Genomic DNA, 57,671 nt, shown 5'->3' on the forward strand with positions numbered 1-57,671 from the left:
TCCAGCGGCCGTCGCCGTTGAATTCCGCATCCACGATCGAGGTCTGCGGCTTGCCGTTGGCCTGCGCCATGGTGCGCCCGAACGAGATCGCCGAGATGTAGTTGTCGTAGCGGACGTTGTCGAACTTGCCGTACATGAGGTCCAGGTTGACATCCGTATCGGCGTTCGGCTTCCACTGCAGCGCTCCCGTCATGCCCAGGCGTTCGTAGTCGGTCATCGAGCGGCGGAAGCGGGGTATGCGCGGGTGGAACGCGCCGTTGCCGGCGGCCGGATTGGCCACCAGGCCGCCGTAGTCGTCGCGGCGGCCGAACACTTCGTTGTAGGCGGTGGCATCGGTCAACCGGTCGGCGCCGGGGCCGCACGAGGTGGCGGTCACGCCCTTGACCGGGTCGTTGGGCGGCGTCTGCGGGCTCACGCCGACCGGCGAGCAGAAGCCGCCATCGGTGTTGGCCGCCACGATGCTGACGGCCTCGTAGCCCTCTTCCTGCGCGCGCCGCTTGGACCACGCGCCGGAGATCAGCGCGCCGAAGCGGCCGTACGGGGTTTCCCAGCGGTCGGAAATCAGGCCCGTCACGCGCGGCTGCGTCTTCTTGCCCATCTCCCGGTAGGATTCCTGCAAGCCCAGGCTGATGGTGCGGCCCTTGAAGTCGAACGGACGCCCCGTGCGCAGGTCGACGGTGGCGCCCAGCGAGCCCTCTTCCACGGCCGCCTCGGCGGTCTTGCGCACCGACAGGCTGTTGAACAGTTCCGAGGCGAACACGGAAAAGTCGAAGCCGCGGCCCCGGTTCGTGCTGCCGTTGATGTCCGAGGCGCCGGTGGCGGCCACACCTTCGATGCCGTTGATGCGCACCCTGGTGAAGCCGGAATTCAGGCCGCGCACGGTGATCTGCTTGCCCTCGCCGCCGTCGCCCCGTTCCAGCGCCACGCCCGGTACGCGCTGCAGCGACTCGGCCAGGTTGGCATCGGGGAATTTCGAAATGTCCTCGGCCTTGATGACGTCGACGATGCCGTCGGTGTTCTTCTTCGTGTTCAGCGCGCTGTTCAAGCTGGCGCGGAAGCCCGTCACGACGACGGTATTGGTTTCGGCGCCGCTGCCCTGGCTGGCCGGCGGGGCCGAGGAACCGGTGGCCGCCGGCGCGCCGGACTGGCCGCTCGATTGCGCGCCCGGCTGCGCGCTCGCTTGTGTATCGCCCGGCTGCGCGCTCGCTTGTGTATCGCCCGGCTGCGCACTGGCTTGTCTATCGGCTGGTCCCCCAGCCTGCGCAACTGGCTGCTGGTCCGCCGGTGCACTTGCCTGCGCGACCTGTTGTCCATCCAGCTGCCCCGCGTCACCCGTCGCCTGCCGGGCATTGGCGTGGGCGGCTATCGCACACACAGCCAGTGCTGCAAGCGCTATCAACTTCGGTTGCGGTCTTTGCATGTCTCATCCTCTCTTGCGTTGATGTCTCGCGCCCTGAATGTTCATTACCGATTCAAGACACTTGCGAATGCACCAAGCCCGCAGCCGCGGGCCTGGTGTTACTGCGGAATCAGAACTTGTAGCTGAGGCCCAGCACGGCCGAGCGGCCCGAGTGCACGTACAGCAGCGTGTCGTTGCGCTGCGTGTCGCGGCCGTAGCGCAGCGGCTCGTCGGTCAGGTTCTGGCCTTCGAGCGAGATGCGCAGGTTCGGCGTCAGCTGGTACGAGACGCTGGCGTCGATATTGGTCGAGCCGTCGACGGTCGTGAAGTCGTGGCCCTGCACGTCGCCCAGCACGGCCAGCAGGTACGAGGAGCGGTGCGCCTTCGATACCCGTGCCGAGAACTTCTCGTCCTCGTAGAAGAACGTCAGGTTGTGCGCGCGCGGCGACAGGCCCGTGAAGTTGGCGCGCACGCTCAGCAGCTCGTTCGCGTCGGTGCGCGGATTGTCGACCCGCGTGATGTAGGTGATCTTCGACTTCACGTGCGTGTAGTTGGCCAGCAGGCCGAAGTTCTTCCACACGCCGGGCAGGAAGGTAAACGGCGCCTGCAGGTTGAACTCCAGGCCGTTCAGGGGTCCACCCGGCGTGTTGACCTTGCGGCTCACCACCACCGAATCGGTCGGCGAGGTCGGGCAGCCCGGCGTGCCGCCGGTGATCGAGCAGCCGTTGAAGACCAGCAGGTCGTTCGGCAGGCCCAGCGTGTTGTAGACGGCGCGCTCGGAGACGGTCTGGATGAAGCTGTCGATCTCCTTGCGGAACACGCCCAGCGACACCATCGCGTTCTTGGCGTAGTACCACTCGGCCTGCAGGTCGTAGGTCTTGGCGCGGATCGGATCGAGGTTGCCGTTGCCGATACCGACGGTGCCGGACTGGCCGGACACGGTGGCCGATGGCGCCAGGTCCACGTACTCCGGGCGCGACAGCGTCTTGCCGGCGGAGAAGCGCAGGAACACGTCCTTCGGCAGCTGCGCCGTCAGGTTGAATGCCGGCAGCCAGTCGCGGTACTTCTTCGTGACGATGTTCGGCTGCAGCTGGCCGTTGACGTTGATGAGCGCCATCGACGTGGCCTTCGTTTCGGCGCCGCGCACGCCCACGTTGCCGCGCCAGCCGATGCCGAACAGGTCGTAGTTGAAGTCGACCATGCCGTACAGCGCATCGATCTTTTCCTCGACGGCGCGGTTGGCCTGCGTCAGGTAGGCGTACTGCGAACCGGGCACCGCGTCGCAGTGGCACTCGATGTCGTAGATGGCGCGCAGCTTGTCCAGGTCCACCGCCGCCCACGACGACGGCACGGCGGCGCCCAGGCCCTTGCCGAAGCCGGACACCTGTTGCGAGATGTCGGCCAGCGTCACGCCGGCCGGCAGGGCCAGGCCGTTGCCGCCCGAGCCGATCTCCACGTTGCTCCACGTGTTCTTGCGGTTCGAATAGCCGCCGCTCAGCGTCAGGTTGTCGTTCAGCTCGAATGCGCCATTGAGTTCCGTGGTCTTCAGCTTGTTGCGGGTGTTCAGGTAGCGGCCCACGAACTGGCCATGCAGCGTGCCGTCCGCTTCCTGCGGGCCGAACGTGAAGCTGTTCGGGTTCGACACATCGATGCCGAAGTTCAGTGCCGGCACGTTGCGGTTGCCCCGGAAGTCGTACGAGAAGCCATCCACGTTCGGCGAGTCGAACTGCACGGTGGCGCGCATCGGCTCATCGAGCTCGGAGTTCGAGGTACCGTGCAGGAAATTGACCTTGAAGCGGTCGCTGAAGCGGTGGCCGCCCGAGAACACGTACTGCTTGAAGGTCGTGGTGTACACGTCGAGCAGGCCTTCGCTGCGGATATCCACGCCGTTGAACTTGCCGTAGTCCCAGCTGCCGTTCTCGTCGAAGTGCGATTCCACGATCGAGGTCTGCGGCTTGCCGTTGGCGGTCTGCAGCGTGCGGCCGAACGAGATCGCCGAGATGTAGTTGTCGTAGCGGCGGTTCTCGAACTTGCCGTACATGAGGTCGAGGTTGACATCGGTGTCCGCCGACGGACGCCATTGCAGCGCGCCGGTCAGGCCGGTGCGCTCGTAGTCCGTCATCGAGCGGCGGTAGCGCGGAATGCGCGGATGGAACGCGCCGGAACCGGCCGCCGGGCTGGCGATGGTGCCGCCGTTGCTGTCGGTGCGGCCCATCACGTCGTTCCATGCCGCCAGGTTCGAGGTGCGCGGTTCGCCGAAGCCGCAGTTGGCGGCATCGATGCCCTTCACCGCGTTGCTGGCGGGGTTTTGCGGCGCCACGCCGGCCGGCGAGCAGAAGCCGCCGTCGGCATTGGCCGACAGCAGGTCCACCGCTTCATAGCCCTCTTCCAGCGCGCGGCGCTTCGACCATGCACCGGAGACCAGCGCGCCCACCTTGCCGTACGGCGTTTCCCAGCGGTCCGACAGCAGGGCCGTCACGCGCGGCTGGGTTTTCTTCGACAGGTCGTTGTAGTACTCCTGCACGCCCACGCTGGCGGTACGGCCCTTGAAATCGAACGGGCGCCCGGTGCGCAGGTCGACGGTGGCGCCCAGCGAACCTTCCTCGACGGCCGCCTCGGAAGTCTTCCGGACTTCCAGGCTGTTGAACAGTTCCGATGCGAACACGGAAAAATCGAAGCCGCGGCCGCGGTTGGTGCTGCCGTTGATGTCCGACGAACCGGTGGCCGCCACGCCTTCGATACCGTTGATGCGCACCCTGGTGAAGCCGGCGTTCAGGCCGCGCACCGTGATCTGCTTGCCCTCGCCGCCATCGCCGCGCGCCAGTGCCACGCCGGGCACGCGCTGCAGCGACTCGGCCAGGTTCGCGTCGGGGAACTTGGCGATATCCTCGGCCTTGATCACGTCGACGATGCCGTCGGAATTCTTCTTGGTATTCAATGCGCTGTTCAGGCTTGCGCGGAACCCCGTCACGACGACGACGTTCGGGTCTTGTCCTTCCTGCTGTGCGCCCTGTTGGGCGTTCTGTTGTGCGGCTGGTGCCGGCTGTACCGGTTGTTCCTGCGCCGCTGCCTGCGCCGCCAGCGTGGCGATCGCCAACGCCAGGCTCGTCAACCGCGCGGCCGGCAACGCGCGGTTCCCCATGTGCTTCGTGGACTTCATACCGTCTCCTCGCTTTTCTGCTCGTTTTTTTAACCACGCTCCGTTTGCCGGAGTCCATGCGATCTTAGGACGAGATCATTTGCCGAGGGGATGCGTGCAGCAATCACTCACACAGTTGAGCCGTTATGGCGGGATTCGGTGCAAAAGCTGACGATGCTGTGTGCTTTGAACAACGCCGGTTTCCTCTTGCGCAGCGCGGCATCGCTGCTTACAGTGTCGCCTGCCGCCGGCACCGCCGGACACCAATGAATCGAGGAGAGCACTTTGAAGACACCGCACCTGCCCGCCCGGCGCCGCCTCATTTCCGCGACGCTGGCCGCCGCTGTCGCCATGGCCGCGCTGGCCGGAATGCCGCTGGCGCACGGCGCGCCCGCGGCGGGCCAGGACTGGATCGCCACCTGGGGCACGGCGCCGGCCGACGCGCCGCCGAAGACGCCGCAGACGTTCACGAACCAGACGGTCAGGATGATCGTGCACACCAGTATCGGCGGCAGCCGGGTGCGCGTGCGCCTGTCCAACGAACTGGGTGCCGGGCCGCTGCGCATCGGCGCGGCCCATGTGGCCTTGCGCGCACAGGGCGCGGATATCGCCGCCACGTCGAACCGCGCGCTGACGTTCGGCGGCCGCCCGTCCGTGGTGATACCACCGGGTGCGCCGGTGCTGTCCGATCCGGTCGACCTGGCGGTGCCGGCCCAGGCCGACCTGGCGGTGAGCCTGCACCTGCCGGACCAGGCGCAGGCCACGACGGTGCACAGCAATGCGTTCCAGACCAGCTATGTGTCGGGGCCGGGCAACTTCGCCGGCGCGGCGGCGTTTCCGACGCGCGGCACGATCACCTCGTGGCCCTTCCTGACGGCGGTGGACGTGACGGCGGCCGGGGCCGGGACGATCGTCGCGCTGGGCGATTCGATCACCGACGGTTCCAACACCACGGCGGACAGCAACCGCCGCTGGCCGGACGTGCTGGCGCGGCGGCTGCAGGCGGAACGGCCCGATGTGCGGTTCGGTATCGTCAACCGTGGCATCGGCGGCAACCGGCTGCTGCGCGATCCAGGCGAGTGGCCGCCGTTCGGCCGTGCCGTGCTGGCGCGCTTCGACCGCGACGTGCTGGCCACCGCGGGCGTGCGCCACGTGGTGCTCCTGGTCGGCATCAACGATATCGGCCACCCCGGCACCGGTGGCATGCCGGCCAGCGACGGCCCCACGGCGGACGACCTGATCGCCGGCTACCGGCAAGCGATCGCGCGGGCGCGCACGCACGGCATCGCCGTCCACGGCGCCACGCTGACGCCGTTCGAAGGCACGACCTTCGCCGGCTATTACACCGCGCAGAAGGACGCGGTGCGCCAGGCCGTCAACCGGTGGATCCGGGAAAGCGGCGAGTTCGATTCCGTGATCGATTTCGACCGGGCCCTGCGCGACCCTGCACAGCCATCCCGGCTGCTGGCGAAGTACGACAGCGGCGATCACCTGCATCCGAACGATGCCGGCATGGCCGCGATGGCCGCCGCGGTGCCGCTGGAATTGTTCAGCCGCGCTGCTGCCGCGCCGCGCTGACAGTCGCTGGACCGGCTACCGCCGCGCTGATCGCAGGGGAACCCCGCCCGGACTGCCCATGGCCGGGCTCAGGCAAACGGCCGCACGGCCGTGAGCGGCGTGGCGTTTTCCGCGCTGCCGGGCGGATCGGTTTCGTCGAGGGTGCCTTCGATGCCATCCCAGACCTGCACCAGCGCGGCCCAGCAGGCCAGCGCCGGGTCCGTGCGCGTGACCAGTTGCGCTACCGCGGTATCGCTGCTCAACTTTACATACCCTGCGTCCATGCGTCCTCCCGTGTTCAGGCACAGGGTGGACCGTTCGCGGCTTGCCGTCCGTTAGCTGGCGCACACGGTGACGGGATTCAACGGAACCGGACCAGGCCTCGATGCCGCTTAGTGAAGTATTCGCCAAGACATTGAAAGCGCATGCATTCACCCCAACAGCGAAGGGCTGGGGTCAGACCCGGCGGGTCTGACCCCGGAATTTGCACCTGGGGTGGGCTTATTCAAGCGGCATGAGGACCAGGCCCGGTTCCGGCGACGGATGGGCTTAGCGGCGCGCGTCCTGCGGCGTGGCCACTAATTCCAGCGGTACGCCGCCCCGCGCGGTGCGCAGGTTGACCAGGCGCACGGGTTCCAGTGCGTTCCCCTTCTTGCCGTCGGTGGTGACCGCCAGCGCGATCGTGTTGCGCCCGTTCGGATTCAGGATGCCTGGCGGGATGACGAAGGTGCGCTGCGGGCCGATGTGGGCGATGAACTGGCCCATGTTCCAGCCGTTCACGAAGATCAGCGCGCGGTTCTCGCGCTCCGAACGGGGTGTCGACGTATCGCCGAACGCCAGGCCCAGCTGCACGTCGTGCGCCTTCGGCAAATCGAGGTCGAAGCTGGTCTTCAGCCAGTACGTACCGGCCGCAGGCGGCGCATCGGTCGGTTTCGCGGCCGTCCAGCCGGCGGCGGTGCTTCCGGCCGAGGGCAGATGCCAGCCCTCGCGCTCGCCATGCAGGCCGCCATTGTTCAGCGGGCCGCGCGCCACGTCGGCCAGCGTTTCGCCGCCGCGGCGGCCCTGGATGCGCCACGCGATCGGCACGGCGAAGCGCTTGCCGCCCTTCGCGGTCAGCGATGCCGAAATCAGGCCGCGTGCCTCGCGGTGGTAATCGTCGGCCATCAGGTTCCAGTTGTGCGAATTGTTGCGCACCATGACGGCGATCACGTGCTTGCCCGGCTTCAGCGCATTTGCCCCCTCCAGGGCCAGTTTCACGCTGTCGGTGGTTTCCGGGAACGAGCGGCCCGTATCCATCTCGTGCTGGCCGACGAAGCGGCCGTCGATCCATACCTGCACCATGCCCGCGCCGCCGGCACCGTAGAACAGTTCCAGCTGATTTGTCCGTGGATCGGTAACGTCCACATGGCCGGGGTACCACACGTCGCCATGATGGAAGCCGTAGTCGCTCATCGCCAGCGTGGGCTGGCCGCGCTCGGGCATGGTCCACGTCTGCGCCGCCGAGGCGCGGCTGTCCGCCTTGACCCACGCCGAGTCGTCGAAGCCCGGCTGCGCTTCGGGGCTGCCGGCGCGGCGCATCCACGGCAGCGCCGCCAGGTCGGGCAGCCTGACGGCGGCCGGGCCGGCCACGGGATGCGACTTGAAGCTGCCATCCGGCTGCGCGCTCAGCGACAAGGCCTCGCCGTTGAACGACGCGGCATCGAACTTCGGCCCCCAGATCTCGATCGCGCTGGCGGCGGTGGTGTCGCCCGTCAGTGCCAGCTTGCCGCCGGCCAGCGTGGCGCTCCGCACCATCGCCGGCGTCAGTTGCAGCACCTGGCCGGCCGGGGTCTTCTGCGTCCAGAACTGCTGGCTGGTCTTTTCATCGGCCAGCAGCAGCAGCAGCGGGGTGCGGCCGCCACCGCTGATGCGCACGCGCGCCAGGCCGTCGTGCGTGTAGCTCAGCTTCAGGTCGCCCTTTGCCGCATCGAAGCTCGACGCCACCTTGCCGACCAGGACTTCCACCTTCGGCGCGCTGGTGAAGCGCAGCACCGTTTCGCCGGCTTCGCCGCCACGGCCGTGCAGCAGCGCGATATCGCGTTCTCCGTTGTTGAAGTGCGTCTGCAGTTCGGAGCTCGAATACACCAGGTGCTGCCGCTCCAGCGGATAGGCGGCCAGCAGCATCTTGGCATCCTGGCCGTTCAGGCGCAGCGGCACGCGGTAGCTGCCATCCCGCGTAGCCAGGTCGAAGGTGAAGCTGTCGTCGGTCAGCAGGTCGGACGGGCTGTGCACCGCCAGCAGCACGTGCGCGCCCAGCTTCGGATTGACGTTGTGGTAGACCTTGACCCGGTCCGACGACGTGGCGATGGCCGGGCCCTTGTCCATCTGCGCCAGGGCCTGTTCCGCCGCCTGCACCATCATGCCCTGCTGCTTCAGCGCCAGCGCCTTCGGCCGCAGGCCGCGGTCTTCCGAGATCGGCGCGCCGTAGTCGTAGGAGGTGTACACCACCGGCCCCGCCAGCCAGCCCCACGAGGTGCCGCCGAACGTCATGTAGACGTTGTGGATGGTGATCCGGTTGATCAGGTTGGTGCCGTAGAACACCCGCTGGAAGCCCTTGCCCTGGCGCTCGGCGGTGCACTCGTAGGTGCCGTTCGAGCCCCAGTAGTCGAACCAGCCGGCGCCCAATTCGGCCGCGAACCCCGGCGTCTTCGGCGAAGTGAGTGCGCCGGCCTTCGGCCCCGGCTGCGCATAGATGCCCCAGTCCGGCGCCTTGTTCGGACCGGACGGATCGGCAAACACGTTGCAGCTGCCGCCCGGGTAGCCGTCGAACGCGTAGATGTCGGTCGGGCCCTTGTTGGCCCACGGCGCCGCGGAATCCTTCGGCGCCCAGTCGGGCAGGCGGCCGGCCGCGTTGTGGAAGAACGGCACCGTGATGCCGTCGGCGCGGGCCTTCTTCGCCAGGTGCTCCATCTGCCGCACGTGCTTCGGTTCCACCTTGCCCAGTTCGTTTTCCAGCTGGTAGGCGATGATGTTGCCGCCGCCGGTGGTGATCTGGTGGCGCGCGATGATCGCGTTAATCTGCGTCATCCATTCGTCGGCCGCGGCCAGGTAGGCGGGATCGTCGGTGCGCGCCTCGCCGCGGTTGCGGAACATCCAGCCCGGATAGCCTCCGCCGGTCAGCTCCGCGTTCACGTACGGGCCGGTGCGGGCGATGATGTACATGCCCTCTTCCTCGGCGATCTCGATCGCCCGCTCCACGTTGCGGATGCCGTTGAAGTCGTACACGCCCGGCGCCGGCGAGTGGTAGCCCCAGTCGAAGTAGAAGGCGATGCCGTTGAAGCCGACCGCCTTCATCTTCTGGATCACGTCGCGCCACAGCGAGGGGCTGGGCAGCCGGAACGGGTGCACTTCGCCGGACCAGACGACGATGCGCTTGCCGTCGACCATCAGCGAATGCTCGTCCCACGACACTTTTTTCGGCTGGCCTTTCGGCTTCGTGGCCGCCGCGAACGCCTTGCGTTCTTCCGGGATCACCGATGCGTTGCCGACCATGCCGGACACGCCGCCCACCTGCGCCTTCGGCGACCAGGTGCGCAGGTCGCGGCTGTCCGCATACCAGTACTGCAGGCCGCCGGCATCGGCGAAATAGGCGCGCCAGGTGCCGTCGGCCAGTTTCACCAATGACTGCCCGCCGGACGATGCGCCCGGGCCGCCACCCTGCTGCACGGCCCACGGCCCCGCCAGCGTCTTCGCGGTGGCCACTTCCAGCGCGCCGCTCGAAGCATTGCGCACCAGCGCCGTGTAGCCGCCTTCGGTGGCGACGATCGACGCGCCGCCCGCGGGGCCTTGCACGGCCTGTGGCGCCGACCAGGTGGTAAAGCCGGCATCCGGCGCGACGATGTAGGTTGCCGTGCCGGCCGCCACCACCACTTTGAGCGCGCCGTCCGCATCGCGCACCCAGCGTGGCGCCGACGGCTTCGCTCCGCCGGCCAGTGCCAGCGGGGCCGTGCGCACGGTTTCCCACTTCTTCAGGTCGAGCGAACGGGCGATGCCCAGGCTGCCGCCGTGCGCGTAGACGGCATAGTACTGGCCTTCGTGCCGCACGATCGATGGATCGGCCAGCGCCGCGCCGCCCGGCGCATGCGCCTCCGAAGCGAGCGTGGTGAACGTCACGCCATCGCTGGACGAGTACACGCTGAATTTCCCATCCGCCGACAGCGGCACCGCCGTCATCAGGAACACCGGCGCGTTGGCGCCGGCATTGGCCTGCGCCTGGCGCTGCTGCATGTCGGACGCCTGCGGAATGCCCAGTTCCTGGGCGCCCGCGTGCAATGCCAGCACGGCGAGGCTCAATTGGACAAGGCGGGGCAGGCTGCGGCGACGGAACGAGGCGGGAATCTTGGGCATCGGGACAGGTTGGCTAAGGGTTCGGACAGTGGCAGATCATAAAGCCTTTTGCCTGTGCAACATGCCCCCTCACTGGTCAATCCATTGAGCGTTTCGCTGGAATGCCGAGCGTTTAGCCAGCTACGCGATGGCGCCCGCGCCGGGCTGGAAACGCTTCCGGTAGGCCGACGGCGAGGTTTGCAGCGCCGCCCTGAAATGCTGGCGCAGCGACAGCGCCGCGCCGAATCCCGCTTCCTGCGCGACCACCTCGATCGATGCGCTGGTGGTTTCCAGCAGCCGCTGGGCATGCGCCATGCGCTGGTTCAGCAGCCACTGCTTGAAGGAGGTGCCGGTGGCCTGCCGGAAGTGGCGTGTAAACGTGCGGCGGCTCATCGCGGCGCGCGCGGCCAGCGTGTCGATGCTGTGCTGGTGCTGCGGGTGCCGGGCCACCCAGTCCAGCACCTGGGCGAAGCGGCCATCGCTGCCGGACACCGGCAAGGGCCGCTCGATGAACTGGGCCTGGCCGCCGTCGCGGTGCGGCGCCACCAGCAGCCGGCGCGCCACGCGGTTGGCGGCATCCGCCCCGCACAGCTGCCGCAGCAGGTGCAGGCAGCAGTCGAGCCCCGCGGCCACGCCGGCGGAGGTGAGCACATCGCCCTCGTCGACATACAGCACTTCCTCGTTGACGTGGACGCGCGGGTGGCGCCGCGCCAGCTCGTCCGCCGCGGCCCAGTGCGTGGCGACCGTGCGGCCATCGAGCAGGCCCGCCTCGGCCAGCGGGAAGGCGCCCAGGCACAGGCCCACCACTCGGGCGCCGCGGCCGTGCGCACGCCGCAGCGCGCCGAGCAGCGCCGGCGGCGCCGGGCGGCAGTCGTCATGCCAGGCCGGCATCACGACGATGTCGGCATCGTCGAGCGCGGCCAGGCCGCGGCGCGTGGCGATGGCGAAGCCGGCGGAGGTCTGCAGCGGGCCTTTGCCTTTTTCCGCCGAGCAGACTTCGACGTCGAACCGTGCGGTGCCTGCGCCCACGATGTTGCCGGACATCGTGCCAAACACCAGGCATGGCACGGACAGGTGGAAGGGCGTGATGCCGTCGAACGCGATGACGGCCACTTTCAGGGGATGGGTAAATTCGGGCATGGCCGCATTGTAGGCCCATTTCTATCGAAAGAGTGCCTTCGGGCCACTGTTCGCCGCACGCGCCGCAACCGACAATGCTTCTCACCGGGCGCATGCCCTCACCCAACAGGAGAGAAAATGAACATCCGCGACGCCGCCATCGCCACCATACTGGCCGCCAGCGCCGGCACCGCCGCCGCACAGGCCGTCAATTACCAGCTGATCCGCAATGCCACCATCAAGGTCGAGTATGCGGGCACCACGTTCCTGGTCGACCCGATGCTGGCGCCGAAAGGCGCCTGGCCCGGCTTCGAGGGCACCGTCAACAGCCAGCTGCGCAATCCGCTGGTCGAGCTGCCGGTCCCCCTCGCCGACGTGCTGAAGGCCGATGCCGTCATCGTCACGCACACGCACATGGACCACTGGGACGATGCGGCGAAAGCGGCGATACCGAAATCCATGCCGGTCTTCGCGCAGGACGAGGCCGACGCCGCCAGCATCCGCAAGGATGGCTTCACCGACGTGCGCGTGCTGGGCGCCGACACGGAGTTCCGGGGCACGCGGCTGGCGAAGACGGGCGGCCAGCACGGCACCGACGCGATGATGGCGGCAGGCCTGGGCAAGCGCCTCGGCGCCGTCTCCGGGGTCGTATTCCGGCGCGCCGGGTTCCAGACCACCTACATCGCCGGCGACACCACCTGGACCGCCGACGTGGAGCGCGCGATCGCCACGTACAAGCCGGACGTCATCATCCTGAACACAGGTTACGCCCGCATCCCCGGCCTCGACGGCTCCATCATCATGGGCAAGGAAGACCTGGTCCGCGCCGCGCAGGCGGCACCAGAGGCGCACGTGGTCGGCGTTCACATGGAAGCGGTCAACCACGCCTCGCAGACCCGCCGGGAATTGCGCGACTACGCTGCCAGCAAGGGCATCGCCGCCCGCGTGCTGGTGCCGGAGGATGGCGCGGCGTTCAGGTTCTGAGCGAAACCGTCACGGCACCGGGTTCCAGCCCTTTCCACCGCCGAAACCCGAGAAGAATGCGGCCCGCGACCCATAAGCCGCTTTCGCCTCATCCGCACTGAGCATACGTCCATGCACCCGCTGGCTCACATCCAGCGGCTTGCCATCCAGGTCCATCGAACCGGACTCGCGCCACCCGCCGGTAGCCGTGGCGCTGGCCGGATTCGGCACCGGCTGTTTCGCATTTGGACCGGCCCAGCCGGCCGGCGCGATGTGCGGTCCCATCCGGCAATCGATGAAGGCGATGTGGTCCCAGGCGGTCGCATAGCCGGGGCTGCGGGCCAGCCAGGTGGCGCCGGCCGGCACGCGGTTGCCGGTCGGGCCGGGGCCATGCGTGAGGCGGCTGTTCACGAACAGGAAACCCCTGTCGCCGGCCGACATGGTCCGTGCCTGCAGCAAATAGCCGCCGTTGTTCGAGTTCGCGCTGTCGCCCACGGTGCGGATCTCGCTGTCCTCGAACAGCGCGGCGCGGTTGTTCCCCCAGATGAAGTCGACGTTCCCGGCGATCAGGGTGCGATGGAACCACGCGTAGCCGCGCACCTGGATCGTGTCCTGCTCGCTGAAGAAGCTGGCGTTCTTCGCGACCAGCCGGCCTTCGCTGTTGAAGAACAGTGCCTCGGCCTGGCCACCGTTGGGCGAGCCGCGCAGCGTGCTGTTGCGGATCGTCAGCGTGTCGAGCGTGAGCAGGTCGGCATCCTCGACGAGGAAGATGGCGCGGCCGCCGTTGATGCCGGGCGATTGCGCATCCTGGGCGGTGCCCGAACCGGGATTGAGGCCGTCGCCGTTCAGCGCGTCGATCACGACCCCGTCGCGGCTCTGGCCGCGCAGGGTCACGTTGTCCTTGCCGCGCAAGTACAGCAGCTCCTGGTAGCGGCCGTTGCGGATGTCCACCGTCGCGGGCGCGGTGCGGGCGCCGTGCCGCATCACGTGATTGAGCGCGCCCTGCACCGTGCGGAAGTCGGCCGCGCCGTCGTCGTCCACCACGAGCTTGTCACTGCGCGGGATGGCGGCGCGGGTGCGGAAGGTCCAGCCATGCTCCCTGCCGATGCCGGCGAACGGCTGGCCATTGAAGCGGCCGTCGAAGACGCCGTCGTCCACCGTGACCAGGTATTCCTCGCCCGGCGCCAGCTTCGCACTGTGCAGGTGGACGATGGCGTTGCGGCCCTCGATGGCGATCGGCTGCAGCCGCACGGCGCGGCGGTAGGGCTGGCCTTCGTAGCCCAGCCGGTCGTATTCGCCGCCGGCGTGGACGGTGTCCACCAGCGCGCCGTCGCGCTTGCGGTAGACGCGGACCGCACCCGCAGCGCCCAGCGTGGGCATGGCGTCGAAGCGCAGGCGCAGCGGCGTGTCATACGGCACATTGCGCTCGCCGACGGCCGGAGCGACCGCGCCGCCGAGCCGGTAAGCGCCGCCGGAAGCCTCCTTGCGTTCGGCGACCCGCACATCGAACACCGACAGCACGTTTGGATCGTCCACGCTGGCCAGCGTCACGGTCGTGGCGCCTGCCGCCAGCGGTGTCAACGTGACGAAGCCGGCATCCGCTTCCGCGCGCACCAGCGCCGGATCGGCGGCCGTCGCCGTGAAGCGGAATGGCACGGCGCCATACGCGGTGGCGTTCGGCGGGCTGGCCGTGGTGAGGAACGTGCCGGGCTTGCCGGTGGGGATGGCGGCGGCCGGATCGCCAGCCTGCCGGTAGGTGCCCAGCGCACTGACATCGAGCCGCACCGTGCCGTCGCCGAGCGTCAGCTGCGCCAGTTGCGGCGCGCGGGCCAGCGCCAGCCGCGCCGGCTTCTGCGCCGGGTCGCCGGTCACCGGGATGCTCGCCTCGAACGCGGTGCCGCTCGCGACCACGCCGGTGCGGCCGCCCCGCGGCAACGCCGTATCGGTAACGTTGGTGACACGTTCGCCGTCCAGGTAGACGACCAGCGTACTGCCGGCCATCTCGAGCCGCACGGTATGGAACCGGCCATCGGCTGCAGCGGCGCGCCCGAAACCTTTCAGCCGCGTCAGCTGCCCGCCCTGCATGCGCACGATCTCCACCTGCATGCGCTTCGCCGCGGACTGGAAGCTCAGTCCCGCGCCATACCAGTTGCCTTCGTCCTGGTAGCGGCCGACGACATACAGCTTGCCGTCGCCTCCCTGCGCGGCCAGGGGCCGGAAGCGCGCCTCGACCCAGGCATCGGCCGCCGTCGCCCCGGCGGTGCGCACCGGCGCGCCGGCGTCGATCCGTACGACCTGGCCGGCCGCCACGGCCGATATCGATACCGCCATCATGGCCGCGCATGCGGCAATCCTTGGACCCATCACCCGTATCTCCCCCTGTTTTCGTTGGAAGCAAGCGGTATCCAGCGCCATTTCCGCATGAAACAGCCCGGCACCGCTCCTTCTGGCCTGACCACTTTACAACAGGTCAGGCCATGAGCGCCAGCACGTCGATGATTGCGCTACCGGGGCACGGGAAGGCGAAAACTGAATTTCCTAACGCACGTCAGCAGAAAACTGTTTGCGTAATCATGCTTTTTAAGCCATCCTAAAAAAAGGTTGGTCAGGCCACATGATCTGCGGCCTGACCAATGTGCAAGATAGCACCGAACAAGACTCCAGGAGACCAGATGCACCGTATTCCCCAGCGGATCGCGTTGTCCGCGATCGCCCTCGCCGTCCTCACGCTCGCCCAGTCCGCATCCGCCCAGCAAGCCGCGCCATCCGAAGCGCCGATGGCGCGCGTGGAAGTCACCGGTTCCTCGATCCGCCAGCTGGCGACCGAGAACGCCCTGCCCCTCACCACGCTGAAATCCGAAGAGCTGGTGGCGCGCGGATTGACCACGATGTCGGAGGTGGCCACGTCGCTGACGGTCGGTTCCACCAACGAACCGGTCGGCGGCGGCGGTGGCGGCACGATGATCAACATGCGTGGCCTGAACACCAACCGCACGCTGGTGCTGCTGAACGGCCGGCGCCTGCCGAACGAGGCGGTCGGCGCCAGTTCGGTCAATGTCGACGTGGTACCGATGAGCGCGGTGGAGCGGGTCGAGGTGCTGCGCGACGGCGCCTCGTCGATCTACGGTACCGATGCCATCGCCGGCGTGGTCAACTTCATCACCAAGCGCACGCACACCGGCACGACCGTCACCGGCGGCTGGGTGCAGCCGGAACGCCACGGCGGTGGCGACCAGCAGCGCGTCAGCATCGTCAGCGGCATGGGCGACCTTGCTGAACAAGGCTGGAACGTCTATGCGGCGCTGGACTTCCAGCAGCGCGCGCGGCTGGCCCAAAGCGATCGCCCGAACATCAGCGATCCGAACCTGATCGCGCAACTGGGCGGCAATCCGTTCTCCTCGGCCGTGGCGGGGTCTTCCTCGGCGCCGGCCAACTTCACCGTCTACCAGAACGGCAAGCCCACCACCCTCACCGGCAACCCCTATTTCGCCAGCGGCTGCGCCGCGCCCTACGGCGGCGCGCAGTACACGATCCCGTCCACCAAGGCCAGCGGCGCAGGGGTCGGCACCTGCATCCTGGACCCCGACCTGTACCCGCAGCTGCTGCCCGATAACATGCAGGCTTCGCTGTTCACGAAGGCATCGCTGCGCCACCATGGCGACAGCCTGCTGACGGTGGAACTGCTGGCCACCGAATCGTTCATCAAGGCGCAGAATCCGCCGCAGGTGTTCGGCGCGCAAACCGACTACGACAAATACAACCCGGGCGTGCGCAAGCCGCTGTTCATCACGCCATCGTCGAAGTGGTACCCGGGCGGCAGCGGCGGCGTGCCGGGCGTTGCCGGCGTCACGAACCAGGACCTGGCACTGACCTGGAGCATGGACGAAGCGGGACCTGCGCGGACGGATGACCGCCAGAACACGCGCCGCCTGGTCATCGCCGACCAGGGCGAATTCATGGGCTGGGACTACCGCGTGGGCGTGACCGCGGCCGAGAGCAAGCGTGCGGTCGGCTGGATCAGCGGCTTCTTCGCCACCGACGGCATCTACCAGGGCGTGGCGAACGGCACGCTGAACCCGTTCGGTGCGCAGGATGCCGCGGGCGCGGAATACCTGGACAGCATCCGCCGCGACGGCCTCACCTACCGCGTCGCCCGGGTGGGCTACGTGGGCACCGACTTCAACATCGCCCGCCCGCTGCTCGACCTGCCCGGCGGGCCGCTGACGCTGGCGATCGGCGGGGACTGGCATCGCGAAACCTACCGCGACGCGACGGACCCGGTGGCCAACGAGGTCACGTACAAGGTGTCCGGCACGCCGAACACCTACCCGCGCGGCGAGCGCAAGGTGACCGCGCTGTACCTGGAAGCGGATGCGCCGATCACGAAGGAACTGACGCTGACCGGTGCCGTGCGCGCCGACCACTTCAGCGACTTCGGCAACACGGTCAACCCGAAACTGAGCGTGCGCTGGCAGCCCACGCAGACCGTGCTGCTGCGCGGTACCGCCAGCACGGGCTTCCGCGCCCCCACGCTGCCGGAGCTGTACGGCACGCCGCTGACGCGCATGCCATCGACCAACAAGTGGGACGATCCGCTGCTGTGCCCGAGCGCCACGCCATCCGTGCGCGCCACCGGCAGCGTGACGACCGACCCGCGCTACGCCGGCCTGAATCTCGATCCGGCCCGGGTGTGCGACACCAACCTCACCACGCTGCAGGGCGCCAATCCCGACCTCGATCCGGAAAAGGCGCGCACCGTCACCGCCGGCATCGTGCTGTCGCCGATGAAGAACCTGAATGTGTCGTTCGACTGGTGGTCGATCAAGATGAAGGGCACCATCGCGCAGATCACCGAGGAAACCATCTTCGACAACCTGGAACGCTACCAGGACCTGTTCGTGCGCAACGCCGACGGCACGCTGGACTACATCGTCAAGACGCGCATGAACATGGGCGGGCTGCGCACGCGCGGCATCGACACCAGCGTCAGCTACACCTGGCCGACCACGCAATGGGGCAAGTTCGGCATCGGCATGGACGGCACCTATGTCGACCGCTACGAAGGCCAGAACGAGCCGGGCGGCGCGTGGGAAGACAGCGTCGGCAGGCCGGGCGCGCTGGCCACCGGGTCCACCTCGGCCAACACCTACGTGTACCGCTGGAAGCACAACCTGCGCCTGTCGTGGAACTACCAGAAGTTCGGCGTGCAGCTGACCCAGGCCTACACGTCGCACTACGACGACACCAACGCGCAGCCGAACCAGAAGCCCGGCCAGCCGTTCTTCAACCAGATCGACCATTACACGCTGTACAACCTGGCCACGAACTGGAATGTGTCGGACAAGCTGAAGCTCACGCTGGGCGTCAACAACCTGCTCGACGAAGGTCCGCCGCTGTCGAACCAGCGCATCGGTTCGCGCGTGGTGTTCGCGCAGAACGTCTCCAAGCCGATCGGCCGCGCCTGGAACGTGCGCGTCAACTACACCTTCTGAGGCCACCATGCGGATGACCACCACGCTGCCAGCCTTGTCGCTGCTGCCCATGCTGCTCCTTGCGCTGTCCGGCCATGCGGCCGAAGCGTGGGTGCCGGACCTCGGCAATGGCAAGTACCAGAACCCCGTGCTGAACGCGGACTATTCGGACCCGGACGCCGTGCGCGTCGGCGACACGTACTACATGACGTCGTCGAGCTTCAACAGCGCGCCCGGCCTGCCGCTGCTGCAGTCGAAGGACATGGTGAACTGGCGGCTGGTGGGCCATGCGCTGCCGAAGCAGGTGCCGGTGGCGCACTTCTCCGTGCCGCGCCACGGCGGCGGCGTGTGGGCACCGTGCCTGCGCCACCACGACGGCAAGTTCTGGATCTTCTATCCGGACCCGGACCACGGCGTGTACGTGACGACGGCCACCGACTTCGCCGGCCCGTGGAGCGAACCGCGCCTGCTGTTGCCGGGCAAGGGCATCATCGATCCGTCGCCGCTGTGGGACGACGACGGCAAGGCCTACCTGGTGCATGCGTGGGCCAAGAGCCGCGCCGGCATCAACAACCGGCTGACCTTGCGCAGCATGGCGCCGGACGGCAGCCGCCTGCTGGACAGCGAAGGCAAGGTGATCGTCGATGGCGACCGGCTGCCGGGCTACCGCACGCTGGAAGGGCCCAAGTTCTACAAGCACGAGGGCTACTATTATGTGTTCGCGCCGGCCGGCGGCGTGGAACACGGCTGGCAGTCGGTGTTCCGTTCGCGCACCATCGGCGGCCCCTACGAAGACCGCATCGTGATGGAACAGGGCGATACACCGGTCAACGGCCCGCACCAGGGAGCGTGGGTGCGCGCGCAGGATGGCAAGGACTGGTTCCTGCACTTCCAGGACCGCAAGGCGTATGGCCGCGTGGTGCACCTGCAGCCGATGGCCTGGCGGGATGGCTGGCCCGTCATCGGCCGGCCGGGGCCGAAGCCGGGCGTCGGCAATCCGGTCGCCACGTACGACAAACCAGTGGCCGGCCAGCCGGTCGCCGTGCCGGCCACCACCGATGAATTCGACGGCGCGTCGCTGGGCCTGCAATGGCAGTGGAACGCCAATCCGCGCGAGGGCTGGTATTCGCTGGCCGCCCGCCCCGGCCACCTGCGCTTGCCGGTGCAGGCCGTACCGGCGTCGAAGGATTTCGTGCGCGCCGCGCCGAACATCCTCGCGCAGAAGCTGCCCGCCACCACCTTCACCGCCGAGACGCGCATCGAACTGCGTGGCGCGAAGGATGGCGATCGCGCCGGGCTGATCCTGAATGGCCAGAGCTATGCGGCGCTGGGCCTGCACCAGCACGGCAAGGACCTGCAACTGGTGTACACCACCTGCACGCCATTCAAGCCGCGCTGTACGGAAAGCGCCACCGTGCTGCTGCCGAAGGCGCCGGCGGCGCTGACGCTGCGGCTGGCGATGGCCGACGGCGCCAGCGCCCGGTTCCAGTACAGCGTGGATGGCAAGACCTTCGCCGACGCCGGTGCCCCGTTCGCCGCCACCAAGGGCCACTGGGTAGGCGCGCAGATGGGCCTGTACAGCGCCAGCGACGCCGTGGCGCCGTCCGGCGCCTGGCTCGACGCCGACTACTTCCGGGTGACCCCATGAAGAAATTGACGCTCGCAGTCCTGCTGGCCGCACTGGCCGCCACCTCGGTTCACGCGGCCGGCCCGTACCGCAACCCGGACAACAAGAACCTGAACGATCCGCTGGAGGGCACCTATCCGGTGCCGTACAAGCTGCCGGTGGTGGCCGAGATCACGGCCCAGCTGAGCGCCGTGCGCGGCTTCATCGACCGCGCCACGCCGAGCCGCATCGTCGACAAGGCCACCGGCCAGCCGGTGACCGACTTCGGCACGCCGATCGCGACCGCCATCGTGGAACCGTCGCCGAACGATTTCGGCATCATGAACTACGAGATGGGCGTGATGCACGCCGGCCTGATGCTGGGCCGCCGCGTCACCGGCGATCCGGCATGGACGGCGATGACCGAGCGCCACCTGGCCTTCTTCCACCAGCGCCTCGGCTATTTCACGGAACAGGAAAAGCAGTTCAAGCTGGGCCGCGCGAACAGCTTTGCACGCTGGGTGAAACCCCATGCGCTCGACGATGCCGGCTCGATGTGCGCGGCGCTGGTGCGCGCCCGGCTGGAGAAGATCGGGCCGGACATGTCGCCCGTGATCGCCACGCTGGCCGACTGGGTGCACAGCAAGCAGGTGCGGCTGAAGGATGGCACGCTGGCGCGCAACCGCCCGCAGGCCTGGTCCGTGTGGGCCGACGACATGTACATGAGCATTCCCGCGCTGGCCGAGATGGGCCGCATGACGGGCGAGCGGCGCTACTACGACGACGCCGTGAAGAACGTGCTGGGCATCTCGAAGTACCTGTTCGACCCGCAGGTCGGCCTGTACACGCACGGCTGGAACCGGAACAACCCCGATGCGCCCGAGTTCTACTGGGGCCGCGCCAACGGCTGGGCGGTGCTGGCGATGTCCGACCTGCTCGACGTGCTGCCGAAGAGCCACCCCGGCTACCAGAAGGTGCTGGCGCAGCACCGGCGCGCGCTGCGGGGCATCGCGAAACAGCAGTCCGGCGAAGGCATGTGGCACCAGATGCTGGACCGGCACGACTCGTTCCTGGAAACCTCCGGCACGGCGATGTTCGTCTACGCGCTGGCGCATGCGATCAACCAGGGCTGGATCAGCCCCACCACCTACGGCTCGATCGCCCAGGCGGGGTGGGCCGGCATTTCCGCCCGCATCAAGGAAGACGGCAGCGTCGTCGATGGCGTCACCGCCACCACCTTCGCCAGCGACCACGTGTACTACTACAACCGGCCGACCAGCATCAATGCGATGGCCGGCTACGGGCCGGTGCTGCTGGCCGGCTTCGAGATGATCAAGTTGCTCGACAACCCGGACGTGGTCATCACCGACAAGGTGAAGACCTATCACTACGGGCCGAAGAAGCCGCAGCCTTGAAGAGGAACTGCACGATGCCGAAGCCAACCAACCTTCGCCGGCGCGCCGCCGTCTTCGCGCTTGCCGCATGCGCAGCGATGCCGGCAGTGCAGGCTGTGGAGCTGCCTGCACCGCAGCCGGCCGAGCTGCGCTTCGACTTCACCGGTCGCCCCGCCCCGGGAGCGGTGGCGGTGGCGGCCAAGGGGAACGGCCGGGCGCCGCTGTACGACGCCGCCACCGGCCATGGCTTCGTCGACCGGACCGGCGCCCTGCCAGCCCGCCCCGTGCACACGGCGGGCATCCGCTGTGGCAGCGGCGGCTGCGTGATCGCCGAGCCGGCCATCGATGCCAATGCCGGCACCGACCACTACAACCACTTCGGCATGGCCTTCCGCATCAAGGCCGCGCCGGGTGCGTATGCGGTGCGGGTGCGCACCACGTCCGACGCGGCCGATACGACCGTGTCGATCACCGGCCTGCAGACCAGCCGGCTCGTCAATCCCGGCTTCTGGGATGCCGCCGGCCTGATGCCCAACCAGACCCGCGTGACGGCCCAGGGACGCGACTGGTCATACCGCTACGTCAACGGCCGCGGGTTCATCGACATCGAGATCGAGCCGAAGAAGGCCGGCGTGCCGGTCGGCGTTGCCGAAATCGTGCTGGCGCCGATCCCGCCGCAGCCGCGCCCCGCCGGTGCGCCGCCGGTGCTGTTCACGCTGGGCGACTCCACCGTGAAGACCTATACCTTCGACGAGGCGCCGATGAGCGGCTGGGGCCAGGTATTCGACAGCCTGTTCGACCCGGCGAAAGTGAAGGTGCTCAACTACTCGATGGGCGGCCGCTCGTTCCGCAACGCCTATGCCGAAGGCCGGCTGAACGACCTGCTGATGGCCGGCCGCGTGGGCGACGTGGTGATGATCCAGTTCGGCCACAACGACGAGAGCGCCGACGAGACGAAGCGCTTCGGCCGCGGCGCCAGCGAAGCGATGTATGCGGAGATGATCCGCGAAATGTACGTGCCGGCGATCCGCGCGCGCGGCATGGTGCCGGTCTTCGTGACGCCGATGTCGCGGGTAAATGGCGCCCAGGCCCCCGGCGAGCCGTACGTGAATTCGTTCGGCAAGCGCCGCTTCCCCGAGGTGATGAAGGCGCTCGGCGCCGAACTGGGCGTGACGACCGTCGACCTGAATGCGCGCAGCGTGGAGTACTACAACGCCGCCGGCACCGACGCCATCACGGCGATGGTGATGTCGATCGAAGCGGGCGAGACACCCGGCAAGACCAACGACGGCAGCTACGCCAACGGCCATCCGGCCAACAAGATCGACGGCACGCACTACAAGGAAGCGCTGTCGAAACAGTACGCCCGGCTGGTGGTGACGGAACTGGCGCGCCTGGCCGCGGCGGGCGACCGGGTGGCCGCTGGCATCGTCGCCAGCCTGGACGACGACGTGCGTCGCGCGGTGGCCGCCGGCGACTGGTCCGCCATCTACCCCGAGATCGCCGGCGACATCGTCCGTGGCGAAGGCACGTATTACCGGAACCAGATCGAGAAGCTGCTGCAACTGGGCGTGCTGCGCAAGGATGCCCAGGGCAATTTCCGCCCGCAGGCGCCGATGCGCACCGGTGAATTCATCGACGCCCTGAAGAAGGCGATGGACTTGCCGGCCACGTCGCTGGCAGGCCATGCGGACGGACCGCTGACGCGCGAGACGATGGGCGCCCTCCTGCATGACGCCTACCATGCGAAGTTCAAGGCGAAACCGGCATACATGACCGACTACAACGGCAAGACCATCCTGCCCGGCAGCCCCGGCTACGATCCGAACCTGGACAGCGGCGCGCAGGGAGCCATGTATTACCCGCTGGTGCGCTGGGCACAGTTGCAGGACACGGCGGCTGTCGCGCCGGCGTTCGTGGACAAGGTGCGCGACGCGTATGAGCTGGGCCTGATCCGCTCCGAGGCGGGCATCGCGCGCGGGCGCATGGTCAACGGACGGCTGCTGGAACCGCGCATCGTGGTCACGCGGGCGAAGGCGGCCAAGGCGCTGTATTTCATGTGGGTGCTGGCGCAGCCGCCGAAGGGGGAGAACGACCGGCGTTGACACGCGCGGCGACGCGCCGCACGATCCCTCATGCCGCACGATCCCTCATGCCGCACGATCCCTTTTACCGCGCGATCCCTTTTACCGCGCGATCCCTTTTACCGCGCGATCCCTTTTACCGCGCGATCCCTTTTACCGCGCGATCCCTTTTACCGCGCGATCCCTTATTCCAGGTGGTACAGGTCGGCCGGCCGCGCCAGCGGAATGCCGAGGTTCCCGCTCTGGATCCGCAGCTCTTCCAGGCATTCCTGCCGCACCACCACGGCATGCCAGGCATCGTCGCCCAGGTCGATCGGCACCAGCCGGTACGCGCGTTCCGCCAGCCAGTCGTTCCAGGCGCGCAGCAGGGCCATGCAGCGGTCGATGCCGGCGGGCGGCCCGTCCGGTTCGGTGAAGTCGTCCAGCGCGCGGGCCTCGCCCAGCATGTGAATTTGCGCCGCCACGCTGTCATCGTCCTTCAGGTCCGCTGCGATGCCGAGGCGGGCCTCCTCCAGGGCTTCCACCAGTTCGTGGAGGTCGACCGGATCGGTCCCCTCGATCATCGCCAGCGCGGAGTCGGTGGCCTGCTGGTCGCCGTCGCTGGCCAGTTCGATCCAGCGGGCCAGCCCGGTGCGCCCGCTGGAAGCCAGGCTGGAGCGCACCGGCAACGGCGGCGCGTGGATCGGCACGCCCGCGCCCGCGCCGGCGGCCCGCCATGCATCGCGGCCATGCCGGAGGGTGGAGCGGTAGTGCTGCACCAGCTCGCGCGGATAGTAGGGATGGCCGGCGAAGCCGGTGTCGTCGATGTCCCAGCCGCATACCGCGAGGGCCACCTCGAAGGCGAAATCGCTGAACAGCGGATCCTTGCCGGCGGCCGTGTCCAGGTCCGGCTTCCAGCCGTGCGGGCGCATCAGGCGCGTCCATTTTTCCATGTAGGCCGCCAGCGCGGCGGCGCGCTCCTCCGCAGGCAGTGCCAGCGCGCGCAGCAGCGGCGCGGTCCATGGCCTGGAAGCGCCATGCCATGCATAAGTCGCGCCGACCGGCTGCGCCGGGTCGAATGCCTTGACCAGCACGTCGAGCAGCTGGTTCCGGCTGTCGTACTGCGGCGAGACCAGCCGGTGGAACGTCTTCACGAGCCCGCCGTCGGCGACCAGCAGCAGCGCAATCGCCGCGAAGCCGAAGGCGACCCGGTCGTGGCCGGCCAGTGCGTGGACGCCGCGCCATTCCTCGCCGCCATGCTCGCGGACATAACGCGAATCCTCGTCCAGGCTGGCCACGCACCGCGCGGCTTCCGCCTCCAGCTCGGCGATACCGGCGCCGGCGGCATGCAGGTGGACCAGGTAGTGCGGATCGTCGTAGAGGCGCATGTTCAGCGTGCGCAGCCGGGATTCGGGCTTGTGCCCGGCCTTGTGCGGCCTCAGGTCGGCCGCCAGCGTGCGCCGGCGCTCCAGCAGGAGATGAAGGTATTCGCCGTAGCGCTGCGCATTTCCCTGCGGGTCGCGCATCGTGCCCGGGTACTCGGGAAAGCCGGCTTCCGCGGCGTCTTCACGCTGGCGGAACAAGGCGGCGATGCTGGCGGTCACTGAGGAAATGTTCACGCTACTCCCGGGACGAAACAGTGGATCGGTGGCGTTCCCGCCTGGCGAGCGGCCAGCATAACAGCCCGGCGGGGCTGCAAAATACGCACACTGTCACCCCTCCGCGCCAATGCAACCTTGTCCATACGGCCATGAAACCGCGTGATGTGTTGTATCCCGGCTCGCGCCACACCGAATAATTTGCCTCATTGCAACTTTCGTTTTATAGTTGCATCATTCCCCTGTTTCACCCATCCCGAAAGCCTTCATGAAGCTCAACCGAATCGGCATCATCCTGATCGCCTGCGCGCTCGCGGCGATCACGCTCGTGGTCACGCTGCTGGTCGTGCGCCAGCAGGACAGCCAGGCGGCACAGGTACGGGTAAAAGGGGTTGGCCTGGCGAAATCGCTGAGCGGCATTCCCGTGGCGCAGCTGGACGATGGCAGGACGACGGGGTTGCTGAACGCCCTGCTGGCCTACCACGACGATGGCAATTTCGCGTATGCGGCGATCACGGGCGCCGATGGCCGCACGCTGGCCGAAGTGGCGAGCCGCGGTACGATGACGCCGCACGCGCCGCTGCCCGCCGATGCGGCGGCCGGCTTCGCCGAGCGCGAGGTTCCCGCTTCCCCGGCCGGCCCGGCGCTGCGCGAGTTCTATGGCCCGATGGCCGACCGGAGCAATGGCATCGCCTTCGTGCGGGTCGGCTTCCACCAGCCGCGTTTCGCCGTGCTGGCGCGCGACGTGTCGTTCCTGGCCCTGCTGGCATTGATGATGTTCCTCGTGGTGCCGGTGATTTACTTGTTGATCAAGCGCGAAATGGCCCCGCTGGCCGGACTGCACGACCAGCTGCGCCAGCTTGCCGCGCCGGAGCAGCCTGCCGTGAAGGCGGATGACGTGCGAGAACTGGTGACGGACATGCAGGGCTACCTGGCCCAGGCCGGCGAGCGCATCGCCCGGCTCGAGCTGGGCGAACGCAATTCGACAGCCGACAACCGCCTGCTGCAATACGGCAGCAAGAAGCTCAATGCCGCGCTGCACTCGCTGCCGGACGGCCTGCTGATGCTCGACCCGGGCGGCGACGTGACCTTCGTTTCAAGCAAGGTGGAGCCGCTGCTGGGCATGTCCGCCGATGCACTGCTGGGCCAGCCCGTCGATGCGTGGTGCCGCGATCCGGCACTGCGCGCCCTGCTGGCCCGCTACAGCGGCGCCTCGCGCGACGGTGCCCGCCCGCAAAGCGTGGAATTCGCTTCGAGCAGCGTGGATGGCCGGCAGCTGTGCGCCACCGCGCAGCCGCTGAGCGGTGGCCAGGGTGCGATGTCGTTCGGAACGCTGGTCGTGCTGCGCGACGTCACCCGCGAACACCTGGCGCGCCAGGCCGGCAACGACTTCGTGGCGCACGTGTCGCACGAGCTGAAATCGCCGCTGAATGTGATCGGCATGTATGCCGAGATGCTGGCCGACAGCGACGAGGAAAGCCTGCGGGTGGAATCGCTGAACGTGATCCAGGACGAGATCGAGCGCATGAACGCGCTGGTGGGCAACCTGCTCAATGTGAGCAAGCTCGATGCCGGCAGCCTGGCGCCGGAACGCCACCGCGTGCGGCTGGACGACCTGCTGCGCGACGCCTACGACCAGTCCATGCCGCGCGCCCAGGGCAAGGGCCTGCACGTGTCGCTCGACATGCCACGCGAGCTGGACGCCGTCACCATCGACAAGGACCTGTTCCGCATCGCCCTGAACAACCTGCTGACCAATGCGATCAAGTACAACCGGCCGGGCGGCAGCGTCGCGCTGGCGGCCCGCAACGACGGCCACGAGATCGTGATCAGCGTGCGCGATACCGGCATCGGCATCGCCGCGCCGGATCGCGACCGCATCTTTGAAAAGTTCTACCGGGTCAGCGAAAGCGGTGCACCGGCCGCCCGGGGCGGCCATGGCCTGGGGCTGTACCTGGCTGCGCAGATCGTCGAACTGCACCATGGCCGGATCGCCGTCGACAGTGAACCCGGCATCGGCAGCACGTTTTCCATCCACCTGAAAAGCGCACCCGCCCCCATCGGCGCGCCCGTCCTATGACCCCATATCACATCCTGCTCGTGGACGACGAGCCGCACGTGCTGCGCGTGCTGCGGCTGGCGCTGGAGCGCGAAGGCTACAGCGTGGCCACCGCCGGCGACGGCCATGCCGCGCTCGCGGCGATGGCCCAGCGCCTGCCCGACGTACTGATCAGCGATATCCAGATGGATGGCATGGATGGCCGCACGCTGTGCCCGCTGGCGCGCAGCACGTACCCGGAGCATCCGTTCCTGATCCTCGTGATGACGTCGATGACGGCGCTCGACGAGCGCGCCTGGGCGCGCGAGCTGCCCCAGACAGAATTTCTTGAAAAACCCCTCAGTCCGCGCCAGCTGGTGGCGCGGCTGGGGCGCCACTTCGCTGCCCGGGCGGCAGCGAGCAACCCGTTGGAGTCCAGCCATGCCGCGTAGTTTCCTGTCCAGTCTCGATCATTCCCGCCACGCCCGCTGGCTGCAGCGCATCACCGGCGCCGACCAGGCGCTGGCGGTCTGCGACGCTGCCGGCGTGCCCTGCTGGACCGCGCCGGGACACGCCGACCTGGAGCACTGGCTGCTGCATCTGGATCCGCAAGGGTTCGCGTGGCAGGCCGACGGCGACGGCATGCAGCGGCACGATACGCCCGATGCAACGCTGCTGTACCAGCCGATCCGGTCGAAGGGCCGCACGCTGGGCTGGCTCGCCGTGCGCGTCGTCCGCGTGGACAGTACCGAAGCCGCTCCCTTCGAGTGGGATGCGCTGGCCGAGGCGCTGGAAGACATCGCCGCGACGATCGGCGACGACTTCGTCACGCACGGCGAACTCAATGCGATGGCCGGCGAACTGTCCGACCGCTACGAGGAACTGCACCTGGTGTACGCGATCGACCGCCAGGTCCAGGAAATGACCAGCGGCGAGGACGTGTTCGGCGGCCTGCTGGAAAGCTGGGCCGAGCACATGAACGCCGACGTGGCGGCATTCATCAAGCCGGGCGACAACCTGTGCGTGTCGGCCACCAACCTGTCGGCGCCGATCCACAACCTCGACCTGGTGCTGGTGGAAATGCGCGGCGACCTCTATCGCTTTACCCACTCCTCGCGCCAGCCGATCGTGATGAACGACGCGAACGATCCGCGCCGCGCCTACATCTTCACCGACATGCCGTTCAAGATCCTGTGCTGCCCGGTGTTCCAGGAAAAGTCCGTGGTGGCGATCCTGGTGCTGCTGAACCACGCGGAAAAGGCCGACTTCACGAACAGCGACCGCAAGCTGGGCGAAGTGCTGGCCAATCATCTGTCGAGCCTGTCGCGCATGCACAGCATGCTGGCTGAAACAAGCAAGTTCAACCAGCAGATGGCGGCCGCGCTGATCGAGGCGGTGGAAGCCAAGGACCCGTACACGCGCGGCCATTCCGAGCGGGTGCACCATATCTCGATGGAGATCGGCCGCGCGCTGCGCCTGCCGCCGCGCGAGCTGGACAACCTGTTCTGGGGTTCCCTGCTGCACGACGTGGGCAAGATCGGCATTCCCGACGCGGTGCTGTGCAAGCCGGGCCGCCTGACGCGCGACGAGTTTACCTTCATCATGGTGCACCCGGAGCGCAGCTACGAAATCCTGCGCCACATCGACCGGCTGAAGGGCGCCGTGCCGGGCGCCCGGCACCACCAGGAAAAGTACGATGGCACGGGCTACCCGCATGGCCTGGAAGGCAACGACATTCCCTATAACGCGCGCATCATCGCGGTGGCCGATACGTACGACTCCATCACCAGCTCGCGCGCCTACCGGGCCGGCCGCAGCCACGAGGTGGCGATGGCCGAAATCGCGCGGGTGGCCGGCATGCAGCTCGACCCGAATGTCGTGGAAGCCTTCGCACAGCTGTGCCGCGCCGAGCCGGAATGGATCGCCGCGTTCGGCATCGCCCGCGACACCGCGCCGGAAACCGCGGCGGCATGACGACTGCGCTCGCCGGCGGGGAGACGATCACCCGCAGCCGCATCGGCGCGATGACGCATCTCGCGCCGGTGACCGCACTCGTGGCCGACGAGGCGGTGCGCGCGCTCGAAGCGGCGCTGAACGAGTGCATCGCCCAGCACCAGGTGTCGATCGTCATCGACCTGGGCAAGGTGCCGCTGCTGTCCGGGCGTGCGCTGGCCATGATGGCCGACACGGCCGGCCGGCTGGCGGGCCTGGGCGGGTGGCTCAAGCTGGCCTACCCGAATCCGCTGCTGCAGGAGATCCTGGCGGCCACCGGCCTGCAGGAAGAGCTGCCACCCTTCGATGTGCGCGCGGCGGCGGTGCGGCACCCGCGCGAACCGGGCAGCAAGCTGGGCGACATCCTCGTCGAACGGGGCGCCGCCACCGCGGAACAGGTCGCCGAGGCGGCGCGCCTGCAGGAGCAGACCGGCAAGCGCATGGGCCTGATCATGGTCGAGCGCAAGTGGATCTCCGAAGCGGCGCTGTACGCCGCCCTGGCCGACCAGCTCGGCCTGCCCTACGTCAACCTGCGCGCCGGGCTGTATGATCCGGCCGCGCTGGCGACCCTGGACAAGGACACCGCGCGCCGCCTGAACGTGCTGCCGCTGTTCCAGGTGCGCGACACCCTGACGGTGGCCAGCGCCGATCCCCAGGCGATCCACCATATCGACGAGCTGCGCAGCCGCACGGGCTGCCGGATCCGCGTCGCCATCGCGCCGCCGGCCGATATCCGCCGCGTGGCCGACGACGCCTACGGCGGCGTGCTGCCCGAATTCGTGCACACGGAAGCCAGCGACCTCGAACTGATCGAATCGACGATCCCCGACGACTACACGCAGATCGACGAGATGGCTGGCGCCAGCCCGGTGATCAACATGGTCAACGCGGTGATCCAGCGCGCCATCCGCGACAGCGCCAGCGACATCCACATCGAGATCTCGCGCAACCGGGCACGCATCCGCCTGCGCATCGACGGCATCCTGTATGAAGTGATGGCGCCGAAGGTGGACCAGCATCCGGCCATCGTGTCGCGCCTGAAGGTGATGGCCAACCTGGACATCGCCGAGCGCCGGCTGCCGCAGGATGGCCGCATCCAGGTGGCCACGCAGGGCCGCACGGTCGACCTGCGCTTCTCGTCCCTGCCCGGCATCTATGGCGAGAAGGTGGTGCTGCGCGTGCTGGACAAGAACCAGTCGATCCTCGACGTGGACAAGCTGGGCATGAACGATGGCGCGGTCACGGCGTTCAAGCGGCTGCTGGGGCGCAGCCATGGCCTGATCCTCGTTACCGGGCCGACCGGCAGCGGCAAGACCACCAGCCTGTATGCGGCGATCAGCCACCTCAAAAGCATCGAGAAGAACATCGTCACGATCGAGGATCCGGTCGAATACCAGCTCGACATCATCAACCAGAACCAGGTCAACGATGCGATCGGGCTGACCTTCCCGAAGATCCTCAAGCACGTGCTGCGGCAGGATCCCGACATCATCATGATCGGCGAGATCCGCGACCGCCAGACCGCCGAGATCGCGGTGCAGGCCGCACTGACGGGCCACCTGGTGCTGACCACGCTGCATACCAACGATACGCTGGGCGCCGTGTCGCGCCTGGTGGAGATGGGCGTGGAACCCTACCTGCTGTCGTCGGCGCTGATCGGCGTGATGGCGCAGCGCCTGGTGCGCCGCGTGTGCCAGGGTTGCCGCACCAGCTACCTGGCCACGCCGGAAGCGGCGGCCGCGTACCGCTGGCGCGGCAAGGGCGACCTGCGCCTGGTGCGCGGGCGCGGCTGCCCGGCGTGCTACGACTCCGGCTACAAGGGGCGCATGGGCATCTATGAACTGCTGGAGGTGAACACCGACCTGCAGCGCATGATCGTGGCCAACGCCAGCAAGGACCAGATGGCCGCGCACGTGAACGCCACCGGCCACCACGACCTGTACGCCGATGGCATGGCGCGCGCCTTCGACGGCCACACCACGCCGGAAGAAATCGCCCGCGTGGTGCACAGCCTGTAGCGCATACCCATCGCATACCCATCGCATCCCATCGCATGCCGATCGAACTCGACCCAATGGACACCGGCGCGCCGCGCCTGCCGCTGAAGCCCGGCTTCGGCGAACGGCCGCCGGGCGTGCGCGAGCGCATGATGTTCACGGAGCGCCTGGCGCTGCTGCTGGAAACCGGCGTGCCGCTGCACGCCGCGCTGCAGTCGCTGCTCCAGCAGAGCGACCAGCCCCAGTTGCGGCAGTTGATCGCCACGGTGTCGGACGATATCCTGGCCGGGGCCCGCTTCTCCGAGGCGCTGGCGAAACACGCGCTGTTCCCTGTCACGTACGTGAACCTGGTGGCAGCCAGCGAGGCCGGCGGTTTCCTCGGCCAGGTGCTGGCCCAGCTGGTGGAGATGGATGAAAACGAGGAACGGCTGCGCGCCACGCTGGTGTCCTCGCTTTCCTATCCGCTGTTCCTGATGGCGTTTTCCGGCGCAGTGGTGCTGTTCATCCTGGTGTCGGTGTTCCCGAAATTTTCCCCGCTGTTCGCGTCGATCCATGACCAGCTGCCATGGACCACGCGGGTACTGCTCGCCGTCAGCGACGCGCTGACGCAGCATGGCGCAATCGCGGCGGGCACCGTGGCAGTGCTGTGCGGCGGCGCCTTTCTCCTGGCGCGCCGGCCGGACGTGCAGGCCGGCATCGACCGCATGAAGCTGCGCGCGCCCCTCGTCCGCGACATCTTCGCCAAGATCTACATGACCCGCCTGCTGCGCGTGATGGGCATTTCCCTGGAACGGGGCGTGACCATCCTGGCAACACTGGAGGCCTGCCGCGCCGTGGTGTCCAACGCCGACATCCAGCAATTCATCCTCGAGCTGGAAGCCGATGTCACGGAGGGCAAGGGGATCGCCGCCGGTTTCCAGGACACCCCGTTCGTGCCGGTCGCCGTGCGGCAGATGATCGCCACCGGCGAAGCCACCGGTACGCTGGGCCGGGTGATGGGCCGCATCGCCGATTCCTACGATCGCGAGCTGACGCGCCAGCTGGCACGGCTGTCGAAGCTGGCCGAACCGGTGATGCTGCTGGTGATGGGCGTGCTGGTGGGCACCATTGTCAGCTCGCTGATCCTGCCCATCTTCAAGTTGTCGAGCGCCGTGCATTGACTGTTTCACAGGCACGACAAGTAGAGTAGCCAATCGAAAGTTTAAGTCTGCACGGCAATATCTTCGTGTTACTCTACGGAATTACGTATTTCTACCAATAAAGCCAACGAAGTTGGCTTTTCAACCACAGAGAACATGATGCGAATGACCTTCAAGCGCGCCGCCACGGCCGGCTTTACCCTGATCGAACTGCTTATCGTGGTGATCATCCTGGCGATCCTGGCGGCGATCGCGATTCCGCAGTTTTCGGCGTCCGCGGGAGATGCGCAACGCGCCGCACTCGATGCCAACTTGGCCGCTGTACGCAATGCGATCGAGCAATACCGCGCGCAGCACACCAACTTCGCCTTTCCAGGCGCGGCAGCCTCGACTGGCAACGTTGCTTGCCCAGCTGGTGGTGAGCCTGGCACCGGCGCAGCCGGCACTGTCGCAGCATTCCAGGAACAAATGCGGTTCCCCTCGAACCGTGCGGGCCAGACCTGTACCGTGGCGGGCGGCGAATTCCGCTACGGCCCTTACCTGCGCCAGGGTATCCCGAATGAGCCGATCAACAACTCCGCAGCGATCGTCGTGCAGACCACTGGCGCGCCGATTGTTGCCGTGGCGGCCAACGGCTGGGCCTACGACACCGTCTCCGGCCAGTTCATCATGAACAGCACGGCGCTGGATCCTGATAACCGCGCGTACTCGCTGCGCTGATCTTCCCGAAACCATGCGCAGGCGACCGACCGGCTACACGCTGGCTGAAATGCTGGCCGTCTGCGCGGTGCTGTCCATCGCGGCGACGGTGGCGATTCCCTCCGCCGCGCCGGTGGCCGAGTTCCAGGCCGACGCCGCCGCCGGCGAAGTCGAACTGGCACTGCGCTTTGCCCGCGACGAGGCGCTGCGCACCGGCGAGTTGCGGATGGTGCGCTGCGAACAGCAGCTGAACCGGGAGCGCGTTGTCGCCCGGCGGGCCTTCGGCACTATCTTGTATGACTCGGCGGTACAGCAACCGGGCAGCCGGCAGCCGTACTCGGTACCGCTGGCCACGACACCGGCGGGCAGCAACGCAACCCTGGCCGGCTGCAGCTTCACGTTCTCCGAAGGCGCTTCGGCAGCCGATGTGGCTTTCGATGCCAAGGGCATGCCGGTGCGCGGCAGCGGCGACGAGGAGACGCGAAAACAGGCGCTGGCAAGCGGCACCATCGTCGTCGGCATCGGCAATACCGTGCGGACGGTCACCGTTGGCGTGACCGGCCGCGTAACAACTTCCTGACAACATGTCCAATTCGTTCCATCCCTGCCCCGCGCGGCGGGCGGCCGCCGGCATGACGCTGGTGGAAGCCGTAGTCGCGCTGCTGCTGCTGTCGGTCTGCCTGGTGCCGGCCGCGAACGCGCTGCGTGGCGCCATCGCCGCCCCCGGCAATACGGCGCTGGCGGGCCGCGACCTGGATTGCGTGACCGCGCGGATGGAAACGGTACTGGGCGAATCCTACGCACGCCTGCTGGCGGCTGCCGGCAGCATGACGGCACGTTCCGCCTATTCGACGGCGGCGAACGCGGCCTGCCCCGCGATCAACGTGTTCATCGCACGCTACGGCAACGACGACACCGTCAGGCTGGGCACCAGCGGCGCCGGCGACAACCTGCTGTATGTGGGCGTGCGCCTGGCCGACACGGGGGCCGGCAATGCTTTCCCGCTGGCGACGCTGGTGACGCGATGAACGGACGCCACGCACAGGCCGGGTTCACGCTGGCCGAACTGCTGGGCGGCCTGGCCATCGCCGCCATTTTGGTCCTGCCGCTGGCGGACCTGCTGCGCACGGGCGCCGACAGCGCACGCAGCGTGCGCACGGCGCTGGACCTGAACGGCGATGCGCGCTTCGCACTGGACCGCATCGGCATGCAGGTGGCCGCGCTCTCCTCAAAGAAGGTATTCCCGGTGGGTGCCAGCGTGCCACCAGCCGCCTGGCTGGCGCCGGTGAGCTACGCGCTGTCCGGCACCGACCTGGTCGAAACGGATCCCACCGTCCCGACGGGCACCAGTACCATCGCCGCCAACGTGACGGCACTCCGGCTCACCACGCCGGAAGTGGTCGACGGCCGGCCGCTGGTGGGCATCGAATTGACGCTGAGCGCCGGTGGCAACAGCGTGACCCGCACGCGCACGGTGCGCGTGGGCAAACTGCCGTCGGAAGATCCGCAATGATGCGCCGGCCGCCCTGCCGCCGCCAGTCCGGCGCACTGCTGCTGCTGGTGGCGCTGCTGCTGGCCACGCTGGCCGCGCTGGCGTTCGGCATGAACCGGGCGGCCGGCATGGATGCCGCATCCTTGAAAAGCGACTACGACAGCCGGGCCGCCCGCTATCTTGCCGAGGCGGCGGTGGCGGCGGCCATCTGGAGCAACGGGGCGGCCGGCTGCACCAGTTCGTCGGTGCCATCCACCGCCTTCGGCACGGGCACGTTCCAGGCCGACGTCAAAAAGGTCGGCTCGAAGAACCTGGACATCGTGGCGCGTGGCGAGACCGCGAACGGCACGGAGCGCACGATCGAACGCAGGAAGGCCAGCCTGGTCGATTTCAACAAGAATCCCACGTCCGCCGACCTTGGCGGCGCCGCGATCGACACCACGATCACAGCCGGCATCGAACAGCCGGCTAGCAGCAATACCCGCCTGTCGCTGGCGCCGGACACGTCGCACGCGCTGCTGTTCTGGCCCACCAACGATATCAGCACGGAGACGCGGGTACTGTCCGCCATCCTGACGCTCACCCGTAGCGGCGCCATCGCCGCCGGGCAGCGCGTTGCCGTCCACCGGGTGAAGACGCCGTGGGATGGCACGGCGACCTGGCGCTACGCCCGCCTCTACCTTGCCGGATGGACCGGCGGCGACTTCGGCGCCACGCCGGTCGTCACCGCGGCCGTCGGCGGTAGCAGCGGCGCCACGGTCTCCTTCGACGTGACCGGCCTGGTGGATGGCTGGGTCAGCGGCCGCCTTGCCAATTACGGCATGCTGCTGCGCACGGCCACCGCCGGCCCGACGGCCGTGTTCCACAGCCGCGACGCGAGCGCCAGCCAGCGCCCCGTGCTGCGGCTGACTATCGCCAAAGCCTGCTAGCAGGCCAACCTATGAGATCCACCATGCCATTCTTCGCCGCCCCGCCCCCGCTGCGAACGCTACTGGGCGCCTTGCCGGCGCTCTGGTCCTCGACGCGCTTCGGCGCCCAGGAACTCGCCGACTACGCCACGCCGCACATCGAGCGCGACACCCGCCAGGGCGTCGCCCTGCTTGCCGCAGCCGCCCTGCTTTTCCTGGTCCAGGCGAGTGCTTTCGCCGCCTGGTTCGGCCTGGGCCGCGCCTACACCGATACTTACCTGCTGCTCGCCGCGCTGGCGCTGCACATCCGCTTTTCCGCGGCCCGGGTGCGCGACATCCAGGCCCTGAACCTGCTGGCGATGGCACTGCTGATCATCTGCGCCGCCGCCCTCGTGCTGCTGGCACGCGAATCGGGCCGGCTGCACGTGATGGTGCTGCTCAGCGTGGCCACGCTGCACATGCTGATCCCGCTGATGCCCTGGGGCGTGCGCGAAGCCGCGTTCACCAGTCTGGCGATCTACGCGATGTTTACCTCGCTGACGTTCTTCACGCGGCTGCGCTTCGGCGACGTGGAACCCTGGGCGCTGCAGTTCACGATGGTGACGGCATCGCTGCTGTCGCTGGCGCTGGTGGCTCGCACCCTGGGCCTGCGCAAGCAGGATCTCGCCGCGCGCTTCGGCCTGGAGCGCGTGAGCGCCGACATGGCCAGCCTGGCCGAGCGCGATCATTTGACCGGCGCATGGAACCGGCGCTACCTGGAACGTCGCTTCGAGCACGTCGTGGCCGCGCACGCGCAGCGCGGCACCCCGGCCTGCTTCGGCCTGCTCGACATCGACCAGTTCAAACCGTTGAACGATACGTTCGGCCACCGCCACGGCGACCTGGTGCTGCAGGCGCTGGCCGCCGCCTTCGGCGAACTCGATGGCGAACGGGAATGCCTGGTGCGCCTGGGCGGCGACGAATTCGCCTTCATCCTGGCAGGCGGCCCGACAGTGCCGGCCCGCCTGGAAGGCATGCTGGCCGACGCCGCCGCGCGCGCAGTGGCCGGCGCAGCGCCAGGCACGCCACCGCCCACGGTCAGTGCCGGCATGATCGTGCTCGATGCGGCCGGCGCCTGCACGCTCGATGCCGCCTACGCCCAGGCGGACGAGCTGCTGTACGCGGCCAAGCGGGCCGGCGGTGCGCAGGTCCGGCATGGCGCGGCGCAGGTGACGGCATGAAGTCCCTGAGCGACCTGCTGGCCGGCTTGCGCGCCTCCGGGAAGCAAACGGCGGTGCGCCCGATCGGCGCCGATTTCGCCGCCAACCGCCTGAACCTGGTGCAGGCCGACGTGCACGATGGACGCTGGCGCCTGCGCGCGGCGGCCTCGGTCCGCTACCCGATGCCGCGCGCGGACCTGTTCGCCGCGCCCAAGCAGCTGGCCCGCTTCGTCGACGCGGCGCTGCGATCTGCGCCGTTCCAGGGCCGCCGCGTCGTGTCGGCCCTGCCGCCGGCGGACGTGCGCATCCTGCCGCTCACGGTCCACGTGGCGGCCGGGCAGCCGGAAGCGCAGGCCGTGGCCAGGGCGGCCGCCGAGCAGCTGGGCAACGGCGCCGCCGACCACGTGCTCGACTATTACCAGGTACGCGGCGCCGATGCCGATGGCACGGAGCGGCAGGTGCTGGTGGCCGCCGCGCTAAAGCCGCGCGTGCTGGATTACCTGGCCACGCTGGAAGCGGCCCGCCCGGAGCCGCTCGCGCTCGACATCGGGCCCACGGCCATTGGCCGGCTCCTCGGCACCATGCACGGCAACGAGGTCGGCCAGTCCGTCGCACTGCTCAATTTCGGCGCCGCCAGGAGCTACCTGACGGTGATCTGGGGGCGCCGCCTGATGCTCGACCGCGAAATCGATTTTGGCGAAGACCGGCTTGCGCGCAGCCTCGCCGCGGCGCTCGACCTGCCGGCCGACACGGCCACGCACCTGCTGCGCGAGCACGGCATCGGCGGCCGCGCCAACGCGCACGACGAACTGGGGCGGGCCATCCGCGAGATCCTGCACGCGGATTGCCGCGCGCTGGCGGACGAACTGGCGCACACCCAGGTCTACGTGGCGTCGCGCACGCGCGGCAGTTCGATCAGCCGGGTCTACCTGAACGGCAGCCTGGCGCGCTATCCCGACATCCACGCGCGTATCGGCGAACTGATCGACGTGCCGGTACACCTGCTCAATCCGCTGGGCGCGTTCGAGCACGAGCTGCCGGACGCCCGGGCCGCGGAACTGGCCACGCCGGTCGCGCTGGCGGCCGGGCTGGCCCTGCGTGGAGGTCAGCATGGCTGACATCGACATGATCCCGCGCAGCTGGCGCGATAACATCCGCGTACGCCGCACGCTGCGCCGAACGGCGGTGGCACTGGCCATCGTGGTGGTGGCCGGCGCGGCGGGCAGCGCCTGGCTGCGCTGGCAGGCGGCGACATTCGCCCGGCAGGCGGCGCAGCTGCGCGGCGCGGCCACGCAGGCGCAGTCGGAGCAGGCACGGGAAGCGGCCGCTCTCGCGGAACACGAGCGCCGCGCGCAGCAGGATGCGCTGCTGCGCACGCTGCGGCGCCAGGGCGAACTGGCGGCATTCGCGCAAGCCATCGACGGCGCCCTGCCGGCCGGCGCCTGGCTGACCAGCCTGGTGCTGCGGCGCGATATGCAGGCGCCGGCCGGTACCGCAATCGGTGCCGGCACGCCGCAGCCGGCACCGGCCGCCGCGCCGGCCGAACTTGCGCCGGCAGGTACCGTCGTCGAGCTTTCCGGCCAGGCGCTGGACTATGCCGCCGTGACCGCGTTCCTCGCGCAGCTCGGCCGCGCACCTGGCGTGGCCAGCGTGCAGCTGCAATCGAGCGGCGCTGCCGAGGCGGGTGAAATCGGCTTCCAGGCCACCCTCACGCTCGCGTGGAAGGACCAGCCATGAACGACCGCCTGCGCAATGTCCTGGCGGCGATGCCGGCGCGCCAGCTGAACCTCGTGTGCATCGGCGTGGTGGCGATCGCCGCGATGCTGGCATGGAGCGCCGGTGTGCGCGGCCCGCTGGCGGCCTGGCGGCAGCAGCGCGCGGCCCTGACGGCATTGCAGGCCTCGGCCGCGGCCATGGCTGCCACGCGCGTTGCCGCCGCACCGGCCGGTCCAGTGGGCCAGCCGGCGGTCCCGCCTGCGCCTCTCGCGCTGATCGGCGCGGTCAGCGAGGCCGCGCAGCTGGCCGGGGTCGCCGTGTCCTCGGCGGCACATGGTGCGGACCGCGCCGTGGCCGGCCTGCGCCAGCAGACCGTCGACGTCGCCGCCGCCGGGCCGTATTCCGCCATCCATGCCTGGCTGGACGATCTCGAGCGCACACAGCCCACCGTCGGCATCGTGCAGCTCGACCTGCAACCCGGCGATGCCGGCGCCCAGCGCAAGGTCACGCTGCAACTGGCCATCTACGGCCCGCCATCCGCACCATGAACTACCTGTACGCCCTCCTTCTATTGTCGTCCGCCCTGCCCGCGCAAGCGCAACTGCGCGACCCGTTCGCCCGCCCGGCCCCGGCGGCCGCCGCGGCCGTCCTGTCGACGGAAGCGCCGCCGGCACCGCTGCGCCTGCGTGCGCTGATCCTGAACGGCGCCCGCTCGCTGGCCAACATCGACGGCGACGTGGTGGCAGCCGGCGACCGTGGCCCCGGCTACACCGTGCTGCGCATCGACGAGCGCGGCGTGCTGGTGGCGCGCGCCGGCCGGCAACAACTGCTCGTGATGGGCGACCCCGGGCAGGACCGCCCGCATGGACTGGAAAACAAGGAACCCGAATGAAACTCCGGCACCGACCGATCCTCCTGGCCCTGCTGTGCGCACTGCAGTGCGGCACCCCTGCGCTGGCCGTGCCGGCCGCACCCGCCACGCCCGCGGCGCCCGATCCGGCCGCGGTGATGTCCTATACTTTCCGCGACACCCCGGTCGCCGACCTGTTCAACATGATTTCGCGCACGGCCCGCATCAACATCGTGCTGGGCCGCGGCGTGGCCGGCAACGTGTCGATCAACCTGTACGACCTGACGGTGCGCGAAGCGATCCATGCCGTCGCCGAAGCCGGCGGCTATACCGTCATCGAGCGGGCCGGAGGGTTCCTTATCTCCGACCCGAAGGCCGGCGCGAAGGAAGCCGCCGGTATCGAGGTGGCATCGCTGAAGGTACGCTATGCCGACGTGAAGAAGGTGGGCGAGATCCTGGCCCGCCAGGTCGGCGCGCTCGGCACCGTGACGGTGCTGGAGCAGACCCGCAGCGTGGTGATCGAATCGACCGATGCCGGTATCGCCCGCGCCAGGCAGGCGCTGCGCGCCATCGACGTGGCGCCGCAGCAGATCCTGATCGAGGCGAAGATCCTGGAGATCACGCTGGACCAGAGCGAGAATTTCGGCATCGACTGGGCGCACGTCTTCAACGCCAACGGCCCGGACATCGTGGGCGCGACGGGCTTCGCCACCCGGGCTGGCCCGCGCTTCCACCTCGGCCTGGTCAACAACAGCATCGAGGTTTACCTGAGTGCCCTCAGCAACAAGGGCCGCGTGCACACGCTGGCCACGCCACGCCTGCTGGCGCTGGAGGACCAGGAAGCCACCACCAACGTGGGCGACCGGCTGGGTTACCGGCTGACGACGACCATCAACAACGTCACGTCCGAATCGATCGAGTTCCTCGATACCGGCGTGATCCTGCGCGTGACACCCTCGGTCGATGCCGAGGGCCGCATCCTGCTGAAGGTGCGGCCGGAAGTGAGCTCGGGCAGCATATCGGCGGGCATCCCTTCGAAGAAGACCACCGAGGTCAATACGCAGCTGGTGGCGAACGATGGCCAGGCGGTGCTGATCGGTGGCCTGATCAAGAACAGCCGCACCTATCGCCGCCAGGGTTTGCCGTTCCTTTCCGACCTGCCCGTGGTGGGCAAGGCCTTTTCCAGCACGGACGATGGCGGCATGACGACCGAGACGATCGTCGTCATCACGCCGCGCATCGTGCCCGCGGGCGGCATCGCCATCGACGACGCCAGCGTGCGCAAGCTGCACCAGGCCGAACACGGCATGGAGCAGCGCGCCGGTACGCTCGATCGCAAGCTGGAGCGCATCGCGCCGTCGCGCTGACGCGGCGTCAGTCCGGCTGCGGCCCTTGCGGCCAGGTGCCGTCGGCGATGACCTCGGAACGGCCGCCGGCCAGCAGGATGCTGAACGGCGAACTGTCGCGGTGGCCGCAGCGCGAGTTCGACAGCAGGGTACCGAAATCGCCGAAGCCTTCGATCCGGCCGGTGCGCGGCGCGGGCCGTTCGCGGGGCACAGCTCCATCCGCGCCCGCAGTGCCCTGCCCTTCCAGTGTCGCCACGCGGGCCGACAGCGCGGCCACCGTGCGGCGCAATTCGGCCAGTTCCTCGTCCTTCCGGCGCAAGGCCCGCTCGCGCTCGGCCAGCAGCGCCTGCACGCTGCCCTCGGCATCGGCATGCAGCCGGTCCGCCAGCTGCGCCACCAGCGCCAGCAAGGCGTGTTCGGTCTCGCCGCGCCGCGCGGCGCTGTCCGGGTCTTCGCCGGCCAGCTCCTTCAGGTACCTGTGGATGGTCGACTTCGAGCCGGTATCGCCCAGCGCCTGCCGTACCGCGTCGGCCGACGGATAGCGGCCCGCCGCCAGCAGCTGGTCCCGGATCGCCTTGACCTGGTGTTTCGTGAGTCCGTTGCGCGCCATGGCGTTCTCCTATGAGCTGGCCTGGCCGGCCAGGCCGCGGTTGGCCGTCCGGTTCAGTTTCGGGTGCACCACGGGGATCGTCAGCATCGTGCTGCCCACCGCCATCAGCAGCAGCGCGGTGAACGTTTCGCTGGTGATGATGCCCTTGTCGAGCAGGATGTTGGCGAAGATGATCTCGATCAGGCCCTTGGTCTGCAGCAGCCAGCCGATGATCGATGCTTCGCCGCTCTTCCACTTCAGCGCCCTGCCGGCCAGGTGCGCGCCGGCCAGCTTGCCGCCTACCGAGGCGAACAGCAGCAGGCCGGCGCCGAAGAACACCGCGTAGCCGCCCAGGTCCCATTTGGTCTTCAGGCCCGTGCTGAGGAAGAACACCGGCATCATCACCAGCAGTACGTTCTTGAACAGGTTATCGAGTTCTTCCTGGCCGAACCAGTCGGCATCCATGACCACGCCGGCCAGGAAGGCGCCGACCATGAAGTGCAGGCCGGCCCAGTCGGCGCCGAAACCGCAGGCCACCAGCCAGATCAGCGCCACGTACCAGCGGTCGCTCCGCCGCAGGCGCACCATCAGGCGCCGGTACAGCAGCGTCAGCACCGTGAAGGCCAGCAGGAAGCCGAGCTGGCGGCCCATGCGTTCCCAGTCGAGCATGATCACCGCCAGTACGCCCCAGATGGCCACGTCGTCCAGGCTGGCATAGCGCAGGATGCGCTGGCCCATCGGCTGGCGCAGGATATCGAGCTTTTCCATCAGCAGCACCAGCACCGGCAGCGCCGTCACGGCGCAGGCCATGCCGGTACCGAGCAGGAATTGCCAGGTGGCGGCCTTCGGGCCGATCCAGCCGGGATAGGCAAGCAGCAGCAGCGCGGCGCCACAGCCGCACAGCAGGGGCACGCCCAGCGACAGGCCGGCCGCGGTGGCGCTTTCGCGGCGGTATTGCCACACCTTCTTCAGGTCCAGCTCGATGCCGGCCAGCATCACGAACAGCATCACGCCCCACAAGGCGATGCCGTTCAGCGTCTTGACGACGTCGGGATTGAAGACGAAGGCGTGGTATTCGGGCAGCGCGGCACCCAGCACGCCCGGGCCCAGCACGACGCCCATGATGATCTGCACGATCGCCAGCGGGGCAAAGTAATCGGTACGGCCGGCGCGCCAGATCAGGAACGGCACGACGAAAATCATCAGCATCGCCAGCAAAAACACTTCCGTGGTGTTCATGTGTCTCCTAGTCGTTATTTGTTATGTAATTACGTACTGTCGGGAATGGTAGCGGAGAGTCAATTTTTTTGAAAGCGATTTCATGGAATGGTGGTAGCGTTTCCACAACGGCGGGCGGTGATGGGGCGGGAGATAGTGCGAACTTCGTGGGGAAGATTGCCTGCGGCCGCAGGCATTGCGGCGATGGCTGGGGAGTTGCGAAGGAATCAGAGATAGCAGGAAGGAAGCCGTGGGATCAAGTGCACCCCAAATGCAAGACCTGGGGTCTGACCCGGCGGGTCGGACCCCGGCCCTTCGCTGCTGGGGTAAACGCATGCGCTCTCGATGTGCCGGGTATCGCTAACTCAACGGCATGGGGGCCTGAGCCCACTGTTCGGCGTTGGGGCGCACGCATCCGAAACCAACTGCTCTGAAACCTACAAGCGCCCCACCGCCCACAGCACGCCCCGGGCGACCAGGTCGAGGTAGCGGGAATCGGCCATCACGGCTTCGTTGTGGGCCAGCGTGGTGCTGAACACACGGGCGCGGTGAGGGCCGTAGCGATGGGTCCAGGCCACCGTGAACCGCTTGTCCCGGTCCGCCGCCACCGGCGAGTCGGGCTGCACGCCATACAACACCGGTGTCACGCCGAACGTGGCCAGGTTGTTGTACAGCTCATCGCTGGCGGTGGTGTAGGGCTGGAAGCCGGTGGCGACCGGATGGCCGGTGTCCGCCACTGTCAGCCGGATCGGCGATTGCGGCCCATGGCCGCTGGACTGGATGCCGGTGAATTCGAACCAGCGCGCGTTGCCGGCGCCCGCCGCCACCGGCTTGCGCCAGTCGCCGGAGCGGAACGAGTGCATCGCGCAGTGCAGGTTCACGGCCGGCTTGCCCGCGCGGTGTGGCGCCAGCACGGCATCCAGCGCGGCGGCGCTGTCTTCGTCCGCGGCGCATTCGTTGTGGATCACGACGTCGAAACCGTCCGCGTAGCGCGGGTTGCCGTAGATCGGCAGCGCGGGGCGGGTCGCCTGCTCGCCCGGCTTCGGATCGTGATACAGGTGGCTGACCTCCGCCGCCATGCGCTTCTTCAAGCCTTCTTCGAGCAGTTTGCGCTGCTGCGGATAGTCGTGGCAGCAGCCGCCGCTGACGATCAGGATCTTCACCGGGCGGGCCGGTTCGGCGCGCGCCGGTGCGATGGCGACGATGGCGAGGGCAAGCGCGCCCGCGATGGATTTCAGCATGGCCTGTGCCTTCCTCGATGACAAACCTGCATAGTAAGGTGAAAGCAGGTGAACGCGGCCCGCCAACCGATCAATCGGACGATTTTCCGGCGGGGACCCCGCCATATTCCAGCGGCACCTTGCGCTCGTTCGGCCATTTCATGAAGGCGAACACCCACAGGAGCACGATGTTCACCACGGGAATCCATATCAGCAGCGATAGCACGCCCGGGTAGCCCGCCTTGGACACGATGCGCCACACCGGCACGGCGACCACGCCGAACCAGAACACAAAGAAGATCAGATAGAAGAGTTGCTGAAACACGCTTGGCGCACCCATCGGCGGTCCTTTCCCGTATTGCCCGGCGGATGCCCGGCCCCGGCGCACAGCGTAGCACCGCAGGAATCAAAAAAAATGCACACTCTGTCACACAGCCTGGAATGTACGCTGCCTACAATGCACGTTACCGACGATCCAGGTACCGGCGGCGACAGCATCGCGGAGAACACCATGCATTCGGTTGAGAAAGACCATTCGGTTGAAAGACACTATATCGTTTCCTACCTGGCATTGCGCAACACGATCGGCTGGGTGGGCCTGCTGATGCCGCTGGCGGTGCGCGGCGGCGGCCTGCTGCTGGAGGGCATCCGCACCACCGATTCGATCAGCGCCTACTACTACACCAGCATGCGCGACATCTTCGTGGGCGCGACCGTGCTGACCGGCGCCCTGCTGGCGTGCTACCGCACACCGCGCCTGCTCGACAATATCGTCGCCACGGTGGCCGGCCTGGCGGCGATCGGCGCGGCGCTGTTCCCGATGGATCCCACGTATGCCGCGGAATTGCTGGCACGCTATCCCGACCTGGGCACCCAGGCGCATTACTCGAACCACGGCATCCTCGGCTACCACCTGCTGTTCGCGATCACCTTCGCGGCGCTGTCGTTCTACCTGGTGTTCTTCCGCTTCGGCGCCGCGACTCCGCCGGACAATCTCCAGGCATTGCGGCGCAAGGCGGTGTACAAGGTGTGTGGCGCCGTCATGCTGCTGTCGTTCGGGGCGATCGCCTTCATGGGCCTGGCGCTGGAAGGCCAGTCCGTGTTCTGGCCGGAAACGTGTGCGGTGGCCGCGTTCGGCGTGGCCTGGCTGGTCAACGGGCAGACGTTCCTGAAGGATGCGCCGCCCGGCCCGGCCCAGCCTTCCCTCCATCGGTAAGGCGCGCCGGCAGGCCCGCCAGCGCGGGCGGTACCGTCATCACGCGGTCATCTTGCATGGTTAAAGTGGCGTTTTTTACAACCGCCCACCATCCCATGAACCGCAAGTCCCTCTTGATCGCCGGATTGACCACCGCACTGCTGGCCGCCTGCGGTAGCGACAGCGACAACGCCGCCGCCACCCCGACACCGACACCCACGCCGGGCATCGACGTGCCGCAGCCGAAGAACGTGATCTTCTTCCTGGGCGACGGCATGGGCATGACCACCATGACGGCGGCGCGCATCTACGCGGTCGGCGAGGACGGCGAGCTGACCATGGACACGCTGCCGGAAACGGCCTTCGTGAAGACCTTCTCGAACGATGCGCAGGTGACCGACAGCGCGCCGTCGATGGCGGCCTACATGACCGGCGTGAAGATGAACAACGAAGTCATCTCCATGTCGCAGGACACGAAGGCCGTCGATCCCGTCATCGATGCGGCCGGCAACAGGCTGGGCAACAACTGCGGCACCGGCAACGGCACGCCGGCCACCACGCTGCTGGAACTGGCCAAGGCGCAGGGCCTGGGCACCGGCGTGGTGTCCACCGCCCGCGTCACGCATGCCACGCCGGCGGCGACCTACAGCCACATCTGCCACCGAGACCTGGAAAACGACATCGCCGCGGCCCTCGTGCCGGGTGCCACGGGCTACAACAGCGCGCTGGGCAGCACTGGCCTAGATGTGATCATGGGCGGCGGCAGCCAGTTCTTCAAGCCCGTCAAGGATGGCGGCCGGCGCGCCGACGGCCGCGACCTGGTCGCCGAGCTGAAGGCGAAGAATTACGCGGTGGCCGGGAATGCCGCCGAGTTCGGCGCGATCGACGGCACGAAGACCGACAAGCTGCTGGCGCTGTTCACGTCCAGCCACATGAGCTACGACCTGGACCGCGACCCGGCGAAGGAACCGAGCCTGGCCGACATGACGACCAAGGCGATGGATGTGCTGGCCCGCAACGGCAAGGGTTACTTCCTGATGGTGGAAGCCGGCCGCATCGACCACGCGCTGCATGAAACCACGGCCAAGAAGGCGCTGCAGGACACGGTGGCCTTCGACAACGCCATCAAGGCGGCCATCGCGAAAGCAAAGGCCAGCGATCCGGAACTGAAGAACACGCTGATCGTCGTCACGGCCGACCATGACCACACGCTGGTGCTGAACGGCTATGCGAAACGCACCGGCAAGAGCGCGGCCGGCAATGCCGGCGTGCTGGGCGTGGTGAAGAACTACGTCACGGGCGAAGTGGACCGGGACCTGGATGGCGCGCCCTATTCGATCATCGGCTTCGGCAACGGCGAGCACCGCGTGCAGGCCAGCCGCGCCGGCCAGGCGGGGTTGGACGACAACGCCACCAGCGCCAACACGTACCACCAGGAAGCGGCCGTGCGCATGGGCGTAGGCAGCGAAACGCATGGCGGCACCGACGTGTTCCTGGGCGCCATCGGCAAGGGCGCGGACACATTCTCGGGCACCATCGACAACACCAAGGTGTTCAGCCTGGTGAAGAACGCGGCCGGCCTGTAACCACGAACAATCCGATACGGAATCGAACACATGAAACGCACCCTGCTGAACCGTACTTCGCTGCCTCGTACCTTGCTGAGCACTGCGCTGGCACTTTCGTTCACCGCCGCGCATGCGGCCGGCGAAGCGAAAAACATCATCTTCTTCCTGGGCGACGGCATGGGCCCGTCCACCATCACCGCCGCGCGCATCTTCAAATACGGCGAGGACGGCAGCCTGACGATGGATACGCTGGAGCGCACCGCGCGCATCAAGACGTTCTCCAACGATGCGCAGACCACCGACAGCGCGCCCTCGATGGCCGCCTACATGACCGGCGTGAAGATGAACAACGAGGTCATCTCGATGTCGCCGGACACGGTGGCCACCAATCCGGGCCGCGATGCCAACGGCAACCTGGGCGTCAACAACTGCGCCGCCGGCAACGGCACGCCGGCGGTGACGATCCTGGAACTGGCCAAGGCCAAGGGCAAGGCGGTGGGCACGGTGACCACCACGGAACTGACGCACGCCACCCCGGCCACCGCCTGGTCGCACATCTGCAACCGCAACGCCCAATATGCGATCGCGGCCCAGCTGGTGCCGGGCGGCGCCGGTTTCAACCCGGCGCTGGGCGATGGCGTGGACGTGCTGATGGGCGGCGGCCGCAACCACTTCACGCCGTTCGCGGCCGGCAGCAACGCCGCGGGGCGCGCCGATGGCCGCAACCTGCTGGCCGAACTGGCGGCCAAGGGCTACACGGTTGCGGCCAGCAAGGCCGAGATGAACGCTGCCGCCCCGGGCAAGAAATTCATCGGCCTGTACAGCAGCCGCAGCCACCTCGAATATGAACTGGACCGTACCGCCACGCCGCCGCTGGGCGAAGGCACCAGCCAGCCCAGCCTGGCCGAGATGACCGTCAAGGCGATGGACCTGCTGGCGTCGAACACCAATGGCTATTTCCTGATGGTGGAAGGCGGCCGCATCGACCACGCGCTGCACGGCACCAACGCAAAGCGTGCGCTGACCGACACGATCGCCTTCGACGATGCGATCAAGGCCGCCCTGGCCAAGGCGAAGCAGAACGACCCCACGCTGGCCAATACGCTGATCGTCGTCACCGCCGACCACGATCACACGCTGGCGATCAATGGCTACGCCAAGCGCGGCAATCCGATCCTGGACATCAACCGAGGCTACCGCGACAACCAGCCGGGCCGCGATGCCGACGGCAACACCTACACCACGCTGGTATTCGGCAATGGCCCGAACCGCCCCAACCTGCGCACCAGCCTGGACAGCGCCACCGTGCTGGCCGACAACTACCTGCAGGAGACGGGCGTGCGGCTGTCCAGCGAAACCCACGGCGGCGGCGACGTCAAGCTGTTCGCCACCGGCGCCGGCGCGAAGGCGTTCAAGGGCACGCTGGACAATACCAGGGTGTTCGGCCTGCTGCGGAGCGCATCCGGCCTGTAGATCGCCACGGCTTGGGAGGCGGGCCTGGCCCGCTTCCCGCCATTCACAAGAGTCATTCACAAGACCGCGTCAAACACCGCCTTGCATGGCGGTGCATCCCGGAGAACCATCCGATGAAATCGATTCTTTTGCTGGCCGGCGCCCTCGCCATGGCCGGCGGCGCCCATGCCGGCGCGGACCTCGACCTGCACATTACCCGCTACAGCAAGGTCGTCACCGCGGAAGGGGTGACGCGCGAAGCGCGCTACGAGGAAACCATGCTGCGCCGCGCCGGCCACGTGTGGACCGCGCGCGTGCTGCCCGGCACCTCGCACGGCCACGGGCACGGCCATGAACAGGAACACGCCCACGAGGGCAGCCATCCGCCCGGACAGGGCAAGGCGCAGAAGGCGGCGGCAAGCAAGGTGGCGGCGCGCCAGAGTGTCGGCCACAAGCATTTCAACCCGGTGACGCTGCCGCGCCACTTGGCCATGGAAGACGGCAAGCTGCGCCTGGCCTACGTGGATGCGTACGCGAAGGAAGTGATCGCCATTCCGCCGGGCGAGTTCGACAACGTGGGCTTCGACGGCTCATGGGATCACGCCTACCACCTGCTCGATACGCAGGGCCTGCGGGCAATGGCGCCTTCGCAGCGCCCTTCCCCCGTGCCCGGCGCGCGCTGGCGCGAACGCGAGCGGGGCGGCCTGTACGAGCGCGTGCTGTGGGACGACCGGCGGCAGGTCCCGCTGGTGATCGAGAGCGGCGACAAGGCCGGCACCTTCTACACCCGCACCGAGCTGAAAGTGGCCGCGGGCGTCACGCGCGAACTGCCATGGCAGAAGCTGAAGGGCTATGCGCAGCGCGAGTACGCGGATTACCTGGACTGAGTCGACCGGAGCGCATGGTGCCCGCATGTGTTACTGCTGAGGTTACCGCTGAGGTTACTGCTGAGGTTACTGCTGAGTCGCGGATCGGCAACGATCTCCGTCCGGCGTGCCGCCGAGGTTGCCAACCTGGCATCTGGACTGTCATAGTGCAAAGACAGGAACCCCGCTCCTGAAGCGTTGCCGTGCCCGTCGCCACGGGGTCTCGGCGAAAAGCGTGCCGTGACGTCGCCACGGGGTTTCGGCGAAATGCGTGCCGTGGCGTTGCCACGGGTTCTCGGCGAAATGCGTGCCGTGACGTTGCCACGGGGTGTCCGCGATCGCTGCATACGACCAGGGACCACCAGATGACCAGGAAGATTCTTTTCGTCCATGGCACCGGCGTGCGCGGCGCCAGTTTCGACCGGACGCTGTCGCTGATTGCCGCGAAGGTCCGGCAGCACCTGCCCCGCTACGAAGTGGTCGGCTGCAACTGGGGCGACGCGTTCGGCGCGCGCCTGAACGCACACGGGTGCTCGATTCCCGGCTACAGCAACGGCGCCGCCGCAGGGGCGGTCGAGGCCGCCGCCATGGCACGCTGGACACTGCTCAGCGAAGACCCGCTGCTCGAATTGCGCGTCACCGACCTGGCCGCGCCGCTCGGGCCACCCCAGGGCCCCGTGGTCTGGCAACTGCTCGCGGATGCCGCCGAAGCACCGGCCGCGCTGGCATTGCTGTCCACCTGGGGGCTGGCGGCGCCATGGCCGGCATTCATCGGCGCGCTGGTCGCCGATCCCACGTGGGCCGGCACGATCCGGCATCTCGGCGGCACGCGCGCGCAACTGTCGGCACCGGTGTCGCGGGCAGTCGTGGCCGCGTTCCTCGGCTGGCTCCGGCGGGCCGGCGAGCCCGGTATCACGGGCGCCCAGCGCGACGAACTGGTGCTGGCGTTGCAGGCGGCGCTGGGCGGCGCCGCGCTCGGCGTGCGCGACTGGTTCCTCGGCAAGCTCACCGATTTCGCCCTGCCGCGCCGCACCGCGCTGAACGACCGGACCGGCGCCGCGCTGGGCGACATCCTGCGCTACCAGGCGCGCGGCGAAGTGCTGCGCAACTTCATCGGCGACCAGGCCGCCAGGAGCGGCGCCAACGTGATCCTGGCCCACAGCCTCGGCGGCATCGCCGCCGTCGACTGGCTCGCCAGCGGCGCGCGCCAGGTGGAGGCACTGGTGACGGTCGGCTCGCAGGCGCCCTACTTCTATGAGATCGACGCGCTGGCCTCGCGCCCGTTCGGCGCCGGCCTGCCCGAGTTCTTCCCGCGCCGCTGGCTGAACTTCTACGACCCGCGCGATTTCCTTTCCTATGCCGGGCGCGAACTGTTCCCTGGCATCGCGCGCGACGTGGTGGTCGATAACGGGCAGCCCTTTCCGGAGTCGCACGGCGCATACTGGCGGAACGATGCGGAAGTGTGGCCGGAGATCGAACGGTTCCTGCCGTGATGCATCGATGGATTGCCGGCGCTTTGCCGGTGCAGCGCTGAATACATGAGCTTTGGGAGCGCATGCGTTCACCCCAACAGCGAAAGGCTGGGGTCAGGAAGGAATGCTGGCATGCATGCCAGCATCGTTCCGCAGGCGCGAAGCATGCTTCGCGAAACCCCTGCTTCACCCCGTTGGGTCTGACCCCAGGGTTTGCACTTGGGGTGGACTGCCCCCAGAGCTTGCACTTGGGGTAGGCTGAATCCAAGCGGCATCAATCACCGCCGGGAAGGGAGACCACCGCATGACCACGTTCGCCTGGATCGTTGCCATCGAAAGCTACGCGCCTGCCGCGGGCGACGGCGCGTCCATCGACATCGGCGAACCGATCGGGAAACTGGCCGTGGAATTGGCCATCACCATCGCGCGCCGCGATCCGGAAGCCTGCGTGGTCCTGAGCAGTTCCTTGCCGGACACCGCGCAATACCGGCAACTGCTCGCGCAGGTACCGGAGCGGGTGCTGCGCACCGGCGCCAGCCAGCATGCCCTGCAGGATGCCCTGTCCGCCCTGAAGGGTGAGGGTACCCTGCTGATCTACTGGATCAGCCATGGCGTGATGGCGCGCGGCCGGCGCCTGCTGCTGTGCGCCGATTCGCGGATCGCCGACCTGCGCGCCATCGACGTCGATTCGCTCCTCACGCATTTGCGCGGCGACGCCTATCCGCGCACCCAGATGGGTTTTTTCGATGCCTGCGCCCAGGTGGTGCCGGATCCCGCCGTGCTGTCGCTGGGCGGTTCGGGCGACCGCGATACGGAGCAGTACTTTTATTTTTCCGCCGCCGCCGCGCAGGTGGCGAGCGCCGACACGCAAACCACCGGCTTTTCCCGCACGGTCGTCGCCGCGCTGAGCGATGGCGAACGGGTGTTTCCGCCGCCGCCCGCCGAACTGTTCGCCGAACTGGGGCGCCGCTTCGACGCACTGCAGCTGTCGACGCGGGCGTTCCCGCTGCACTGGACCACCGGCTCGGGCACCGACTGGTCCAGCAAGGGCGTGGCGGATGACGCGGCGACGGCGCGCCATGCCGCCGCGGCGCGCTGCAGCGCGGGCGAATTCGAGCAACTGCGGCTGGCGGCGGCCGGCTGCATCCCGGACCAGGCCCTGTGCGACGCCCTGCGTGACGGCAAGCTGCCGTCCGTGCTGGCGCAACTGTCTGGCGCGGCCAGCGACCAGGTCCGCCTGCGCGGCCAACTTCTGGCCGATGCCTGGCAGCGCCTGGAACTGGCGCGCGAGATCGAGGAAGTGTGCCTGGGCATCGGCCTGTCGTGGCGCGAGTGGCAGGACTTGCGCGACCAGGTGGTGGCGCTCGACAACCTGCCGGCCGCCACGCCACCGGACAGTTTCGCCGCCCTGCTGTGCGCGCTGCTCGACCAGGCAAGGACAGACAGGGGCCTGGATTCATGCATCCGGCTGCTCGCCCTGGCCGCACGGCGCGCCAGGCGCTGCGGCAAGGGCATCGCCGACCGCTTCGAACAGGCGGCGCGCACCGTGCCCCGGCTGGCCGGCCGCTGGGATCGCGCGGTAGCACACCTGCCGCGCGCCGACAGCCGGGTGTTCCTGCTGATCGGCCTGCATCACGACGGCGCATCGCGCACCCTGTCCATCGTGGGATCGTGGCTTTACCTCGACAACGACATGGATACCGGCTGGCACGTCGCGCCGTCTGCCGGCACGCTCGTCGAGCAGGTCAATGAACTCATCCAGGTCGCCAAGGTGCGCCATGCCGAAAGCAAGCTGGTGGTGGAATTGCTGGCGCCGAACGACCTGCTGTGCAGCCCGCGCGCACTGTTCGAGATGACGGACAGCGAACTGGGCACGTGCACCTGGCTGGAGGCGCAGAGCATCTTCATCCTGCGCTGGCACGACCGCATGAAGGGCGCCGCCCGCTTCCAGCCCGGCACGTGGATGCAGCAGGCGGACCATATCGAGCGGTGCACCGCGAACACGCCCCAGCTGGACATCGGCTGGCTGGGCGATCCGCCGCAAGGCCACATCGTCGGGATTCCCTTCCCCGGTCCGGCACCGGACGATCTCGGGCGCAACCGCGCGGCCTTCTTCTCGGCCCTGCTGCGGGGCGCGCCATGGATGTGCTGGCCCCGCGAGGTGCACGACGACGAAGCGGCATTCAAGCAGCGGATCCGCGCCTTCGTGCGCGACCACGGCGCCCTGTGGCCCGGCCAGCCGCACCGCATCGCCGAAGCCTTGCAGCAGGCGCGCAGCAGCGGCACGGATCCCCTGCTGTGCAGCCTCTGGCTGTTCATCGACGATCCCAGGCGCAATCCGTATACCTGGACGTATCTGGAGACGGCACAGCGGTAGCGTTACCCGACACATTGAAAGCGCATGCGTTCACCCCAACAGCGAAAGGCGGGGCGTAGCCGGGGTTTCAAGGAGCATCGCTCCTTGCCGGCGTAGCGGTACTGGCCTACCAGCCAGTACTCCACCCTGACCCCGGAATCTGCACTTGGGGTGGCCTTATCCAAGCGGCGTTACCCTTTTGGAGGCACCATGGCAATCTGGAAAATCTACGATCCGTCCGGCCAGCCGGCACCGCAGCAGGTCACGCTGCCGCCGGCACCGCCGTGGCGCCAGCCGGGCCGGGGCCGCGACAGCGTGCTGGCCCGCACCTTCATTCCCGATCCGCTGCTGGTCGACGCGGTGAACTCGGCGCTTTACCTGCGCCGCCCGCTCCTGCTGACGGGCAAGCCGGGCACCGGCAAGAGCGCGCTGGTCCACTCGGTAGCGCGCCAGCTGGCACTTGGCCCCGTCATCGAATGGGCCGTCAACTCGCGCTCCACGCTCCAGGAGGGGCTGTATCAGTACGATGCGCTGGCGCGGCTGCAGTACATCCAGCAAGTGAATGCGCGCATCCGCACAGCGGAACAGGAAGACGAGGCCGCCGAACTGGGCATGTTCCTGGCCCTGGGGCCGCTGGGCACCGCACTGGCCTCGCGGCACGCGCCGCGCGCCTTGCTGGTCGACGAAATCGACAAGAGCGATGTCGACTTGCCGAACGACCTGCTGAACGTGCTCGACACGGGCCACTTCGTGATTCCGGAGCTGAAGCGCGCGGCGGGCCGCCACCCGGTGGTGAGCATCGCCGCGCGCGATGGCGAACTGGTGGAAGTGCGCGGCGGCGAAATCACGTTCACGGAATACCCGTTCGTCGTGATGACCAGCAATGGCGAACGCGATTTTCCCGCGCCGTTCCTGCGGCGCTGCGTGCAGTGCCAGATTCCGGAACCGGGCGAACGGGAATTGCAGGACATCGTGGCCGCGCATTTCGCCGAAATGCCCCTGAACGCCGAGCTCCTCGAAGTCATCGCCGATTTCGTCAAGACGCGTGCCTCCGTGCCGCTGGCAACCGACCAGCTGCTCAACGCCATCTACCTGCTGGTCACGCCCGGCGCGGCGCTGCCCGTCGAGGAGCACAAGCGCCTTCGCAAGACGCTGTTCCAGGGCCTGGGCGGATGAACACGTCGGACGCCGCCAGGCTGTGCCGGGCGCACCTGCAGGCGCTGGGCGCGGCGGATGCCACGCCACTGGCCGATGCGACGGCGCTGGCCGATGTCGTCTGGCTGGCGCTGCAGCTTGCGGCACGGGGAGCGGCCACCGGTGAAACGCCAGCCGCCGCCATTGCCGGCGAAGCGACGGATGGCCTGGCCCATGCGCCCGTGCCCACGCCAGCCGGGAAGGATGACCCACAAAGCCCGGCCCCGGGCGGTGCCGCGGGGCGCGATGCCGGCGACCAGTCCGTGCCGCTGTATGCGGCGCACCTGGGGCACGGCGCCGGCACGGTTGCCGCGTCGTTCGTCAGCGTGCCGGCCGGCGAAGCGCTGCCGCAGCGGCTCGCGCTGGAACGGGCGCTCCGGCCCTTCAAGCGCCGCCTGCCGTCGCGCCAGCAGCGCGAGCTCGACCCGGTCGCGACAGCCGAGGCCAGCGCCGACTGGGATGCCATCACGCCCGTCTACCGGGCCACGCCGGAACGCTGGTTCGATGTCGCCATCCTGGCCGAAGCCACCGACGCCATGCAGGCCTGGGACACCACGCTGGTCGAACTGCGGCGCACGCTGGCCCGCCACGGCGCCTTCCGTGGCGCCCGGCTGTGGCACTACACGATCCGCAACGGTGCGGTGGTGCTGGCCACGCACGGCAATGCGCTTGCCTCGCCGCGGCTGCTGGTCGATCCGCAGGGCCGCCGCCTGTGCTGGTTCGTCACCACGGGCACCTCGCCCATGTGGCGGCATGCCGCGCTGGCCGAACTGGTCGACATCCTCGGCCGCCATGGCCCCACCGCGATCGTCCAGCTGATGCCGCCGCATGCCTGGCCCCATACGCTGCTGGGCGATGCCAGCGAGGATGCCGTGGCGCGGGCCCCGGGCCTGCCCACCTCGCGCCTGCACCTGCGCCATCCCTTCACGGGCGAGCTCGAGCGCGCACCGGATGCCTGGACGGTTCCTGTCACCACGCTCGAACCGGCCGGAATGGCGGCCTGGGCGCGCTTCGCGATGGCGACGCGGCAGGTGTCGCATCCGGCGCTGCGGCTGCCCGCGCCGGCGACAGGCATGGTGCCGGCTCCACAGGCCACAGCAGTGCCTCCGCCGCCGGGCCAGCGCATCGCCGCGTTCCGCGCGAATGCCTCGCCGCAGGCCTTCCAGCTGCTGCGGCTGCTGTCCGGCATGCCGCTGAGCCTGCCGATCATGCGCCTGATGCAGATGGGCATGGCCGACTGCGCCCAGGTCCACCTGGCCGAGATCCTGCTGAGCGGGTTGATCGAGCGGGTTTCCCCGGCCGATGCGGCGATCCCGGCGGACCAGGTCGAATACGATTTCGCCCCCGGCGTGCGGGGCGAGCTGCTCGACAGCCTGAGCATCGGCGAGGAAAACCGCATCGACACCTCGCTGCAGCTGATCGCCGACCAGGCGCGCCGGTACGTGGAAACGCATGCCGGCGGTGCCGACCGGGCTTTCGCCGCCCTGGCGCCGGATACCGCCGGGCAGGAACGCCTGCTCCAGCACGCCAGGGCGTTCCTGCGGGTCGGGCGCGACTTCCGGCCGCTGCGGGACAGGGCCGCCCACGCCAACGAAGAAAACGACGAGGACTTGGCAGCCACGCCTGTCGCACGGCCAGCGGCGCTGGAACAGCCGGCCGCCTATCCGGTACAGCCGGTGGAGGATCCGGCGTGGCCGGCCGCCGGCACGTTCCTCACCGAAGCCCAGGTGCGGCAACATGTGCTGGCGCTGCACCCCGCCGCCACCGGCGAATCCGGACTTCGCAGCCTGCTGCTTTTCTCCACGCGCAAGCAGCACACCTGGCTGGTGGCGTCGGACGACCTGCTGCACTTCGTCCTCGACGACGAGAATACCCGGCGCAAGGGACGCCTGCTGCAGCGTACCGTGAGCTGGCTGGACGCGCTGCCAGTGCTGGCGGAAGCCGAGGCAGCGGACCATGGCGTCGTGCGGTTCGGCCATGGCGAAAACCGCGGCTGGTACTACAGCCCTTCCCTGTTCGGCCCGGAAAGCGAGCTGCGGACGCGCATCCTCGACCTCCTGCCCGGCGGGAGGCACGGGCCGCTGATCCAGCTGATGGAACTGGCACACAAGTATGAAAGGATCCGCGCCGACCTCAGTCCCGGCGGGACGCGGACCCGGGCGTTGCAGGGAGTCGTCATCGACATGGCCAGCATCGCGCCGCTGTCGAAAGCCCTGGTCGACCGGGCGGTGCAGAAGGATTCGCCGGGCATCCAGCTACTCGCCATCGTCAACCTGCAACGCCGGTTCGACACGGCGTACATCGACTGGCTGTTCGGGCAAGTAAGGCGCGCCCATGCCTTCCTGGGGTACCAGGCGGCGCGGGCGCTGTACAACGCCGTCGCCGCGGGTCGCATCGACGAGCCGTCGCGCCTGCACCGCAAGGTGGAGGAAGCCAGGCAACACCTGCTGGACGCGCGGCTGGACGACGAGGGTATCCACCGCGTGCTCGACGATATCGCGGCGCTGTGCCAACCCGTCGACGCGGTGCCGGCCGAGGCAGCGGCGGTGGAAAGCTGCCGGATCTTCCTGTGCGGCGTGCAGGGCAGCCACGACAGCAACCGGACGCGCATCGCGGAAGTACTGGTGCGCCATGGGCACGAAGTGCTGGAAGAGCCGGTGCGGCGCGATACCCCCTTCGTCCGGGAATCGTCCGGCCGGATGGAAAGCAGCGACCTGGTCGTGCTGGTCGTCGACCGGGAATTCGGGCTCACGATCTTCGATTTAAGACAGAATCCTGAGAACCTGCCGCTGCAGGAACTGCAATATGACCAGGCAACCCGGCTGGGCAAACCGGTACTGGTCTTCATCCAGCGGGAATGGTTCCATTTGCTCGACACTACCGCCCGCAAGCAATTCCGCGACAAATCGTTCCACCACGAAGCCGTGCATTTCTTCCAGGATGCCGATGCACTGGAAGCGGTCGTACTCCAGGCGGTAGGCGATGCCAGGGTCGAACGGAACGATCCGCCCGCACTGATGTCGATCCTGGTGTGCGGCACCGTCCGTCCGGAGCCGGAACTTCCCGGCAATATCCGGCGCGCGTGCCGGCTTCTGGGCGAGTCGCTGGCGACGCACGGCTTCGGTCTCGTCACCGGCATCTGGCAGGGGGTCAACCGGATGACGGCGCGCCATTTCGCCGCCCGCCTCGGCGAGATGGGCGTGCCGCTCGCGCAGCGCCTGCGGCAGGTCGCGGAAGAAGGAACGGTTGCCCAGTTCGAGGCCGGGACCATTGCCAGGGTGCCTGCCGGGCAGGTGCTGGAGCACCTTGCCGCACACGCGAAGGCGGTGGTGGCGATCGGCGGACGGGGTGGCACCGCGACGGCGGTGCGCGTCGCAGCCAGCCGCGGGGCACTCGTCCTGCCATTGGGATATACCGGTGGCACCGCCGCACACCTCTACGAGGAACTGCGTGCGAGGCACGTCGCCCCCTCGCCCGAGCCGGATGGTGACGCGGCCATGCCGGGCATCGCCAACCTCCGCCTGAGCGACAGCGAACTGCAGGCGCTGGGCGGTGCCGAGGGCGCCGCGGCCGCCGTGGACATCCTGCTGCGCATCCGCAATGAGCGCCGTGAAGCACCCTGGGGCACCACGTACCCGGGGCCGGCGTGACAGCGAGCGGTCAGCCGCCAGCCCGCGCGGCCCTGTCACCCGGCAGCAGCGGGTCCAGCAACTGCCCGCCCAGCGATGGCGCCTGCGGCGTATCGGTGCCCACTTCGGCCGGCCAGTGGCGCGGCAGGTAATGACTGCCGAACAGCCGGTCCAGTACCGGCAGTGTGGAAGCGTAGTTGCGGTTGATGTGGTCGCGGCGGCTATGGTGCCAGTGGTGGAACGCCGGCGTCGTGACGAGCCATTCGAGCGGGCCGAGCCGCCAGCGCACGTTGGCGTGGATGAAGAAGCCCCACAGCGTGCCCGCCACCAGCAGCAGCGCCGGCGTGCCGCTGCCCGCCATGCCGGGGCTGGCCAGGCCCAGCAGGTACAGCGGCACCAGGCCGAACAGTCGCGTGACGACCATGTCGACCGGATGCGAGCGCGTATTGGCGAGGAAGTGCATGTGTTCGGTACTGTGGTGCAGCGCATGGAAGCGCCACAGCCAGGGCAGCTCGTGGCTGAGCCGGTGGCCCCAGTAGAACCCCGCTTCGGCGATGACGAACGCCAGCGCGATGCGCGCGGCTGCCGGCAAGCGCCCGATCGCCTCGATCAGCGCGGCAGGCACCACGTGCTGGGCGGCGGCGGCCAGCAGCGCCATCGGCGCGGCCAGCACGACCACGGGCACCAGGCTGCTGATCACGAAGTACGCGAGGTCGTGCAGCCGCTGGCGTCCCGTGCGCACGGGATGGCGCGCGCCGAACCACCGTTCCAGCGGGACGAACAGCGCCGTCAGCAGCGCCAGCCAGACGAACAGGCGCAGCGCCGTGGCGGCGATCTCGTTCAGCAGTGCCGGCATGGACGA

42 protein-coding genes (1 of these 42 cut by a window edge) are annotated in these 57,671 nt (G+C 68.4%); 30 read left to right on the plus strand and 12 right to left on the minus strand.

The genetic code is table 11. From position 1 onward, the window contains the following. Together OU994_RS22450 and OU994_RS22455 are read right to left on the minus strand one after the other, a co-directional pair. A protein-coding gene (locus tag OU994_RS22450; RefSeq protein WP_281607748.1) for a TonB-dependent receptor crosses the window boundary here: on the minus strand, positions 1-1,420 show its 5' portion. It extends 1,781 nt beyond the left edge of the window; only the first 1,420 of its 3,201 coding nucleotides appear in the window; its start codon is at positions 1,418-1,420; its stop codon lies beyond the left edge, outside the window. A gap of 109 nt (positions 1,421-1,529) precedes the next feature. Then, positions 1,530-4,559: a TonB-dependent receptor gene (locus OU994_RS22455; protein ID WP_281607749.1), complete on the minus strand. Its 3,030-nt coding sequence runs from the start codon at positions 4,557-4,559 to the stop codon at positions 1,530-1,532. Between the two features lie 264 nt (positions 4,560-4,823). Between OU994_RS22455 and OU994_RS22460 the strand changes: the two genes are divergently transcribed. Continuing rightward, complete coding sequence (locus OU994_RS22460) at positions 4,824-6,116, plus strand: SGNH/GDSL hydrolase family protein (protein ID WP_281607750.1); 1,293 nt, start codon at positions 4,824-4,826, stop codon at positions 6,114-6,116. 68 nt (positions 6,117-6,184) lie between these two features. Here OU994_RS22460 and OU994_RS22465 read toward each other — a convergent pair whose 3' ends face one another. From OU994_RS22465 to OU994_RS22475, 3 genes are all read right to left on the minus strand, one after another. Further along, the gene (locus OU994_RS22465) at positions 6,185-6,358 is read right to left on the minus strand and encodes a hypothetical protein (RefSeq protein ID WP_165497595.1); all 174 of its coding nucleotides are present in this window, start codon (positions 6,356-6,358) and stop codon (positions 6,185-6,187) included. Positions 6,359-6,644: 286 nt separating this feature from the next. Beyond that, positions 6,645-10,481, minus strand: coding sequence for a beta-galactosidase (locus tag OU994_RS22470; protein ID WP_281607751.1), 3,837 nt, complete (start codon positions 10,479-10,481; stop codon positions 6,645-6,647). A gap of 120 nt (positions 10,482-10,601) precedes the next feature. Next, positions 10,602-11,600 (minus strand): GlxA family transcriptional regulator, encoded by a 999-nt coding sequence (locus OU994_RS22475; RefSeq protein WP_281607752.1) that lies wholly within the window; start codon positions 11,598-11,600, stop codon positions 10,602-10,604. A gap of 117 nt (positions 11,601-11,717) precedes the next feature. On the opposite strand from OU994_RS22475, the gene OU994_RS22480 reads away from it, so the two are divergent. Then, positions 11,718-12,563 carry an MBL fold metallo-hydrolase gene (locus OU994_RS22480; RefSeq protein ID WP_281607753.1) on the plus strand — a complete coding sequence of 282 codons (846 nt, stop codon included), beginning with the start codon at positions 11,718-11,720 and terminating at the stop codon, positions 12,561-12,563. Positions 12,564-12,572: 9 nt separating this feature from the next. Here OU994_RS22480 and OU994_RS22485 read toward each other — a convergent pair whose 3' ends face one another. Beyond that, entirely contained in the window at positions 12,573-14,906 is a 2,334-nt protein-coding gene (locus tag OU994_RS22485) for a pectinesterase family protein (protein ID WP_281607754.1), read from the minus strand. Between the two features lie 308 nt (positions 14,907-15,214). On the opposite strand from OU994_RS22485, the gene OU994_RS22490 reads away from it, so the two are divergent. Genes OU994_RS22490 through OU994_RS22505 form a run of 4 tightly spaced genes read left to right on the plus strand, consistent with a single transcriptional unit; the run spans position 15,215 to position 23,118 of the window. Then, a complete protein-coding gene (locus OU994_RS22490; RefSeq protein ID WP_281607755.1) occupies positions 15,215-18,034 on the plus strand; it encodes a TonB-dependent receptor domain-containing protein in 2,820 nt (939 codons plus the stop codon). Positions 18,035-18,041: 7 nt separating this feature from the next. Beyond that, entirely contained in the window at positions 18,042-19,661 is a 1,620-nt protein-coding gene (locus tag OU994_RS22495) for a glycoside hydrolase 43 family protein (protein WP_281607756.1), read from the plus strand. Continuing rightward, a complete protein-coding gene (locus OU994_RS22500) occupies positions 19,658-21,034 on the plus strand; it encodes a glycoside hydrolase family 105 protein (RefSeq protein ID WP_281607757.1) in 1,377 nt (458 codons plus the stop codon). The genes OU994_RS22495 and OU994_RS22500 overlap by 4 nt, the downstream gene beginning before the upstream one ends. 14 nt (positions 21,035-21,048) lie before the next feature. Next, positions 21,049-23,118 (plus strand): GDSL-type esterase/lipase family protein, encoded by a 2,070-nt coding sequence (locus OU994_RS22505; protein WP_281607758.1) that lies wholly within the window; start codon positions 21,049-21,051, stop codon positions 23,116-23,118. Positions 23,119-23,282: 164 nt separating this feature from the next. On the opposite strand, the gene OU994_RS22510 is transcribed toward OU994_RS22505, so the two are convergent. Next, positions 23,283-24,695, minus strand: a complete 1,413-nt coding sequence (locus OU994_RS22510; protein ID WP_281607759.1) for a PoNe immunity protein domain-containing protein — start codon at positions 24,693-24,695, stop codon at positions 23,283-23,285. A gap of 247 nt (positions 24,696-24,942) precedes the next feature. Between OU994_RS22510 and OU994_RS22515 the strand changes: the two genes are divergently transcribed. The 16 genes from OU994_RS22515 (at position 24,943) to OU994_RS22590 (ending at position 40,071) form a co-directional block, all read left to right on the plus strand. After that, a complete protein-coding gene (locus tag OU994_RS22515; RefSeq protein WP_281607760.1) occupies positions 24,943-26,754 on the plus strand; it encodes an ATP-binding protein in 1,812 nt (603 codons plus the stop codon). Next, entirely contained in the window at positions 26,751-27,164 is a 414-nt protein-coding gene (locus tag OU994_RS22520) for a response regulator transcription factor (RefSeq protein WP_281607761.1), read from the plus strand. Before OU994_RS22515 ends, OU994_RS22520 begins: the two co-directional genes overlap by 4 nt. Further along, the gene (locus OU994_RS22525) at positions 27,154-28,686 is read left to right on the plus strand and encodes an HD-GYP domain-containing protein (protein WP_281607762.1); all 1,533 of its coding nucleotides are present in this window, start codon (positions 27,154-27,156) and stop codon (positions 28,684-28,686) included. Before OU994_RS22520 ends, OU994_RS22525 begins: the two co-directional genes overlap by 11 nt. Further along, positions 28,683-30,722 (plus strand): ATPase, T2SS/T4P/T4SS family, encoded by a 2,040-nt coding sequence (locus OU994_RS22530; RefSeq protein WP_281607763.1) that lies wholly within the window; start codon positions 28,683-28,685, stop codon positions 30,720-30,722. Before OU994_RS22525 ends, OU994_RS22530 begins: the two co-directional genes overlap by 4 nt. 35 nt (positions 30,723-30,757) lie before the next feature. After that, positions 30,758-31,861: a type II secretion system F family protein gene (locus OU994_RS22535; RefSeq protein ID WP_281607764.1), complete on the plus strand. Its 1,104-nt coding sequence runs from the start codon at positions 30,758-30,760 to the stop codon at positions 31,859-31,861. A gap of 135 nt (positions 31,862-31,996) precedes the next feature. Further along, positions 31,997-32,560 (plus strand): type II secretion system protein, encoded by a 564-nt coding sequence (locus tag OU994_RS22540; RefSeq protein WP_281607765.1) that lies wholly within the window; start codon positions 31,997-31,999, stop codon positions 32,558-32,560. A gap of 13 nt (positions 32,561-32,573) precedes the next feature. Continuing rightward, a complete protein-coding gene (locus OU994_RS22545; protein ID WP_281607766.1) occupies positions 32,574-33,119 on the plus strand; it encodes a Tfp pilus assembly protein FimT/FimU in 546 nt (181 codons plus the stop codon). A 4-nt stretch (positions 33,120-33,123) separates the two neighbouring features. Continuing rightward, positions 33,124-33,567 carry a prepilin-type N-terminal cleavage/methylation domain-containing protein gene (locus OU994_RS22550; protein ID WP_281607767.1) on the plus strand — a complete coding sequence of 148 codons (444 nt, stop codon included), beginning with the start codon at positions 33,124-33,126 and terminating at the stop codon, positions 33,565-33,567. After that, positions 33,564-34,052: a PilW family protein gene (locus OU994_RS22555; protein ID WP_281607768.1), complete on the plus strand. Its 489-nt coding sequence runs from the start codon at positions 33,564-33,566 to the stop codon at positions 34,050-34,052. The genes OU994_RS22550 and OU994_RS22555 overlap by 4 nt, the downstream gene beginning before the upstream one ends. Continuing rightward, positions 34,049-34,960, plus strand: coding sequence for a DNRLRE domain-containing protein (locus tag OU994_RS22560; RefSeq protein ID WP_281607769.1), 912 nt, complete (start codon positions 34,049-34,051; stop codon positions 34,958-34,960). The genes OU994_RS22555 and OU994_RS22560 overlap by 4 nt, the downstream gene beginning before the upstream one ends. A gap of 23 nt (positions 34,961-34,983) precedes the next feature. After that, positions 34,984-36,159: a diguanylate cyclase gene (locus tag OU994_RS22565; protein ID WP_281607770.1), complete on the plus strand. Its 1,176-nt coding sequence runs from the start codon at positions 34,984-34,986 to the stop codon at positions 36,157-36,159. Continuing rightward, positions 36,156-37,256: a pilus assembly protein PilM gene (gene pilM / locus OU994_RS22570; protein WP_281607771.1), complete on the plus strand. Its 1,101-nt coding sequence runs from the start codon at positions 36,156-36,158 to the stop codon at positions 37,254-37,256. Before OU994_RS22565 ends, pilM begins: the two co-directional genes overlap by 4 nt. Beyond that, entirely contained in the window at positions 37,249-37,875 is a 627-nt protein-coding gene (locus OU994_RS22575) for a PilN domain-containing protein (RefSeq protein ID WP_281607772.1), read from the plus strand. Before pilM ends, OU994_RS22575 begins: the two co-directional genes overlap by 8 nt. Further along, on the plus strand, positions 37,872-38,402 hold the full coding sequence (gene gspM, locus OU994_RS22580) for a type II secretion system protein GspM (protein ID WP_281607773.1): 531 nt from the start codon (positions 37,872-37,874) through the stop codon (positions 38,400-38,402). The genes OU994_RS22575 and gspM overlap by 4 nt, the downstream gene beginning before the upstream one ends. Next, positions 38,399-38,746, plus strand: coding sequence for a hypothetical protein (locus OU994_RS22585; protein ID WP_281607774.1), 348 nt, complete (start codon positions 38,399-38,401; stop codon positions 38,744-38,746). Before gspM ends, OU994_RS22585 begins: the two co-directional genes overlap by 4 nt. Continuing rightward, on the plus strand, positions 38,743-40,071 hold the full coding sequence (locus tag OU994_RS22590; RefSeq protein WP_281607775.1) for a type II secretion system protein GspD: 1,329 nt from the start codon (positions 38,743-38,745) through the stop codon (positions 40,069-40,071). Before OU994_RS22585 ends, OU994_RS22590 begins: the two co-directional genes overlap by 4 nt. A 7-nt stretch (positions 40,072-40,078) precedes the next feature. Here OU994_RS22590 and OU994_RS22595 read toward each other — a convergent pair whose 3' ends face one another. The 4 genes from OU994_RS22595 to OU994_RS22610 form a co-directional block, all read right to left on the minus strand. After that, complete coding sequence (locus OU994_RS22595; RefSeq protein ID WP_281607776.1) at positions 40,079-40,660, minus strand: DNA-binding protein; 582 nt, start codon at positions 40,658-40,660, stop codon at positions 40,079-40,081. 9 nt (positions 40,661-40,669) lie between these two features. Next, complete coding sequence (locus OU994_RS22600; RefSeq protein ID WP_281607777.1) at positions 40,670-41,878, minus strand: cation:proton antiporter; 1,209 nt, start codon at positions 41,876-41,878, stop codon at positions 40,670-40,672. A 416-nt stretch (positions 41,879-42,294) separates the two neighbouring features. After that, positions 42,295-43,098 (minus strand): ThuA domain-containing protein, encoded by an 804-nt coding sequence (locus OU994_RS22605; protein WP_281607778.1) that lies wholly within the window; start codon positions 43,096-43,098, stop codon positions 42,295-42,297. 70 nt (positions 43,099-43,168) lie between these two features. Beyond that, on the minus strand, positions 43,169-43,417 hold the full coding sequence (locus OU994_RS22610) for a hypothetical protein (protein ID WP_281607779.1): 249 nt from the start codon (positions 43,415-43,417) through the stop codon (positions 43,169-43,171). 171 nt (positions 43,418-43,588) lie between these two features. Here OU994_RS22610 and OU994_RS22615 point away from each other — a divergent pair, with 171 nt between their 5' ends. From OU994_RS22615 to OU994_RS22650, 8 genes are all read left to right on the plus strand, one after another. Next, a complete protein-coding gene (locus OU994_RS22615; RefSeq protein WP_281607780.1) occupies positions 43,589-44,293 on the plus strand; it encodes a hypothetical protein in 705 nt (234 codons plus the stop codon). A 95-nt stretch (positions 44,294-44,388) separates the two neighbouring features. Continuing rightward, positions 44,389-45,858 carry an alkaline phosphatase gene (locus OU994_RS22620; protein ID WP_281607781.1) on the plus strand — a complete coding sequence of 490 codons (1,470 nt, stop codon included), beginning with the start codon at positions 44,389-44,391 and terminating at the stop codon, positions 45,856-45,858. A 30-nt stretch (positions 45,859-45,888) separates the two neighbouring features. Beyond that, positions 45,889-47,313, plus strand: a complete 1,425-nt coding sequence (locus OU994_RS22625; RefSeq protein WP_281607782.1) for an alkaline phosphatase — start codon at positions 45,889-45,891, stop codon at positions 47,311-47,313. A 113-nt stretch (positions 47,314-47,426) separates the two neighbouring features. Beyond that, a complete protein-coding gene (locus OU994_RS22630; protein WP_281607783.1) occupies positions 47,427-48,179 on the plus strand; it encodes a hypothetical protein in 753 nt (250 codons plus the stop codon). Between the two features lie 344 nt (positions 48,180-48,523). After that, on the plus strand, positions 48,524-49,651 hold the full coding sequence (locus OU994_RS22635; RefSeq protein WP_281607784.1) for a hypothetical protein: 1,128 nt from the start codon (positions 48,524-48,526) through the stop codon (positions 49,649-49,651). Between the two features lie 283 nt (positions 49,652-49,934). Continuing rightward, the gene (locus OU994_RS22640; RefSeq protein ID WP_281607785.1) at positions 49,935-52,007 is read left to right on the plus strand and encodes a hypothetical protein; all 2,073 of its coding nucleotides are present in this window, start codon (positions 49,935-49,937) and stop codon (positions 52,005-52,007) included. A 189-nt stretch (positions 52,008-52,196) separates the two neighbouring features. Continuing rightward, on the plus strand, positions 52,197-53,162 hold the full coding sequence (locus tag OU994_RS22645; RefSeq protein WP_281607786.1) for a MoxR family ATPase: 966 nt from the start codon (positions 52,197-52,199) through the stop codon (positions 53,160-53,162). Further along, positions 53,159-56,830 carry an SAV_2336 N-terminal domain-related protein gene (locus tag OU994_RS22650; RefSeq protein ID WP_281607787.1) on the plus strand — a complete coding sequence of 1,224 codons (3,672 nt, stop codon included), beginning with the start codon at positions 53,159-53,161 and terminating at the stop codon, positions 56,828-56,830. The genes OU994_RS22645 and OU994_RS22650 overlap by 4 nt, the downstream gene beginning before the upstream one ends. A 10-nt stretch (positions 56,831-56,840) precedes the next feature. On the opposite strand, the gene OU994_RS22655 is transcribed toward OU994_RS22650, so the two are convergent. Beyond that, positions 56,841-57,665 carry a sterol desaturase family protein gene (locus OU994_RS22655; RefSeq protein ID WP_281607788.1) on the minus strand — a complete coding sequence of 275 codons (825 nt, stop codon included), beginning with the start codon at positions 57,663-57,665 and terminating at the stop codon, positions 56,841-56,843. Positions 57,666-57,671: the final 6 nt, after the last annotated feature.

The sequence above is a fragment of the Pseudoduganella sp. SL102 genome (assembly GCF_027856995.1).
GTDB lineage: Bacteria > Pseudomonadota > Gammaproteobacteria > Burkholderiales > Burkholderiaceae_D > Rugamonas > Rugamonas albidiflava.

Coding starts and splice junctions, on each gene's coding strand:
- OU994_RS22545 (WP_281607766.1), top strand. CDS start 32,574: ATGCGCAGGCGACCGACCGGCTACACGCTGGCTGAAATGCTGGCCGTC.
- OU994_RS22560 (WP_281607769.1), top strand. CDS start 34,049: ATGATGCGCCGGCCGCCCTGCCGCCGCCAGTCCGGCGCACTGCTGCTG.
- OU994_RS22540 (WP_281607765.1), top strand. CDS start 31,997: ATGATGCGAATGACCTTCAAGCGCGCCGCCACGGCCGGCTTTACCCTG.
- pilM (WP_281607771.1), top strand. CDS start 36,156: ATGAAGTCCCTGAGCGACCTGCTGGCCGGCTTGCGCGCCTCCGGGAAG.
- OU994_RS22600 (WP_281607777.1), bottom strand. CDS start 41,878: ATGAACACCACGGAAGTGTTTTTGCTGGCGATGCTGATGATTTTCGTC.
- OU994_RS22645 (WP_281607786.1), top strand. CDS start 52,197: ATGGCAATCTGGAAAATCTACGATCCGTCCGGCCAGCCGGCACCGCAG.
- OU994_RS22555 (WP_281607768.1), top strand. CDS start 33,564: ATGAACGGACGCCACGCACAGGCCGGGTTCACGCTGGCCGAACTGCTG.
- OU994_RS22485 (WP_281607754.1), bottom strand. CDS start 14,906: ATGGGTCCAAGGATTGCCGCATGCGCGGCCATGATGGCGGTATCGATA.
- OU994_RS22655 (WP_281607788.1), bottom strand. CDS start 57,665: ATGCCGGCACTGCTGAACGAGATCGCCGCCACGGCGCTGCGCCTGTTC.
- gspM (WP_281607773.1), top strand. CDS start 37,872: ATGAACGACCGCCTGCGCAATGTCCTGGCGGCGATGCCGGCGCGCCAG.
- OU994_RS22525 (WP_281607762.1), top strand. CDS start 27,154: ATGCCGCGTAGTTTCCTGTCCAGTCTCGATCATTCCCGCCACGCCCGC.
- OU994_RS22590 (WP_281607775.1), top strand. CDS start 38,743: ATGAAACTCCGGCACCGACCGATCCTCCTGGCCCTGCTGTGCGCACTG.
- OU994_RS22480 (WP_281607753.1), top strand. CDS start 11,718: ATGAACATCCGCGACGCCGCCATCGCCACCATACTGGCCGCCAGCGCC.
- OU994_RS22630 (WP_281607783.1), top strand. CDS start 47,427: ATGAAATCGATTCTTTTGCTGGCCGGCGCCCTCGCCATGGCCGGCGGC.
- OU994_RS22505 (WP_281607758.1), top strand. CDS start 21,049: ATGCCGAAGCCAACCAACCTTCGCCGGCGCGCCGCCGTCTTCGCGCTT.
- OU994_RS22565 (WP_281607770.1), top strand. CDS start 34,984: ATGCCATTCTTCGCCGCCCCGCCCCCGCTGCGAACGCTACTGGGCGCC.
- OU994_RS22500 (WP_281607757.1), top strand. CDS start 19,658: ATGAAGAAATTGACGCTCGCAGTCCTGCTGGCCGCACTGGCCGCCACC.
- OU994_RS22575 (WP_281607772.1), top strand. CDS start 37,249: ATGGCTGACATCGACATGATCCCGCGCAGCTGGCGCGATAACATCCGC.
- OU994_RS22490 (WP_281607755.1), top strand. CDS start 15,215: ATGCACCGTATTCCCCAGCGGATCGCGTTGTCCGCGATCGCCCTCGCC.
- OU994_RS22470 (WP_281607751.1), bottom strand. CDS start 10,481: ATGCCCAAGATTCCCGCCTCGTTCCGTCGCCGCAGCCTGCCCCGCCTT.
- OU994_RS22605 (WP_281607778.1), bottom strand. CDS start 43,098: ATGCTGAAATCCATCGCGGGCGCGCTTGCCCTCGCCATCGTCGCCATC.
- OU994_RS22535 (WP_281607764.1), top strand. CDS start 30,758: ATGCCGATCGAACTCGACCCAATGGACACCGGCGCGCCGCGCCTGCCG.
- OU994_RS22635 (WP_281607784.1), top strand. CDS start 48,524: ATGACCAGGAAGATTCTTTTCGTCCATGGCACCGGCGTGCGCGGCGCC.
- OU994_RS22595 (WP_281607776.1), bottom strand. CDS start 40,660: ATGGCGCGCAACGGACTCACGAAACACCAGGTCAAGGCGATCCGGGAC.
- OU994_RS22585 (WP_281607774.1), top strand. CDS start 38,399: ATGAACTACCTGTACGCCCTCCTTCTATTGTCGTCCGCCCTGCCCGCG.
- OU994_RS22550 (WP_281607767.1), top strand. CDS start 33,124: ATGTCCAATTCGTTCCATCCCTGCCCCGCGCGGCGGGCGGCCGCCGGC.
- OU994_RS22615 (WP_281607780.1), top strand. CDS start 43,589: ATGCATTCGGTTGAGAAAGACCATTCGGTTGAAAGACACTATATCGTT.
- OU994_RS22515 (WP_281607760.1), top strand. CDS start 24,943: ATGAAGCTCAACCGAATCGGCATCATCCTGATCGCCTGCGCGCTCGCG.
- OU994_RS22475 (WP_281607752.1), bottom strand. CDS start 11,600: ATGCCCGAATTTACCCATCCCCTGAAAGTGGCCGTCATCGCGTTCGAC.
- OU994_RS22620 (WP_281607781.1), top strand. CDS start 44,389: ATGAACCGCAAGTCCCTCTTGATCGCCGGATTGACCACCGCACTGCTG.
- OU994_RS22625 (WP_281607782.1), top strand. CDS start 45,889: ATGAAACGCACCCTGCTGAACCGTACTTCGCTGCCTCGTACCTTGCTG.
- OU994_RS22455 (WP_281607749.1), bottom strand. CDS start 4,559: ATGAAGTCCACGAAGCACATGGGGAACCGCGCGTTGCCGGCCGCGCGG.
- OU994_RS22530 (WP_281607763.1), top strand. CDS start 28,683: ATGACGACTGCGCTCGCCGGCGGGGAGACGATCACCCGCAGCCGCATC.
- OU994_RS22520 (WP_281607761.1), top strand. CDS start 26,751: ATGACCCCATATCACATCCTGCTCGTGGACGACGAGCCGCACGTGCTG.
- OU994_RS22640 (WP_281607785.1), top strand. CDS start 49,935: ATGACCACGTTCGCCTGGATCGTTGCCATCGAAAGCTACGCGCCTGCC.
- OU994_RS22495 (WP_281607756.1), top strand. CDS start 18,042: ATGCGGATGACCACCACGCTGCCAGCCTTGTCGCTGCTGCCCATGCTG.
- OU994_RS22650 (WP_281607787.1), top strand. CDS start 53,159: ATGAACACGTCGGACGCCGCCAGGCTGTGCCGGGCGCACCTGCAGGCG.
- OU994_RS22610 (WP_281607779.1), bottom strand. CDS start 43,417: ATGGGTGCGCCAAGCGTGTTTCAGCAACTCTTCTATCTGATCTTCTTT.